Source organism: Streptomyces sp. NPDC055966 (genome assembly GCF_042269865.1).
GTDB lineage: Bacteria > Actinomycetota > Actinomycetes > Streptomycetales > Streptomycetaceae > Streptomyces.
Window position 1 is genome coordinate 1 of sequence record NZ_JBHJYK010000016.1, and the last position, 56,243, is coordinate 56,243.

Annotated in this window: 49 protein-coding genes and 2 pseudogenes (1 of these 51 running past the window's edge); 22 read left to right on the forward strand and 29 right to left on the reverse strand. The window is 72.9% G+C overall.

Features of this window, described 5'->3' with window-relative positions; genetic code table 11:
* The 3 genes and pseudogenes from ACFC8N_RS30105 to ACFC8N_RS30115 all read right to left on the reverse strand — a co-directional run.
* Window positions 1-106: pseudogene (locus ACFC8N_RS30105) on the reverse strand (ABC transporter permease); the annotation flags it as partial.
* A 167-nt stretch (window positions 107-273) separates the two neighbouring features.
* The gene (locus tag ACFC8N_RS30110) at window positions 274-1,236 is read right to left on the reverse strand and encodes a hypothetical protein (RefSeq protein WP_376291292.1); all 963 of its coding nucleotides are present in this window, start codon (window positions 1,234-1,236) and stop codon (window positions 274-276) included.
* Window positions 1,233-2,036, reverse strand: coding sequence for a phosphatase PAP2 family protein (locus ACFC8N_RS30115; RefSeq protein WP_376291295.1), 804 nt, complete (start codon window positions 2,034-2,036; stop codon window positions 1,233-1,235). The genes ACFC8N_RS30110 and ACFC8N_RS30115 overlap by 4 nt, the downstream gene beginning before the upstream one ends.
* A gap of 204 nt (window positions 2,037-2,240) precedes the next feature.
* Here ACFC8N_RS30115 and ACFC8N_RS30120 point away from each other — a divergent pair, with 204 nt between their 5' ends.
* The gene (locus ACFC8N_RS30120) at window positions 2,241-2,855 is read left to right on the forward strand and encodes a TetR/AcrR family transcriptional regulator C-terminal ligand-binding domain-containing protein (protein ID WP_356028232.1); all 615 of its coding nucleotides are present in this window, start codon (window positions 2,241-2,243) and stop codon (window positions 2,853-2,855) included.
* 174 nt (window positions 2,856-3,029) lie between these two features.
* Here the strand turns inward: ACFC8N_RS30120 and ACFC8N_RS30125 are convergent, their stop codons facing one another.
* Window positions 3,030-4,067, reverse strand: a complete 1,038-nt coding sequence (locus ACFC8N_RS30125; protein WP_376291298.1) for a DUF2510 domain-containing protein — start codon at window positions 4,065-4,067, stop codon at window positions 3,030-3,032.
* Between the two features lie 346 nt (window positions 4,068-4,413).
* Here ACFC8N_RS30125 and ACFC8N_RS30130 point away from each other — a divergent pair, with 346 nt between their 5' ends.
* Window positions 4,414-7,098, forward strand: coding sequence for an AAA family ATPase (locus tag ACFC8N_RS30130; RefSeq protein WP_376291300.1), 2,685 nt, complete (start codon window positions 4,414-4,416; stop codon window positions 7,096-7,098).
* 101 nt (window positions 7,099-7,199) lie between these two features.
* Here the strand turns inward: ACFC8N_RS30130 and ACFC8N_RS30135 are convergent, their stop codons facing one another.
* From ACFC8N_RS30135 to ACFC8N_RS30170, 8 genes and pseudogenes are all read right to left on the reverse strand, one after another.
* Window positions 7,200-7,991 carry an SDR family NAD(P)-dependent oxidoreductase gene (locus ACFC8N_RS30135; protein ID WP_376291302.1) on the reverse strand — a complete coding sequence of 264 codons (792 nt, stop codon included), beginning with the start codon at window positions 7,989-7,991 and terminating at the stop codon, window positions 7,200-7,202.
* 70 nt (window positions 7,992-8,061) lie between these two features.
* On the reverse strand, window positions 8,062-9,198 hold the full coding sequence (gene pcaD / locus ACFC8N_RS30140) for a 3-oxoadipate enol-lactonase (protein WP_376291304.1): 1,137 nt from the start codon (window positions 9,196-9,198) through the stop codon (window positions 8,062-8,064).
* Window positions 9,195-10,547 (reverse strand): 3-carboxy-cis,cis-muconate cycloisomerase, encoded by a 1,353-nt coding sequence (gene pcaB / locus ACFC8N_RS30145; protein ID WP_376291307.1) that lies wholly within the window; start codon window positions 10,545-10,547, stop codon window positions 9,195-9,197. Before pcaB ends, pcaD begins: the two co-directional genes overlap by 4 nt.
* A complete protein-coding gene (gene pcaG / locus ACFC8N_RS30150) occupies window positions 10,544-11,146 on the reverse strand; it encodes a protocatechuate 3,4-dioxygenase subunit alpha (protein WP_362821724.1) in 603 nt (200 codons plus the stop codon). The genes pcaB and pcaG overlap by 4 nt, the downstream gene beginning before the upstream one ends.
* A gap of 5 nt (window positions 11,147-11,151) precedes the next feature.
* Window positions 11,152-11,925 carry a protocatechuate 3,4-dioxygenase subunit beta gene (gene pcaH / locus ACFC8N_RS30155; RefSeq protein WP_376291621.1) on the reverse strand — a complete coding sequence of 258 codons (774 nt, stop codon included), beginning with the start codon at window positions 11,923-11,925 and terminating at the stop codon, window positions 11,152-11,154.
* 48 nt (window positions 11,926-11,973) lie between these two features.
* A pseudogene (locus ACFC8N_RS30160) lies at window positions 11,974-12,642 on the reverse strand (3-oxoadipyl-CoA thiolase); the annotation flags it as partial.
* 44 nt (window positions 12,643-12,686) lie between these two features.
* A complete protein-coding gene (locus tag ACFC8N_RS30165; RefSeq protein ID WP_356028251.1) occupies window positions 12,687-13,331 on the reverse strand; it encodes a CoA transferase subunit B in 645 nt (214 codons plus the stop codon).
* Window positions 13,331-14,086, reverse strand: coding sequence for a CoA transferase subunit A (locus ACFC8N_RS30170; RefSeq protein WP_356028253.1), 756 nt, complete (start codon window positions 14,084-14,086; stop codon window positions 13,331-13,333). The genes ACFC8N_RS30165 and ACFC8N_RS30170 overlap by 1 nt, the downstream gene beginning before the upstream one ends.
* A 192-nt stretch (window positions 14,087-14,278) precedes the next feature.
* On the opposite strand from ACFC8N_RS30170, the gene ACFC8N_RS30175 reads away from it, so the two are divergent.
* A complete protein-coding gene (locus tag ACFC8N_RS30175) occupies window positions 14,279-14,743 on the forward strand; it encodes a MarR family transcriptional regulator (RefSeq protein WP_362821728.1) in 465 nt (154 codons plus the stop codon).
* Between the two features lie 58 nt (window positions 14,744-14,801).
* Here ACFC8N_RS30175 and ACFC8N_RS30180 read toward each other — a convergent pair whose 3' ends face one another.
* Both ACFC8N_RS30180 and ACFC8N_RS30185 read right to left on the reverse strand, forming a co-directional pair.
* Window positions 14,802-15,854, reverse strand: a complete 1,053-nt coding sequence (locus ACFC8N_RS30180; protein WP_356028258.1) for a DUF3048 domain-containing protein — start codon at window positions 15,852-15,854, stop codon at window positions 14,802-14,804.
* A 241-nt stretch (window positions 15,855-16,095) separates the two neighbouring features.
* Window positions 16,096-17,157, reverse strand: a complete 1,062-nt coding sequence (locus tag ACFC8N_RS30185; RefSeq protein WP_376291312.1) for an ATP-dependent DNA ligase — start codon at window positions 17,155-17,157, stop codon at window positions 16,096-16,098.
* A gap of 103 nt (window positions 17,158-17,260) precedes the next feature.
* Between ACFC8N_RS30185 and ligD the strand changes: the two genes are divergently transcribed.
* The 3 genes from ligD (at window position 17,261) to ACFC8N_RS30200 (ending at window position 20,531) form a co-directional block, all read left to right on the forward strand.
* Window positions 17,261-18,280 carry a non-homologous end-joining DNA ligase gene (ligD, locus tag ACFC8N_RS30190; protein ID WP_362821731.1) on the forward strand — a complete coding sequence of 340 codons (1,020 nt, stop codon included), beginning with the start codon at window positions 17,261-17,263 and terminating at the stop codon, window positions 18,278-18,280.
* Window positions 18,281-18,353: 73 nt separating this feature from the next.
* Window positions 18,354-19,292 carry an ornithine cyclodeaminase family protein gene (locus ACFC8N_RS30195; RefSeq protein WP_376291314.1) on the forward strand — a complete coding sequence of 313 codons (939 nt, stop codon included), beginning with the start codon at window positions 18,354-18,356 and terminating at the stop codon, window positions 19,290-19,292.
* A 165-nt stretch (window positions 19,293-19,457) separates the two neighbouring features.
* The gene (locus ACFC8N_RS30200; protein ID WP_376291317.1) at window positions 19,458-20,531 is read left to right on the forward strand and encodes a LacI family DNA-binding transcriptional regulator; all 1,074 of its coding nucleotides are present in this window, start codon (window positions 19,458-19,460) and stop codon (window positions 20,529-20,531) included.
* Window positions 20,532-20,590: 59 nt separating this feature from the next.
* On the opposite strand, the gene ACFC8N_RS30205 is transcribed toward ACFC8N_RS30200, so the two are convergent.
* Window positions 20,591-21,379 (reverse strand): VOC family protein, encoded by a 789-nt coding sequence (locus ACFC8N_RS30205; protein WP_376291320.1) that lies wholly within the window; start codon window positions 21,377-21,379, stop codon window positions 20,591-20,593.
* A gap of 282 nt (window positions 21,380-21,661) precedes the next feature.
* Between ACFC8N_RS30205 and ACFC8N_RS30210 the strand changes: the two genes are divergently transcribed.
* Window positions 21,662-21,907, forward strand: coding sequence for a WhiB family transcriptional regulator (locus ACFC8N_RS30210; RefSeq protein ID WP_356028270.1), 246 nt, complete (start codon window positions 21,662-21,664; stop codon window positions 21,905-21,907).
* 69 nt (window positions 21,908-21,976) lie between these two features.
* Here ACFC8N_RS30210 and ACFC8N_RS30215 read toward each other — a convergent pair whose 3' ends face one another.
* The 4 genes from ACFC8N_RS30215 to ACFC8N_RS30230 all read right to left on the reverse strand — a co-directional run bounded on the left by ACFC8N_RS30215 (window position 21,977) and on the right by ACFC8N_RS30230 (window position 26,511).
* The gene (locus ACFC8N_RS30215) at window positions 21,977-22,951 is read right to left on the reverse strand and encodes an acyl-ACP desaturase (protein ID WP_356028273.1); all 975 of its coding nucleotides are present in this window, start codon (window positions 22,949-22,951) and stop codon (window positions 21,977-21,979) included.
* 250 nt (window positions 22,952-23,201) lie between these two features.
* Complete coding sequence (gene ddaH / locus ACFC8N_RS30220) at window positions 23,202-23,978, reverse strand: dimethylargininase (protein ID WP_356028275.1); 777 nt, start codon at window positions 23,976-23,978, stop codon at window positions 23,202-23,204.
* Between the two features lie 159 nt (window positions 23,979-24,137).
* Entirely contained in the window at window positions 24,138-25,763 is a 1,626-nt protein-coding gene (locus tag ACFC8N_RS30225) for an ABC-F family ATP-binding cassette domain-containing protein (RefSeq protein WP_376291324.1), read from the reverse strand.
* A gap of 331 nt (window positions 25,764-26,094) precedes the next feature.
* Window positions 26,095-26,511: an SsgA family sporulation/cell division regulator gene (locus tag ACFC8N_RS30230; RefSeq protein WP_356028279.1), complete on the reverse strand. Its 417-nt coding sequence runs from the start codon at window positions 26,509-26,511 to the stop codon at window positions 26,095-26,097.
* A gap of 210 nt (window positions 26,512-26,721) precedes the next feature.
* On the opposite strand from ACFC8N_RS30230, the gene ACFC8N_RS30235 reads away from it, so the two are divergent.
* Window positions 26,722-27,831, forward strand: coding sequence for an oxidoreductase (locus tag ACFC8N_RS30235; RefSeq protein WP_356028282.1), 1,110 nt, complete (start codon window positions 26,722-26,724; stop codon window positions 27,829-27,831).
* 13 nt (window positions 27,832-27,844) lie between these two features.
* Here ACFC8N_RS30235 and ACFC8N_RS30240 read toward each other — a convergent pair whose 3' ends face one another.
* Entirely contained in the window at window positions 27,845-28,141 is a 297-nt protein-coding gene (locus ACFC8N_RS30240; protein ID WP_362821737.1) for a YciI family protein, read from the reverse strand.
* A gap of 60 nt (window positions 28,142-28,201) precedes the next feature.
* Between ACFC8N_RS30240 and ACFC8N_RS30245 the strand changes: the two genes are divergently transcribed.
* Window positions 28,202-28,945 (forward strand): endonuclease V, encoded by a 744-nt coding sequence (locus tag ACFC8N_RS30245; protein WP_376291327.1) that lies wholly within the window; start codon window positions 28,202-28,204, stop codon window positions 28,943-28,945.
* On the opposite strand, the gene ACFC8N_RS30250 is transcribed toward ACFC8N_RS30245, so the two are convergent.
* Both ACFC8N_RS30250 and ACFC8N_RS30255 read right to left on the reverse strand, forming a co-directional pair.
* Window positions 28,909-29,097, reverse strand: coding sequence for a hypothetical protein (locus ACFC8N_RS30250; protein WP_356028288.1), 189 nt, complete (start codon window positions 29,095-29,097; stop codon window positions 28,909-28,911). The two genes, ACFC8N_RS30245 and ACFC8N_RS30250, sit on opposite strands and share 37 nt — an antisense overlap.
* Before the next feature lie 118 nt (window positions 29,098-29,215).
* Window positions 29,216-30,421: a saccharopine dehydrogenase family protein gene (locus ACFC8N_RS30255; RefSeq protein WP_376291330.1), complete on the reverse strand. Its 1,206-nt coding sequence runs from the start codon at window positions 30,419-30,421 to the stop codon at window positions 29,216-29,218.
* A 187-nt stretch (window positions 30,422-30,608) separates the two neighbouring features.
* Here ACFC8N_RS30255 and ACFC8N_RS30260 point away from each other — a divergent pair, with 187 nt between their 5' ends.
* From ACFC8N_RS30260 to ACFC8N_RS30270, 3 genes are all read left to right on the forward strand, one after another.
* A complete protein-coding gene (locus ACFC8N_RS30260) occupies window positions 30,609-31,745 on the forward strand; it encodes a CaiB/BaiF CoA transferase family protein (RefSeq protein ID WP_376291332.1) in 1,137 nt (378 codons plus the stop codon).
* A gap of 64 nt (window positions 31,746-31,809) precedes the next feature.
* Window positions 31,810-33,024: an acetyl-CoA C-acetyltransferase gene (locus tag ACFC8N_RS30265; protein WP_356028296.1), complete on the forward strand. Its 1,215-nt coding sequence runs from the start codon at window positions 31,810-31,812 to the stop codon at window positions 33,022-33,024.
* Between the two features lie 50 nt (window positions 33,025-33,074).
* The gene (locus ACFC8N_RS30270; RefSeq protein ID WP_376291334.1) at window positions 33,075-35,246 is read left to right on the forward strand and encodes a 3-hydroxyacyl-CoA dehydrogenase NAD-binding domain-containing protein; all 2,172 of its coding nucleotides are present in this window, start codon (window positions 33,075-33,077) and stop codon (window positions 35,244-35,246) included.
* 621 nt (window positions 35,247-35,867) lie between these two features.
* Here ACFC8N_RS30270 and ACFC8N_RS30275 read toward each other — a convergent pair.
* Complete coding sequence (locus ACFC8N_RS30275) at window positions 35,868-36,617, reverse strand: MerR family transcriptional regulator (RefSeq protein ID WP_376291335.1); 750 nt, start codon at window positions 36,615-36,617, stop codon at window positions 35,868-35,870.
* A gap of 235 nt (window positions 36,618-36,852) precedes the next feature.
* Between ACFC8N_RS30275 and ACFC8N_RS30280 the strand changes: the two genes are divergently transcribed.
* On the forward strand, window positions 36,853-38,316 hold the full coding sequence (locus tag ACFC8N_RS30280; protein WP_356028303.1) for an amino acid permease: 1,464 nt from the start codon (window positions 36,853-36,855) through the stop codon (window positions 38,314-38,316).
* A gap of 135 nt (window positions 38,317-38,451) precedes the next feature.
* Complete coding sequence (locus ACFC8N_RS30285; protein WP_356028305.1) at window positions 38,452-39,399, forward strand: adenosine kinase; 948 nt, start codon at window positions 38,452-38,454, stop codon at window positions 39,397-39,399.
* A 12-nt stretch (window positions 39,400-39,411) separates the two neighbouring features.
* On the opposite strand, the gene ACFC8N_RS30290 is transcribed toward ACFC8N_RS30285, so the two are convergent.
* On the reverse strand, window positions 39,412-40,914 hold the full coding sequence (locus ACFC8N_RS30290) for a M1 family metallopeptidase (RefSeq protein ID WP_376291338.1): 1,503 nt from the start codon (window positions 40,912-40,914) through the stop codon (window positions 39,412-39,414).
* 199 nt (window positions 40,915-41,113) lie between these two features.
* Here ACFC8N_RS30290 and ACFC8N_RS30295 point away from each other — a divergent pair, with 199 nt between their 5' ends.
* On the forward strand, window positions 41,114-43,084 hold the full coding sequence (locus ACFC8N_RS30295; protein WP_376291341.1) for a Xaa-Pro dipeptidyl-peptidase: 1,971 nt from the start codon (window positions 41,114-41,116) through the stop codon (window positions 43,082-43,084).
* Window positions 43,085-43,155: 71 nt separating this feature from the next.
* Here the strand turns inward: ACFC8N_RS30295 and ACFC8N_RS30300 are convergent, their stop codons facing one another.
* Entirely contained in the window at window positions 43,156-44,070 is a 915-nt protein-coding gene (locus ACFC8N_RS30300) for an FAD-dependent oxidoreductase (RefSeq protein WP_376291624.1), read from the reverse strand.
* Window positions 44,071-44,171: 101 nt separating this feature from the next.
* Between ACFC8N_RS30300 and ACFC8N_RS30305 the strand changes: the two genes are divergently transcribed.
* A complete protein-coding gene (locus ACFC8N_RS30305; protein WP_356028315.1) occupies window positions 44,172-45,239 on the forward strand; it encodes an oxidoreductase in 1,068 nt (355 codons plus the stop codon).
* 36 nt (window positions 45,240-45,275) lie between these two features.
* Window positions 45,276-46,916, forward strand: a complete 1,641-nt coding sequence (locus ACFC8N_RS30310; RefSeq protein WP_376291344.1) for an ABC-F family ATP-binding cassette domain-containing protein — start codon at window positions 45,276-45,278, stop codon at window positions 46,914-46,916.
* A 132-nt stretch (window positions 46,917-47,048) separates the two neighbouring features.
* Here the strand turns inward: ACFC8N_RS30310 and ACFC8N_RS30315 are convergent, their stop codons facing one another.
* A complete protein-coding gene (locus tag ACFC8N_RS30315) occupies window positions 47,049-49,466 on the reverse strand; it encodes a Tex family protein (RefSeq protein ID WP_356028320.1) in 2,418 nt (805 codons plus the stop codon).
* 179 nt (window positions 49,467-49,645) lie between these two features.
* Between ACFC8N_RS30315 and ACFC8N_RS30320 the strand changes: the two genes are divergently transcribed.
* Together ACFC8N_RS30320 and ACFC8N_RS30325 are read left to right on the forward strand one after the other, a co-directional pair.
* Entirely contained in the window at window positions 49,646-50,605 is a 960-nt protein-coding gene (locus ACFC8N_RS30320; protein WP_362821748.1) for a GlxA family transcriptional regulator, read from the forward strand.
* Window positions 50,606-50,636: 31 nt separating this feature from the next.
* On the forward strand, window positions 50,637-51,287 hold the full coding sequence (locus ACFC8N_RS30325) for a DJ-1/PfpI family protein (protein WP_376291348.1): 651 nt from the start codon (window positions 50,637-50,639) through the stop codon (window positions 51,285-51,287).
* On the opposite strand, the gene ACFC8N_RS30330 is transcribed toward ACFC8N_RS30325, so the two are convergent.
* Entirely contained in the window at window positions 51,259-52,014 is a 756-nt protein-coding gene (locus tag ACFC8N_RS30330) for an enoyl-CoA hydratase/isomerase family protein (RefSeq protein WP_356028327.1), read from the reverse strand. The genes ACFC8N_RS30325 and ACFC8N_RS30330 overlap by 29 nt on opposite strands.
* A gap of 116 nt (window positions 52,015-52,130) precedes the next feature.
* Here ACFC8N_RS30330 and ACFC8N_RS30335 point away from each other — a divergent pair, with 116 nt between their 5' ends.
* Window positions 52,131-52,730 (forward strand): DUF308 domain-containing protein, encoded by a 600-nt coding sequence (locus tag ACFC8N_RS30335; RefSeq protein WP_356028330.1) that lies wholly within the window; start codon window positions 52,131-52,133, stop codon window positions 52,728-52,730.
* Window positions 52,731-52,906: 176 nt separating this feature from the next.
* Window positions 52,907-53,401 carry an ATP-binding protein gene (locus ACFC8N_RS30340; protein ID WP_356028552.1) on the forward strand — a complete coding sequence of 165 codons (495 nt, stop codon included), beginning with the start codon at window positions 52,907-52,909 and terminating at the stop codon, window positions 53,399-53,401.
* Window positions 53,402-53,440: 39 nt separating this feature from the next.
* On the opposite strand, the gene idi is transcribed toward ACFC8N_RS30340, so the two are convergent.
* Both idi and galE read right to left on the reverse strand, forming a co-directional pair.
* The gene (gene idi, locus ACFC8N_RS30345; protein ID WP_356028333.1) at window positions 53,441-54,034 is read right to left on the reverse strand and encodes an isopentenyl-diphosphate Delta-isomerase; all 594 of its coding nucleotides are present in this window, start codon (window positions 54,032-54,034) and stop codon (window positions 53,441-53,443) included.
* A 270-nt stretch (window positions 54,035-54,304) separates the two neighbouring features.
* Complete coding sequence (gene galE, locus ACFC8N_RS30350; RefSeq protein WP_376291352.1) at window positions 54,305-55,276, reverse strand: UDP-glucose 4-epimerase GalE; 972 nt, start codon at window positions 55,274-55,276, stop codon at window positions 54,305-54,307.
* A gap of 269 nt (window positions 55,277-55,545) precedes the next feature.
* Between galE and ACFC8N_RS30355 the strand changes: the two genes are divergently transcribed.
* On the forward strand, window positions 55,546-56,243 hold the 5' portion of the coding sequence (locus ACFC8N_RS30355; RefSeq protein ID WP_376291355.1) for a DUF5941 domain-containing protein. Its footprint extends 1,117 nt past the window's final position; the window shows 698 of its 1,815 coding nt (coding positions 1-698); it begins with the start codon at window positions 55,546-55,548; its stop codon lies off the right edge, out of view.

The following is a 56,243-nucleotide window of genomic DNA, read 5'->3' on the forward strand; positions in this document are numbered from 1 at the left end:
CTCCCGATCTTTCAGAAAACACGCCGCCGAGAGCGGTTAAAATAAGCGGAGCCGCATATACGAGTGTTGCCGGGACAATAATGGATAAAATCTGCAGGAAGTCCACTTACTTCGCCCCCTTTTTCTTCAATTTATCAAGGATGAGACGGATGGCGTAGCTTGATGCCACAAACAAAATAATAATGGCGATGACGATGTCAACGACTTCAGAAGGCACCCCGGATTCAATCGGCATATTTAATGCCCCGACTTTAAGGCCGCCGTTTCGCTTGTTCAGAGCGCGGTGAGGTGTCCCGGCTGGTCGGGCTGCCGCGGCACCAGCGCCGGTTCCGCGGTCGCCGTGCCGGGCTCCAGCGCCAGCACCGCCGCCACCGGATGCTGGTCGTCGGTGGCATGCTCGGCGGCGACGCCCGGCTCGTGGGCGACCCGGGTGAGCAGGACCACGCCCCAGGCGGCGAGGACCGCTCCGGCGAGGGCCAGCAGGATGCCGGCGGGGCCGCCCTGGAGGCCCTGGCCGAGCAGGGTGAGACCGATCACCGCGGCCGCCACCGGGTTGGCGAGGGTGACCACGGCCAGCGGGGCGCCGAGGCCGCCGCGGTAGGCGGTCTGGGACAGCAGCAGCCCGCCGACGGCGAGCGCGGCGACGAGCACGGCGACGACGATCACCTCGGTGCTCAGCAGCGGAGCGGTGCGGTCGGTGGCCGCCACGGTCACCGTCTGGGTGAGCGCGGAGGCGACACCGGAGGCGAAGCCGGACGCCGTCGCGTGCCGCAGGCCCGGGCGGGCGCCGGGCCGCGACAGCAGGCCGATCGCCGCGGCCGTCGTACCGGCCACCGCCAGCGCCTCGGTCAGCGACAGCACCCGCTCGGGCGCCGGTCCGGAGGCGGTGACGAGCAGCGCGGCGAGGCCGAGCAGCGTGAGCGCCGTACCGCGCCACTCCGCCGCGCTGACCCGCCGCCCGGCCGCCCGCGCCCCGAGCGGCACGGCCGCGACCAGGGTGAGCGCGCCCAGCGGCTGGACGAGGGTGAGCGGGCCGTACTTGAGCGATACGACGTGCAGCAGCGCGGCGGCCGCGTTCAGGCCGACCGCCGACCACCAGGCCCCGGTGCCGAGCAGCCGCGGCAGCCCGGCCCCGGCGGTGCGGGCGGCGAGCCGTTCCTGGGCCACGGCGGCGAGGGCGTAGGCGACCGCCGAGACGAGCGAGAGCCCCACGGCGACCAGGGCGGCGGCGCTCATCGGCCCGCCCCCACCAGCGCGGGGGCCTCCGGGGCGAGCCGGTCCGCGCCGCGGCCGGCCGTGGTGGCCGTACGGTGCGGGGGATGGATCACGGCGAGGGCGATGCCGAGCATGGCGCTCGCCACGATCGCGTCGAACCAGTAGTGGTTGGCCGTGCCCACGATCACCACCAGGGTGATCAGCGGGTGCAGCAGGAACAGCCAGCGCCAGGGCGACCGGGTGGCCACGATCAGGCCGACCGCCACCATCAGCGCCCAGCCGAAGTGCAGCGACGGCATCGCCGCGAACTGGTTGGACAGATGGTCGCTGGACGGCGGGCCGTACACGGACGGGCCGTAGATCCTCGCCGTGTCGATCAGACCGGTGCCGGCCAGCATCCGCGGCGGGGCCAGCGGGAACGTGAACGGCAGCACCAGGGCGGCGGTGGTGACCACCGCGAGGACCCGGCGGGCCCAGATGTAGTGGGCGGGCCGCCTGACGTAGAGCCAGACGAGGAAGGCCAGCGTCGCCGGGAAATGGACGGTGGCGTAGTAGGTGTTCGCGATGCGGACCAGGGTGTCGCCGTGCAGCAGTGCGGACTGCACGGCGTTCTCGTGGGGGAGGTGCAGCGTGCGCTCCAGGTCCCACACCCGGTGGGCGTCGCGGAACGCGCCCGCGGTGTGGCCCGTGGCCAGCTGCCGGCCGAGCTTGTAGACGAGGAAGAGCCCTGCGACCAGCAGCAGCTCACGTATGAGCGCCGGGCGCGGGGTCGCGTCCGGCGGCTCCGGTTCTGCCTCTGGCGGCTCGGTTCGGGCAGTCATCCCCCGGCCCCTTCACTGACGGTGGTGCGTGGGTGGTGCGGTTGGGCCCCGGTACGGAACCGGAACTCATCGATACGTTGTCGTACCGATACGCCAGTGTACCGATACGCTTCGGTACCGGTACACTGGCGTATCGATTGATGTGCGCCACACTGGAGACACGGATTCGACGCGAGTGAGACCGCGAGCGAGAGGAAGCACCGCATGACGTCGCAGGCAGCGGACGGACCGGACACGGTCGCCGCCTCGCGCCGCTCCAAGCTCACGCCGGAGCGTGAGCGGGAGTTCTTCGACGCCGTGCTGGAGCAGATCCGCACGTGCGGGTACGAGTCGGTCACCATGGAGGGGGTCGCCGCCAGCACCCGGTGCAGCAAGTCCACTCTCTACCGGCAGTGGAAGACCAAGCCCCAGTTCGTGGCGGCCGCGCTGCGCGCCAACCGCCGGGTGCGGTTCGCCGGCATCGACACCGGGTCCCTCGCCGAGGACCTGCGCCAGGCGGCGCGGGCCGCGGGGGACTGGTCCGGCAAGGACACCAGCCTGCTCCAGGCGCTGGGGCACGCGTGGACGGCCGACAAGGAACTGGCCCAGGCGCTGCGCGAGGCGCTGGTGTACCCGGAGATCGCCGCGTTGCAGGAGATGCTCGCCCGGGGCGTGGCCCGGGGCGAGGTCCGGGCCGACCATCCGGCGCTGGAGTACATCCCGGCGATGATGTTCGGCGTGCTGCGGGTGCGGCCCGTGCTCAGCGGCCAGTACGCCGACGCCGACTATCTCGCCCGTTTCGTGGACGCCACCGTGCTGCCCGCGCTCGGGCTGACCTGAGACCCAGGCCGCCGTTCACGGGATGACTGAACGGCGACCTGCTCGCGCCGCACCGTGGGGACGGGGGCGGCGCGCACCCCCCGGCCGGGTGGGGTTCCTCTTGAGCGGAGGGGCGCCCCACCCGGCCGATCCGCGTCCGTGTTCCCAGGGTTCCCGGGCTCCCGGGCTCCCGGCTCAGACGTCCTGGCCGCTGCCGCTGCCGGACGAGACCTTGATCCCCTTCAGGATCTCGTCGATGACGGACACCTGCTGGCCGACGTCCACACCGAAGCGGACCACCACGATCTGCTGCGCGGCATTGGGCGAGGGGAAGGCGACCGACTCGACGTAGCCGTCGGAACCCTTGCTGGTGACCGCCTTCCAGCGCACCATGTAGCCCTTCTGCCCGGCCACCGTCACCGCCTGCGAGGCCAGCACCTGGTGCGAGCTGATGCTGCCGTAGGAGTCACCGCCGTAGGACTCCTTGGCGTTGGCCGCGATGTCCGCCTGGGCGACCGCCTCGGGCGTCGCGCCCTTGTTGCCCAGCGCCACTGCCGGAGCCGTGTAGGCGCCGCCCGCGGTGCAGGTCTGGGTGGAGTTGCCCGGACACTTGTAGGAGGTGTCCGAGGTCACCTGCGCGCCGACGCTGATCGACTGCCCGGTCCAGCCCTTCGGCACCGGCAGGCTGATCCCGTTGACCGCGTCCGGCACCGTGCCGCCGCCCTGCACCTTGGGCGCGGCGGACTGCCCCGGCGACGGCGCGCCACCGCCGGAGCCCCCCGAGCCGCCGGATCCGCCCGGACCGCCCGACCCACCGGAGCCGCCCGGACCGCCGCCGAACGGACCGCCCCGGCCGCCGTCCTGCCCGCCAGCGGCGCCCTGCTGCGAGCCGGCGCGATCGCTTCCGCTGCCGTTGCCGTCGTTCCTGGTCAGGGCGTAGACGCCGACCGCGATGGACGCGAGCACCGCGGCCGCCACCGTCACGGCTGTGCCGTTGCGTATCCGGCGCCGGGATCCGGACGGCGGCTCGGCGGGGTATCCCGGATACCCCGCGTACCCCGGCTGCGCGGCCGTGTCCGGCGGCGGCTGCGTCGGGGGACCCCACGCGGCGGCCGTCCCGGCGGGGCGGGTCCGGTCCGTCCAGGCCTTGCCGTCCCACCAGCGCTCGGTGGGCGGACCGTCGTTCGTCTGCCCGGGGTCGGGGTACCACCCGGGGGGAGTCACCTGCGTCATGACCCCACCGTAGGAGGCGACCGTGAAAGTGTGATGAGAGGATCTGCCGCGAACGGAACAGACCGGAATATTTCGCCTCCGATTTCTCCCGTCCTCTTGTTTCTCCTTTTCTTCGCCCCCGCCGGCGGGACGGCTCCCGGCCGGCCACGGCCGGCACCGGCATCCGGACGGCCCGGTTGACGCTCCGTCGGCTGCTGACCGGCGGTTCGTGCCGGATGCGCGTCGCCTGCCCGCACGTACTTTCACCCGGCGGGGCAACAGCTGCCCGGACCGCCCACCACGGGCCCTGCCGGACGGCTACGCTCGTGCCCTGTACGTCATTCGGGCGACCTGGGGAGGTAACGGGATGACGGAGGGACGGCCCCCGACGGCCGCCTCGGCTTCCCTGTGGGAGCGGGACGCGGAGATCACCACCGTCGCGGACGCACTCGACGTCCTGTGCGCCGACCGGTCCTCCGCGGGCAGCCTGCTGGTCTTCCGCGGCGAGGCGGGACTCGGCAAGACCGCGCTGCTCGCCGAGACCCGCCGGATCGCCGAGCGCCGGGGCTGCGACGTCTGGTCCGCGCGCGGCGCGGAGACCCTGAAGTCCGTCCCGTTCAACGTGGTACGGCAGCTCCTCCAGCCCGCCCTGCTCTCCTTACTGCCGGAAGAGGCCCGCGAGTACCTCGGCGACTGGTACGACATCGCCGGCCCCGCCCTCGGCATAGCCGAACCGCAGGAGGGCAGCGCCGACCCGCAGTACGTGTGCGACGGCCTCGTCGCCGCGGTCCGCCGGCTCGCCCGCCGCGAATGGCCCCTCGTGCTGCTGATCGACGACGCCCACTGGGCCGACCAGGAGACCCTGCGCTGGCTCGCCGCGTTCGCCGAGCGCCTGGACGACGTCTCCGTGCTCGTCGTGGTCGCCCGCCGGCCCGGCGAGGTCAGCGGGGACAGCGCCCGCCACCTCGACGACGTGGCCGCCGCCGCGGGCCGCTCCGTCAACAACCTCAGCGCCCTCACCCCGGACGCCACCGCCGGACTCACCCGCGCCACCCTCGGCCGGTACGCCGACGACGCGTTCTGCCGCGAGGTGTGGGCCGTGACCGCCGGCAACCCCTACGACACCGTCGAACTCCTCGCCAAGGTGCAGGACAGCGAAGTCCAGCCGGTCGAGTCCCGCGCCGGCGAACTGCGCGCCCTCAACCGCTCCGCCCGCGGCGGCGGACTCGTCGACCGTCTCAAGGGCCTCGGCCTGGAGGCCACCCGGTTCGCCTGGGCCGCCGCCATCCTCGGCACCTCCATCACCGTCGACATGGTCGCCCGCCTCGCCACCATGGACGACGGCATCGCCCGGCACTGCGCCGAACTCCTCTGCAGCGCCCGCATCCTCACCACGCCCGACCCGGCGGCCGGCGTCGAACGCGAGGAGGGCGAGCTGGAGTTCGTCCACCCGCTGATCGCCACCGCCGTCTACAACTCCATCCCGCCCGCCGTGTGCACCGCCATGCACGGCGTCGCCGCCCAGATCATCACCGAGCTGGGCCGGGGCGCCGCCGAGGCCGCCCGCCACCTGCTCAAGGTGCACCCGGACGACGACGAGGAACTCGTCGCCCAGCTGCGCGAGGCGGCCCGCGAACACCTCGCCGTCGGCGCACCCGACGCCGCCCGCCGCTGTCTCGAACGGGCCCTCCGGGAACCGCCGCGCCCCGACGTCCACGCCCACGTCCTGTACGAACTGGGCTGCGCCACCCTGCTGACCGCACCCGCCGTCACCATCGACCACCTCCAGTACGCGCTCGGCATTCCGGGGCTCGACGGCGAGCGGCGCGTCGACGCCGTGGTCCGCCTGTCCCAGGCACAGCTCCACAACGACCAGCTGGAGGAGGCCGTCCGCACCGTCGAGGCCGAGGCCGCCCGGCACGAACCGGGCCCCGCCCGGATGCGGCTCACGGCTGTGCAGTTCATGTGGGAGGGCATCCACGGCGAGACCGTCTCCCCGGCCCGCTCCGGGCGCCTGGCCGAACTCGCGAGCACCTGCACCGGCCGCGACAACGCCGAGCGCGCCCTGCTCATCCTGCGCGGCTTCGACGCCATGACGCACGGCGAGAGCGCCGAGGAGATCGTCGAGCTGTGCGACCGCGCCCTCGTCAACGGCCGACTCGCGCCCGGTCTCGGCTGGACCGACCAGGAGTGGGGCATCGAGCTGCTGATGATGCTCGGCAGCGCGTACGCCTACGCCGACCGGCTCGACCGCGCCGAGAGCCTGTTCGCCGAGGCCCTGCGCGCCTACACCAGCGCCGGCTGGCGCGGCGGCCATCTCTCGCTCGCCAACGCCTTCCTCGGCCTCGCCTACCGCAGACAGGGCCGCCTGCGCGACGCCGAGTCCACCCTGCGCGAGGCACTGGTCCTCGCCGAACGGGTGGGCCGCGGGCTCCCGTTGTACTGGTCGGCCACCTGCGGACTGGTCGACACCCTGCTGGCCCGGGGCCGGATCCAGGAGGCCTGGTCGATCGCCGACCAGTACGGCTTCGCGCCGCCGTACCCGTCCACGATCGTGCTGCCCGACATCCGTTCGGTGCGCGGCCGGCTGCTGCTCGCCGTCGGCCGTACCGAGGACGGCATCAACGAGCTGGAGGCCGCGGAGAAGACGGCCGCCTCGCGCGGCGGCCACAACCCGGTGTTCGCGCCCTGGTCGATCGACCTCGCCAAGGCCCTCGCCGTGCAGGACCCGCCGCGCGCCGCCCAGTTGGCGGCCGACGCCCGCCGGCAGGCCGAGCGGTTCGGCACGGACACCGCGATCGGCGAGGCCCTGCGCTGCGCCGCCACGCTGGCGACCGGCAACCGCGCGGTGCAGCTCGCCGCCCAGGCCGTCACCTACCTGGAGGCCTCACCCTGCCAGTACGAACACGCGGCGGCCCGCGTCGAGTACGGCATCGCCGCCCGCTCCCTCACGGAACTCAACCGGGGCCTGGACCTCGCCCGGTCCTGCGGGGCGGAGGGCCTGGTGGCTCAGGCGAGGGAGGTACTGGAGACGGGTCGGGGGCTGCGGTAGACGGTCGGCAGTATGCAGTCGCCGGTATGCGGTATGCGGTATGCGGTGTGGTGTATGCGCCATACTGCATACCGCATACGCCACACCGCATACCGTCGACCTCACACCGTGAGCAGCTCCTCCGTCACCGTCCTCAGCCGCTCGCGCACCTGCGGGTCGTACGTCCCTTCGTGCGCCCGGGCCGGCCGGGTGCCGTCGAAGTAACCGCCGCTGCCCGACTCCTCGGTGGCCAGCGCCAGGACGCCGGGGGCGCCGTCGGCGACCGTGTTCCACGGGGCGACGGCGCTCTCGCGGACCATGGCCGTGTCCATGAAGGTCGCGGGGTGCAGGACGTTCACCGACACCCCGCTGTCCGCCAGCTCCTCGGCCAGTGTGAACGTGTGTGCGGCAAGGGCGAACTTGCTGCGGCAGTAGGCGGACATCCCGCTGTAGCCGCGGGTGAGTTCCGGGTCGGCGAAGTCGAGCGGTTCCTGGCCGGCCGAGCCGACGTTGACGATGCGGGCCGGCGGGTTGGCGCGCAGGACCGGCAGGAGGGCGCGGGTGAGGACGACGGGCGCCAAGTAGTTCACGGCGAGCCGCAGTTCATGGCCGTCGGCGCTCAGCTCGCGGCCGGAACCGGGCGTGCCACCGCCCACCCCCGCGTTGTTGATCAGCACATCCAGCTCTGGGTGCGCCTCGGCGACCCGGGCGCCCAGCTCGGCCGCCTCGGCGAGGCGGGCCAGGTCGGCGACGAACCCCTCGGCCGTACCCTCGGTGCGCAGCTCGGCGACCAGTTGCTCGGTGCGCGCCCGGTCGCGGCCGTGGGCGAGGACGGCATGCCCGGAGCGGACCAGCTCGAAGGCGACGTAGCGGCCGAGTCCGGACGTGGCGCCGGTGATCAGAACGGTTGACATGCTGCCACCCTAGGCACGCCCCCGCGCCGCGAGAGAGGTTCTGTCGAAGCTACGACCAGCAGGGTCACCCTCAGCCCGACTCGCCTTCCTCCTCGGCGAGTTCGTCGAGCACCCGCTGGGCCGTCGCGAAGGCCGAGTTGGCGGCCGGTACCCCGCAGTACACGGCGGTCTGGAGCAGCACCGCGCCGATCTCCTCGGGTGTCAGCCCGCCCCGCCGCGCCGCCCGGACGTGCATCGCCAGCTCGTCGTAGTGGCCGTGCGCGACCAGCGCGGTCAGGGTGATCATGCTGCGCTCGCGGCGGGACAGCGTCGGGTCGGTCCAGATCTCCCCCCAGGCGTAGCGCGAGATGAAGTCCTGGAAGCGGGCGGTGAACGGGGTCTGCCGGCCCTGTGCCCGGTCCACGTGCGCGTCCCCCAGCACCTGACGGCGCACCGCCATCCCGCTCGCCGGCGGTCCGTCGAGCTGGCTGCGCAGCGCCGTCGACACGGCCCGCGGGCACTGCGCGGGAGCGAGGTGCGAGGCCCCGGGCAGCTCGACCAGTGCCGCGCCGGGCACCGCGTCGGCGATCTCCCGCAGATGCGCGGGCGGCGTCGCGGGATCCTCCCGGCCCGCCACGAGCAGCGTCGGTACGGTGATCTCGCCGAGCCGGTCGCGCAGATCGAACGCGGCGAGCGCGTCGCAGCAGGCGGCGTACGCCCGCGGGTCGGCCTCCCGGTGGTCCCGCACCAGCCGCGGCACGGTGAACCCGGGCGTGAACCAGCGCGCGTCGGCGCTCTCCACCAGCCACTCCAGTCCCTCGCGCCGCACCCGCTCCGCCCGCTCCGACCAGGCCGCAGCGCCGCCGAAGTGGGCGGAGGAGCACAGGACGGCGAGCGAGGTCAGCCGGTCGGGGTGGTGCAGGGCCAGGTGCAGGCCGACGGCGCCGCCCAGGGAGACCCCGGCGTACGCGAACCGGTCGACGCCCAGCGCGTCGGCGAGGTCCAGCACCAGCACCGCGAGGTCGCCGACGCTCGCGCCGGGGCCGATCAGGTCCGCCGCCGAGCCCCCGTGCCCGGGCAGGTCCCAGCGCACCACCCGGTGCGTGAGGGACAGCTCGGGCGCGACGGCGTCCCACAGGGCGTACGAGGTGCCCAGCGACGGCCCGAGCAGCAGCGCGGGGGCGGAAGCGGAGCCCTCCGTACGGTGGTTGAGGAGATGTGCGGTCAACGTCGCTCCAGGGCACGGTCGGTGAGGGCACCGGCGAAGCCGGTGTAGTGCGTGGGGTCGGCCAGGTCGGCCACGTCGAGATCCTTCAACTCCGGCTCTTCGGTGAGGAGTTCGGTCAGCGGCCGGTGCTCGGTGTGGGTGCGGCGGGCGAGTGCGGTGAGCAGTTCCTTCGCGCGGGCGCGGCCGAGGCGGGGAGCCAGTACGGCGGACAGCCGCTCGGAGACGATCAGGCCGTGGGTGAGGTCCAGGTTCCGGCGCATGGCACCGGCGTCCACACGCAGGCCCTCGGTGAGTTCGGCCGCGTCCCGGGCCGCGCCGCCGGTCAGCCGGAGCAGGTCGCGCAGCGGCTCCCACTCGGCGTGCCAGGCCCCGGCGGGCCGCTCGTCCCCGGCCGCGAGCGAGCCGTACAGGGTGGCCGCGAGCTGCGGTGCGCGGCGGGCGGCGGCCGCGAGGAGGGTGGCGCGCACGGGGTTGGCCTTGTGCGGCATGGCGGACGAACCGCCGCCGCTGCCCTCGGCGACCTCGCCGATCTCCGTCCGCGACAGCGTCAGCACGTCCTCGGCCGGCTTGCCCAGGGCGCCGACGGCGAAGGCCGTCGCACCGGCCAGGTCGGCGACGGGCGTGCGCAGTGTGTGCCAGGGCAACAGCGGCGCGGCAAGGCCCAGTTCGCGGGCGTACGCCTCGGTCAGCGCGGTCGCGTCCGGGGCACCGTACGCCTCGAAGGCCGCCGACGTCCCGACGGCGCCGCCCAGTTGGGCGGGCAGTGTCTGCCGTACCGCTGCGATGCGGTCGCGGGCGTCGAGGACCAGCGAGCGCCAGCCGGCGGCCTTCAGGCCGAAGGTCGTGGGGACGGCGTGCTGGGTGAGGGTGCGCCCCGGCATCGGTGTGTCCCGGTGGGCGGCGGCGAGCCGCGCGAGCGCGCGTTCGGTGCGGGCGAGGTCGTCGAGGACGAGGTCCAGGGTGCGCGCGGCGACCAGCATGGCGGCCGTGTCCAGGATGTCCTGGCTGGTGGCGCCCCGGTGGACGTACGGGCCGTACGGCTCGCCCACCGCGGCGGTCAGGTCGGCCACCAGCGGGATCACCGGATTGCCGCCGGCCCGGGCGCGCCGGGCGAGGGAGCGGACGTCGAAGCGGGCGGGGTCGGCCGCGCCGGTCACCGCGTCGGCGGCCGCGGCGGGCGCGAGGCCGAGGGCGGCCTGCGCGCGGGTGAGGGCCGCCTCGGCGTCGAGGAGGGCGCGCAGGAACGCGGTGTCGCTCGTGGCGTCCGCCGCCGCGGAACCGGCCCACCCGGGGCCGAGCAGGCCGGTGTCGCCGTCGTGGGGCTCGACTGCCGCCGGTTCAGCTGTCACTGGTACTCCAGGAAGACCGTCTCGCCTTCGCCCTGAAGGCGGATGTCGAAACGGTAGAGGCTCGCGCCCTCGTCCCCGGCGATCAGCGTGCCGCGCCGGTCGCCCACCCGGGTGAGCAGCGGGTCGGAGGCGAGCGCGGGCTCGTCGCCGGGCAGGTAGATCCGGGTGAACAGGTGGTGGAGGAGGCCGCGCGCGAAGACGCACACGCTGAGGTACGGCGCGTTGCCGCCGCGGGCGCCGGGCCGGAGAGTACGGGCGTACCAGTGGCCGTCGGCGTCCGTCTGGATCCGGCCCCAGCCGGTGAACTCCACGCCGTTGCGGCCGAGATGGGCGCCGGTGGCCGGGTCGCGCCGCAGGGTGCCGTCGACCCGCGGGACCGTGCCGTCGGGCCGCGGACCCCACACCTCGACGAGGGCGTCCGGCAGCGGCTCGCCCGCGCCGTCGAGGACGTACCCGTGGACGGTGACGGTGTCCGGGTGGCCGAGCGGCGCGATGTCCTCGCCGCCGCGGAAGGGCAGCGCGTAGCCGTAGAAGGGGCCGACCGTGTGGGACGGCGTGGGCGGCACCTGCTCCGGGCCGCTCGTGTCGATCTTCGTCATGGCGGTCAGCGTCCTTCTTCGGTCCAGGTGGCGGCCGGGCCGTCCAGCACGATGTCCCAGTGGTAGCCGAGCGAGAACTCCGGCACCGACAGGCCGTGGTCGTAGGTGGCGACCAGCCGCTGGCGGGCCGCGTCGTCCGTCACCGACTGGAGGATCGGGTCGTAGGGGAAGAGCGGGTCGTTCGGGAAGTACATCTGGGTGACCAGCCGCTGCGTGAACGCCGTGCCGAACACCGAGAAGTGGATGTGGGCCGGGCGCCAGGCGTTCACGTGGTTGCGCCAGGGGTACGGGCCCGGCTGGACGGTGGTGAAGCGGTAGCGGCCCTCGGCGTCGGTGAGGGTGCGGCCGACGCCGGTGAAGTTCGGGTCGAGCGGCGCGTCGTGCTGTTCGCGCTGATGGGCGTACCGTCCGGCCGAGTTGGCCTGCCAGATCTCGATCAGCTGCCCGCGCACCGGGCGGCCGTTACGGTCCAGCAGTCGCCCGGAGACGGTGATCCGCTCCCCGACCGGCTCCCCGGTGTGCTGCCGGGTGAGGTCGTTGTCGATCCCGGTGATGTCGCGCTCGCCGAAGGCGGGGGAGTGCAGCTCCACCAGCTCCGGGTCCGTGCCGGTGTCGATGGCGACCAGGGGCTGCCGGGGGTGCCGGAGGACGGAGGAGCGGTACGGGGCGTAGTCCCGGCGCGGGTGGTGTTCGACGGGGGCGCCGTCGGCGACACGCTTCTCGTACGCGGCGCGCTCGGCGGCGATTTCGAGGTCGATGTCCTGCTGGGTGAGAGCCATGGGGATACCTGATGCTTCCTTGGCGTAGGGGGCGCCGGAGACGCCGTGGGGCCACTCGGCGAGACGGCCGAGCACCTGGGTGGCGAAGTCCTCGTTCAGAAACTGACGGATCATCAAATAATCTTCCCGCCTTGGCGAGTGCGCGGTCGACGGCCGTCACCGGGGCGAGGTCGAAGTGGTGCGGGTCGGCCGCGCCGACGCCGGGTCGCCGGGATCCGGGGGAGCAGTCCGCGGCCGGTGGCCTTCGGGCCTTCCTCGCCGGGCCGGCGCCGCGAGGGAGGTGTCGGGGCGTACGCACGCGTCGGCGCTGACGGCGACCGGGTCGCCCGTGCCCCGCGGCACCGGACGGGCGTCAACTCGGCGTCGAACAGGCCCTGTTCCCGGGCCGTGGCCGCCTTGCGGTGGGAGGCGAGGGCGTACGCGTCCTGCTGCTCGCGCGAGATCGTGTGCTTGCCGGCGATCCGTTCGCCGCTCTCGCCGAGCGGGACGGTCCACTGGGGGTCCATCCTCGGGTCGACCATGCGCCGGCCGAGCGTCGTGGAGTACAGCTCCGCGTGTCCGGCGGGGAAGCCGGTTGACGGCCACGCCCGGTACGAAGGTCGGCAGACCCGCGAGCAGGGCGGTCGTCCGGGCCACGTTGCGGTTCTCGTCGCCGGCGCGGTTGGTGTCGCCGAGGTCGACGTCCTCGATCCGGACCGGGGCCGGCTGCGGGGTGCGGACGGCGTCGACGATGTGAACGGTGGTGAACGTGTTGACCGAGTTCACGGCAGGTTCTCCGCGATGGTCAGTTCAGCGTCGGTCCGGGCGACCGCCTCGTCCACGGTGATGCCGGGCGCGGTCTCCACGAGGACGAGTCCGTGCTCGGTGACGTCGAGTACCGCCAGATCCGTGATGACCCGGTTCACACACGCCTTCCCTGTGAGCGGCAGCGTGCACTCCTTGAGGATCTTCGGCGAGCCGTCCTTCGCGGTGTGCGTCATCACCACGATCACCTGCCGGGCGCCGTGCACCAGGTCCATCGCGCCGCCGATCCCGGTGACCAGCTTGCCCGGCACGGCCCAGTTGGCCAGGTCGCCGCCGGCGGACACCTGCATCGCGCCGAGCACGGCCACGTCGATGTGCCCGCCGCGGATCATCGCGAAGGACAGCGCCGAGTCGAAGAAGGACGCCCCCGGCAAGACAGTCACCGTCTCCTTGCCCGCGTTGATCAGATCCGGGTCCACCCGCTCGTCCGTCGGGTACGGCCCGGTACCGAGGATTCCGTTCTCCGACTCCAGCACCACCTCGACCCCCGGCGGCAGATGGTTCGGGATCAGCGTCGGCAGGCCGATGCCGAGGTTGACGTACTGCCCGTCGCGCAGCTCCCGTGCGGCGCGCGCGGCCATCTCCTCGCGTGTCCAGGCCATCAGCTGCTCACCGTCCGCCGCTCGATCCTCTTGTCCGCTGCCTGCTCGGGGGTCAGCGCCACCACCCGCTGGACGAACACGCCCGGCACATGCACCGCGTCCGGGTCGATCCCGCCGGGCTCGACCAGTTCCTCGACCTCGGCGATCGTGACCTTGCCGGCCATGGCGGCAAGGGGGTTGAAGTTCCGGGACGACTTGTTGAACACGAGGTTCCCGTGCCGGTCGCCCTTCGCGGCCCGCACCAGCGCGAAGTCGGTACGGATGGCACGCTCCAGCACGTACGCGGTGCCGTCGAACTCCCGCACCTCCTTCGGCGGGGAGGCCAGTGCGACGCCGCCCTCGCCGTCGTAGCGCCAGGGCAGACCGCCCTCGGCGACCTGGGTGCCGACCCCGGCCGGGGTGTAGAAGGCGGGGATCCCGGCGCCGCCCGCGCGCAGCCGCTCCGCGAGCGTGCCCTGCGGGATCAGCTCCAGTTCCAGTTCGCCGCCCAGGTACTGCCGGGCGAACTCCTTGTTGCCGCCGATGTACGAGCCGGTCACCCGGGCGATCCGGCCCGCGGCCAGCAGCACCGCCAGCCCGGTCTCCATCGCCCCGCAGTTGTTCGACACCACGCTGAGCGCGCCGACCCCGCGCTCGTGGAGCGCCTGGATCAGTACGTTCGGCACGCCGCTCAGCCCGAATCCGCCGACTGCGAGGGACGCGCCGTCCGGCACATCGGCCACGGCCTCCCCGGCCGTGGCGACCACCTTGTCCATCCGTGAAGCCCCATCTCGTCAATTACTCAGGGCACTGACTATTTCAGCGAGGTGCTCCTCACGCTGCCACCGGAGGAGAAGGCCGTCAAGACCCCCGTATCACCTGTAGTCATGTGCTCCGGCCGGAAGACGGATCGGCTCGTCGCCGGATATCGTTCAGTACACCGACTAATTGACCCAGGGAGAGCGCGCATGGCTGCGGTGGATCTCACCACCCATCCCGGGCATCTGGCCCGGCGACTCCAGCAGGCCCACTATCTGCTGTGGAACACGATGGTCTCCGAGGAGATCACCTCGCCGCAGTTCGCGGTCATGAACGCGCTCGTCGCCGAGCCCGGACTCGACCAGCGGACCGTGGGGGAGCGGGTCGGGCTGGACCGCTCGACCATCGCCGAGGTCATCAGCCGGCTCACCCGCCGGGGACTGCTCACCAAGGTGCGCGACCCGCAGGACGGCCGGCGATTCCTGCTCGGCCTCACCGACGACGGGCTGCGCACCCACCGCAAGCTCACCGTGCGCACCGCCCGGATGAACCAGGTCTTCCTCGCGCCCCTGTCGCCCGAGGAGCAGACCGTGTTCTTCGATCTGCTGCGCAGGGTGGCGGACGCGGCGGAGGACCTGCGCCATCCGGCCGAGCCGGTGGCGGCGCAGGGCTGAACGCGCCTCCACCGGCGGTCACGGAGGTGTACGGCGGTTCACGGCGGCTGACAGCGACTCACGGCGCGGCGGCGAACACCACCCACACCTGGCCGGCGGCGAACGCCAGCGGCCCGCCGTCCGCCGCCGTGAACGTCGTACCGTCCGTCGCGGCCGGCCGCGACCAGGAGGCGTGGAAGGACCGTCCGTCGCGGAGCACCTCGGCCTCCCCCGAGCCGACCGTCTCCGTGTACGGCGTGTGGTTGCCGAGCTTGTCGTGGTAGCGCGAGGTGCGGATCCTGACGTACTGCACGACGACCGTGGCCGGCGCCACCGGTGTGCCGGCGGTCGTCACCGTCGTCCTGCCGTCCATCGCGACCAGCCAGCGGCCGCGCGCGGCGGACCAGGTGAAGGTGAAGCGGGCGGCCGGGTAGCGGACGGTGCGCGAGGCGGCGGGGACGCCGCCGGCCGCCGGAGCCGGGCCGTACCGGAAACCCGTCCCCAGGGCCACCGTGCCCGGAGCGGCCGCCAGCAGCCTGTGCGGACGGAGGTAGAGGTTGTGTGGCGCGCGCCTGCCGGGGCCCCGGTAGTAGGCGCCGGGAGCGTGGTCGGGCGACTGCGCCCGCAGCGGAGCGCGGCCGATCAGCGGCAGCAGCTTGTGCTGGGCGCCGGAGAAGGCGAGCGTCGGCCGGCCGAACTGGCGCAGCAGTTCGAGATCGGACTCACGGGCGCTGCGCACCGGTCCGACGGCCCTCGGCAGTCGGCTCGCGTACACCGCCATCAGGCGGCTCAGTCCGCCCTCCACCTGCTCCGCGTACACCACGTCCGCCTCGTCCAGCCCGGTCTGCGGGCGGGCCTCGGGCGCGTTGTCGATCTTCACGGCGAGCGGTGTGCCGGCCGGCGCGGCCGAGGACGCCGGTCCTCGTGACAGTGCGGCGGGTGGTGCGGGTACCGCCGACGTGTGCTGGGGTGCGCGGTCGTCGTCCCGGCCGCCGTGGGCGCAGCCCGCAGTGAGGGAGGACGTCAGGGCGACGGCCAGCCCGGCCGCCACCAGTACCACGCGCCGCGAGCGCGCTCCGCATCTCAGGCCCACCGTTGCCATCCCGTCCACATGGTCCGATCGTGTGCTCATCAGGTTGACGGGGGAGTGACCTGATCACGTGCGGGCGTGCCCGGTCGGTGGGCCGATCGGGCGCAGGGCGTGACCCGGGTGGGGGTGGCGCCCCGGCGCTGTGCCGGCCCGGGTTCGCCGTACGGCTCCGCCGCGGACCGCGAGGGACCGTGACGGATCGTGGGGGACCGCGAGGGTGCCGCGTAGGCGCCGGACGGCACTGGCGCGACGCCCGGGGAGGCACCCGCCGTCCGACCGGGCGTCAGCCCAGGATCTCCGCCAGGTCGTACCGCACCGGCTCCTCCAACTGCGCGTAGGTGCAGCTCTGCGGGGTGCGGTCCGGGCGCCAGCGGCGGAAGCGGGCCGTGTGCCGGAACCGCTGCCCGTTCTCCATGTGGTCGTAGGCCACCTCGGCGACCCGCTCCGGCCGCAGCGGCACCCAGGACAGGTCCTTCTTGCCGGACCAGCGGCTCGGTGCCCCCGGCAGCCGGGCCGTCTCGTGCGCGGACTCGTCCGACCAGGCCGCCCACGGGTGTCCGGTCGCGTCGTCCATGCGCAACGGCGCCAGTTCCTCGATCAGTTCGGCCCGTTTCCGCATGGCGAAGGCGGCCGAGACGCCCACGTGCTGGAGCCGGCCGTGCTCGTCGTACAGCCCGAGCAGCAGCGAGCCGACCACCGGCCCGCTCTTGTGGAAGCGGTACCCGGCCACGACGACATCGGCCGTCCGCTCGTGCTTGATCTTGAACATGGCCCGCTCGTCCGGGAGATAGCGCAGTGTGAGCGGCTTGGCGACGACCCCGTCCAGTCCGGCGCCCTCGTACTCCTCGAACCACCGCTCGGCCACCCGGAGGTCCGTCGTCGCGGGCGCCAGATGCACCGGCGGGGTCGACGCCGCGAGCGCCCGGTCCAGCAGGGCACGGCGGTCGGTCAGCGGCACGTCGAGCAGCGACTCGCTGTCCAGCGCGAGCAGGTCGAAGGCGACGAAGGAGGCCGGGGTCCTCTCGGCCAGCATCCGCACCCGGGAGTCCGCCGGGTGGATCCGCTCGGTCAGCGCGTCGAAGTCCAGCCGGCCGTTGCGCGCGATCACGATCTCCCCGTCGAGCACGCACCGCTTCGGCACCCGCTCCCGCAACGCCGCCACCAGCTCGGGAAAGTACCTGGTCAACGGCTTTCCGGTACGGCTGCCCAGCTCGATGTCGGACCCGTCACGGAACACGATGGCCCGGAACCCGTCCCACTTCGCCTCGTAGTGCATGCCCGGCGGGATCGTCGCCACCGACTTGGCGAGCATGGGCTTCACGGGCGGCATCACCGGCAGATCCATGCGTCCGATTCTGCTCGCATACGACGACGATCGCCCGCTGTCACCTACCTCGTCCCTCATATCCCGGTATGCGAGGCGTACGGGGTGCGCCTACCGTGGCCGCATGGGTGATGCGGTGGAACTGGAGGTGGCCGGCCGGACCGTACGGCTGTCCAGCCCGGGCAAGGTGTTCTTCCCCGAGCGCGGTTTCACCAAGCTGGACGTCGCGCGGTACTACGCCTCCGTCGGCCCCGGCATCCTGCGCGCCCTGCGCGACCGGCCCACCACCCTCCAGCGCTACCCGGACGGCGTCGACGGCGAGTGGTTCTACCAGAAGCGCGCGCCCAAGGGCATGCCCGACTGGATCCCGACCGCCCACATCACCTTCCCCAGCGGCCGCAGCGCCGACGAGATGTGCCCCACCGAGGAGGCCGCCGTGGTGTGGGCCGCCCAGTACGGCACGCTCACCTTCCACCCCTGGCCGGTGCGCCGCACCCATGTCGACCACCCCGACGAACTGCGCATCGACCTCGACCCGCAGCCCGGCACCGACTTCGACGACGCCGTCCGCGCCGCCCACGAACTCAGGGCCGTCCTGGAGGAGTTCGGCGGACTGCGCGGCTGGCCCAAGACCTCCGGCGGCCGCGGCCTGCACGTCTTCGTCCCCATCGAACCGCGCTGGACCTTCACCCAGGTGCGCCGTGCCGCCATCGCGGTCGGCCGGGAGATGGAGCGCCGGATGCCGGACCAGGTGACGATCAAGTGGTGGAAGGAGGAACGGGGCCGCCGTATCTTCCTGGACTACAACCAGACGGCCCGCGACCGCACCATCGCCTCCGCCTACTCGGTACGGCCCCGCCCGAACGCCCCGGTCTCGGCACCGCTGCGCTGGGCGGAGGTCGACGCGGTCCACCCGCGCGACTTCGACCTCGCCACCATGCCGGCCCGCTTCGCCGAACTCGGTGACGTACACGCCGACATGGACGAACATGCCTACTCCCTGGACGCCCTCCTGGAACTGGCCCGCCGCGACGAACACGACCACGGCCTGGGCGACCTGCCGTACCCGCCGGAATACCCGAAGATGCCGGGCGAACCGAAACGGGTCCAGCCGAGCCGGGCCCGGCGGGAGGGGACGTCGTGAGGGGAGTTCCGCCACTGATCACAGCATGCACGACGCCACTGACAACGGCCCCCGGCCGAGCGATCATGGCGGGATGACCCGTGTCCTGACCCGGAGCGACCTGCAGACCGTGCTGGAGCCGGAGGCCTGTCTCGCGGCCCTGCGCGACGGCTTCCGCGAGGCCGGCACCGTGCCCGTACCCGGCCGACGGGTCCGCAGCGACCTGCCGTTCCCCGGCACCGCCACCGCGCTCGTCCCCGGCCTGCTGCCCGGCGTCGATGCGTACACGGTGAAGGTGAACGCCAAGTTCCCCGGGGCCCGGCCCGCTCTGCGCGGGGTGGTCTGCCTGCACAGCGGCGCGGACGGCGAGTTGCTCGCGCTGCTGGACTCGGCGACCGTCACGGCCTGGCGGACCGGGCTGGCCGCCGCCCTCGGCACCGCGCTGCTGGCCCCGGCCGGCTACGACGTCCTCGGTGTGATCGGAGCGGGCGCCCAGGCCGAGTTGACGCTCCGTGGCCTGACGGGCGGGCGGCGGCCCCGGCGACTCGTCGTCCACGACACGGACGCCGAGCATGCCGCCGCGTTCGCCGCCCGGCACGGCGGCCGGGTGCTGGCCTCCGCCGGTGCGGTGGCCGAGGCGGCCGACGTCGTCCTGCTCGCGACCTGGTCCCGGACACCGCTGCTCGCCCTCGCGGACACCCGTCCCGGGCAGCACTTCACCAGTCTCGGCACCGACGAGCCCGGCAAGCGGGAGCTCGCCCCCGATCTGCTCGACGCCGCGCTGCTCGTGGTCGACGACGGCGAACTCGCCGCTTCCATGGGTGTGTTGACCGACCCCGGGCTCTTCCGGAGCACCGCCGACACCACCCTCACCGACGTTCTGCGCGCCGCCCACCCCGGGCGCACCTCGGGCGACCAGCGCACGGTGTACGCCCCGGTCGGGCTGCCCTGGCAGGATCTCGCCCTCTCCTGGCTCGCCTGGCGGGAGGCGGAACGCCGGGGCGTGGGGTCCACGATCGACCTGCTGGGCTGAGCCCGCGGTCCGGAAGGGGCGAGGCCGGGTCGCCGGGACGACGGTGTGGTCGGGGCATGGTGCCGGTGCCGGCCGATCCGTCCTGGCCGGGGCGTCGTCACGGCACCGGCGGCGGTGTCGTCTCGCGGTTATCCTGGCCGGCAGCAGCCGATGAGGAGTCCCGAAGTGACCGAGGCAGTGTCGCGCCCCACGCTGGAGGCCGTGGCCGCGCTGGCCGGTGTGTCCCGGGCCACCGTGTCGCGGGTGGTCAACGGCGGCGAGGGGGTGCGCGAGCCGCTGGCCGAGCGGGTCCGGCAGGCCGTGGCGGAGCTGGGTTACGTCCCCAACCGGGCGGCCCGCAGTCTCGTCACCCGGCGGCACGACGCCGTCGCGGTCGTCATCGCGGAGCCCGAGGCCCGGGTCTTCGCCGACCCCTTCTTCGCCCTCCAACTGCGCGGCATCAGCAAGGAACTGACCGCCCACGACAACCAACTGGTGCTGCTGCTGACCGAAGGCCGTGCCGACCACGCGCGCGTGGCCCGTTATCTCGCCGGCGGGCACGTCGACGGCGCGCTCGTCTTCTCGCTGCATCTCGACGACCCGCTGCCCGGTCTCATCCACGACGCCGGTGTGCCCACCGTGTTCGGCGGGCGGCCCGACTGGGGCGACGACCCCCGGGCAGGACGGAACACGGGCGTCGTCTACGTCGACTGCGACAACCGGGGCGGGGCCCGCGCCGCCGTACGCCATCTCGTGGACCTCGGCCGCCGGCGCATCGCGCATCTCACCGGTGCCCTGGACCAGACCTCGGCCGTGGACCGGCTCGACGGATACCGGGAGGTCATGGCCGGCGTACCGGGCGGGGCCGATGACCGGCTGGTCGTGGAGAGCGACTTCACCCCGGCCGGCGGGGAACGCGCGATGCGTGAACTGCTCGACCGGTGCCCGGACGTGGACGCCGTGTTCGCCGCCAACGACCTGACAGCGCTCGGCGCCCTGCGGGTGCTGCGCGCGAGCGGCCGGCGCGTGCCCGAGGACGTGGCCGTGATCGGCTTCGACGACATGCTGCCCGTCACCGAGCAGGCCGAGCCGCCGCTGACCACGGTCCGTCAGGACATCGAGGAGATGGGCCGCCTGATGGCCCGTCTGCTGCTGGACGGTCTGCCCGGCGGCCGCGACCGCGCCGCGGCGCGGGCGGACACGTCGCCCGACGGCGGCGTGATCCTCCCGACGACCTTGATCCGCCGCGCCTCCGCATAGCCACGGGCGGGCAGGGGCACGGCCGCGCAGGGGAGGGCGGCCTCGGTGCCGGCCGGGGCTCAGCCCGGCCGCGATGCGCTCCGGATCACCGCGAAGCGGGCGCCGTACGGGTCGGTGAGCCGGGCCATGCGGCCGACGCCTTCCAGAGTCGTCGCCGGCGTGCGTATCGCCCCGCCGAGCTGCTCTGCCCGGCCGGCCGTGGCGTCCGCGTCCTCGACCTCGAAGTACGGCAGCCAGTACGCCCCGCCCTCCGCAGCGCCGGTGTCGGCCGGCGCCGTGATCCCGCCGAACATCGCGTCCTCGTCGGCACCGGCCGGGTTGAGGCACGTGTACGTCCCGCCCGGGAGTGACACCGAGGAGGTCTCCAGGCCGAGCACCCGGTGGTAGAAGGCGGCGCCCGCCGCGACGTCCGGGGTGTACAGCTCGACCCAGCACAGCGACCCCGGCTCGCTCGCCACCTCGAAGCCCTTGGTCTGTCCGGGCTGCCAGATCCCGAACGGCACGCCCGCCTTGTCGGCCAGGATCGCCAGGTGCCCCTGGCCCATGACGTCCATGGGCGGGGCCAGCACACGGCCGTGCGCCTGCTCGGCCGCCGCGGCGGTGGCCTCGGCGTCCGCGCTCTGGAAGTACACCGTCCAGGCGGGCGGGCCCTGTCGCGGGTCGTTCGGCCCGAGGCCCGCCACGGTCCGGCCGGCCAGCTGGAAGAAGCCGTAGCCGCCGGCGTCCGGTCCCGCCGACCGGTACTCCCAGCCGAAGAGGCTGCCGTAGAAGGAGCGGGCGCCGTCGATGTCGGGGCTGCTGACATCGGCCCAGTTCGGAGCGCCGTCGGCGAAACGGGTGGTGAGCATCTTCGCCCTCCTCGGAAGGGTCCCGTCCTGTGCACTGCCGAGTCTGGCACCCGCCACTGACACTCGCCGCCGGAGCACCGCCTGAGCACCGCCGTGCGCCCGGGCGGCCCCCATGGTCACCCTGGGTGACCGGCTGCGTTCCCAGGGCATTGCGACACGCCCCGCGCGCCGCCGTGCATGTGCCTGGACCGGGGGCGCATGATCGGGGCGGCCGGAGGCCTTGACGGCACCGTTGAGCGGGCGTTGATCGAACGTTTTTCGCCGCCCGGCACGATCCTGGTCATGCACTTCGACACGATCACCCCGGCCGACGAGACGTGGCAGGCGCAGGCCCTGTGCGCCCAGACCGGGCCGGACTTCTTCTTCCCCGAGCCCGGCAGCTCGGTGCGCGAGGCGAAGCGCATCTGCGCCATGTGCGAGCTGCGCCCGGCCTGTCTGGACTACGCCCTGGCCCACGACGAGCGCTTCGGCGTCTGGGGCGGGCTCTCCGAGAAGGAGCGCCTCGCCCTGCGCCGCACCTCCGGCTGAGACCGGGCGGGCCGCCGGCCTCGCCGCCGGCGGCCGTTGCGTCCGGCGGCCGTTCCGGTTCGGCGGTCGTCAGCCCGCTGCGCGCGCCGCCATCCGGGCCTTGCGCGCGGCCAGCTTCTCGTCGAACTTGGTGGCCTCGGCGTTCAGGCCGCCCATGAACAGGCCCAGTTCCTCCTGCGCCTGGCGGCCCTCGGGGCCGAGGCCGTCGATCTCCATGACCTTCAGGAAGCGCAGCACCGGCTGGAGCACGTCGTCGTGGTGGATGCGCATGTTGTAGACCTCGCCGATGGCCATCTGCGCGGCGGCCCGCTCGAAGCCGGGGATGCCGTGGCCGGGCATGCGGAAGTTGACCACGACGTCCCGGACCGCCTGCATGGTCAGGTCGGGCGCCAGCTCGAAGGCGGACTTCAGCAAATTGCGGTAGAAGACCATGTGCAGGTTCTCGTCGGTCGCGATGCGGGCCAGCATGCGGTCGCAGACCGGGTCGCCGGACTGGTGGCCGGTGTTGCGGTGCGAGATCCGGGTGGCCAGCTCCTGGAAGGCGACGTAGGCGATCGAGTGCAGCATCGAGTGCCCGTTGTCGGACTCGAAGCCCTCGCTCATGTGCGCCATGCGGAACTGCTCCAGCTTGTCCGGGTCCACCGCGCGCGAGGCGAGCAGATAGTCGCGCATCACGATGCCGTGCCGGCCCTCCTCGGCCGTCCAGCGGTGCACCCAGGTGCCCCAGGCGCCGTCGCGGCCGAAGAGCGTGGCGATCTCGTGGTGGTAGCTCGGCAGGTTGTCCTCGGTGAGCAGGTTGACCACGAGGGCGGTCCGCCCGATCTCGGTCACCTTGGACTGCTCCTTGTCCCAGGCCTCGCCGTCCTCGAACAGGCCCGGGAAGTTACGGCCGTCGCTCCAGGGCACGTACTCGTGCGGCATCCAGTCCTTGGCGACCTGCAGATGCCGGTTCAGTTCCTGTTCGACCACTTCCTCCAGCGCGTACAGCAGCCGCGCGTCGGTCCAGGCGGACGGGCTGCCGAGGTGAGGGGAGGTGATCGTCACGGGAACTCCAGGGGGACGCCGAGCGCGAGCGGGTACGGGGGGACGGTCCGGCGAGCGGGGCCGGAAACCTACGAGATCGTAGGCTACGAAGCCGTAGGTTACGAAGCCGTAGGTTAAGTTCGCTGTAAAGATCGCTGATCAGCACCCCTGGCACGGGTATGCGACACGTCGTGCACAGGTCGCACCGGTATGCGAAACGGCCCTGGGAGGCGCAGGTCCCAGGGCCGTTCGAGTGCCGAGGTTCACCCGCTCAGGCGTACAACTCCCGCAGGCGTACCGAGAGGCAGGTCACACAGCCTTCCAGCTTCTCGAACTCGCTGATGTCCACCGTGACGACCTCGTGGCCGAGATCGGTCAGCAGCTCCGCCGTCTTCGGGGCGCTCGCCGCCATGAGCAGCTTGTGACCGCCGAGCAGTACCACGTGCGAGCCGGACTCCTCCGGCACCGACAGGAAGCCCGGGAACAGCGAGGGGCGGTCCAGCTTCGGGATGTGGCCGATCACCGTGCCGTCGGGCAGCGCGGTCACCGCCGACTTCAGGTGCAGCACCCGGCTCACGGGGACGGCCACCACGCGCGCGCCCAGCGGTTCGAAGGCGGCCCGCAGTTGCTGCACCCCGGCCGCGTTGGTGCGCCCGCCGCGGCCGACGTAGACGGTGTCGCCGACCTTGAGGACGTCACCGCCGTCCAGCGTGCCCGGCTCCCATATCCAGTTCACCGAGCAGCCGAGCCGGGCCACCGCCTCCTCGACGCCGACGGTCTCGATGCGCCGGGACTCGGCGCCCGGCCGGGTGATCAACGCCACGTTCTTGTACATGACGACGGTGTCCTCGACGAACACCGAGTCCGGGCAGTCGTCCTCCGGGTCGACCTCGACGGTCTCCCAGCCGTGCGTGCGCAGCGCCTCGACGTAGCCGTCCCACTGTTCCAGGGCGAGCCCCAGGTCGACCTTCTCCCGCTCGATATGCGTCACCAGGCCTTCGGCGAGGCGGGGGCTGGGGCGGCGGACGAGGGCCTTCTTGCTGGGCACGAGGGGCCTTTCGAATCGGTGGTGCGGATTCCGGCGCCGATCGCGGGACCGGTTTCAGCATCATGCAGCCCCCTCCCGCCAGGGCAAAACCCCCGTTGTCAGGCTGTGCCCCTCCTGAGACGTCGGGGCCGCGCGGGACCCGGGCACCGGGCCCCGCCGTCAGGCGGGGTACCCGATGTCCTCGGGGGTGATCTCCTTCAGTTCTCCCTCCTCCATCAGCAGCCAGCGGGTGATGCCGATCGACGCGAGGAACGGCATGTCGTGGCCGGCCACGAGCAGGGCGCCCTCGTACGACTCCAGGGCCGACGTCAGCTGCCGCACGCTCGCCATGTCGAGGTTGTTGGTCGGCTCGTCGAGCAGCAGCAGCTGGGGTGCCGGTTCGGCGAGCATCAGGGCCGCCAGCGTCGCCCGGAACCGCTCGCCGCCCGACAGGGTGGCCGCCTGCTGGTCGGCCCGCGCGCCCCGGAACAGGAAGCGGGCGAGCCGCGCCCGGACCCGGTTGTTGGTCGCGCCCGGCGCGAACCGGGCTACGTTCTCGGCGACGGTCAGCGTGTCGTCGAGCACGTCCAGCCGCTGGGGCAGGAAACGCATCGGCACGTGCACGCGTGCCTCGCCCGCCACCGGCGCCAGCTCCCCGGCCACGGTCCGCAACAGCGTCGTCTTCCCGGCGCCGTTGCGGCCGACGAGCGCGATCCGCTCCGGGCCGCGCAGATCGAGGATCCCCTTGACGCGCGCCCCGTGGGCCGGCTCCAGGTTCTCCAGGGTGAGCACCTGCCGGCCCGGCGGTACGGCCGTGTACGGCAGGTCGACGCGGATCTCGTCGTCGTCCCGTACCGCCTCCACCGCCTCGTCCAGCCGCTCCCGGGCCTCGGTGAGCCGCTCCTCGTGCATGATGCGGTGCTTGCCCGCCGAGACCTGGGCCGAGCGTTTCCTGAGCTTCATCACCACCCTGGGTTCGCGCTTGTTCTCGTACATCTTGTCGGCGTAACGCACCCGCTTCGCCAGCTTCGTGTGCGCTTCCACGAGTTCGCGTTTCTGCTTGCGCAGATCCGCCTCGGCCACGCGCACCATCCGCTCGGCGGCCTCCTGCTCCACGGCGAGGGCCTCCTCGTAGGCCGAGAAGTTCCCGCCGTACCAGGTGACCTCGCCGGAGCGCAGCTCCGCGATCTGGTCGACCAGGTCGAGCAGTTCCCGGTCGTGACTGACCACGACCAGGACGCCTGGCCACGCGGCGACGGCCTGGTACAGCCGGCGGCGCGCGTACAGGTCGAGGTTGTTGGTGGGTTCGTCCAGCAGCAGGACGTCGGGGCGGCGCAGCAGCAGCGCGGCCAGCCGCAGCAGCACCGACTCGCCCCCGGAGATCTCGCCGACGGTGCGGTCCAGGCCGATGTGGCCGAGTCCGAGTTCGCCGAGCGTGACCAGGGCGCGTTCCTCGACGTCCCAGTCGTCGCCGACCGTCTCGAAGTGCTCCTCGGCGACGTCGCCCGCCTCGATGGCGTGCAACGCGGTCCGCTGGGCGGCGATGCCGAGGACCTGGTCGACGCGGAGCGCGGTGTCGAGGGTGACGTTCTGCGGGAGGTGGCCGACCTCGCCGGCCACCCTGATGCTGCCGTCGGTCGGGGTGAGCTCCCCGGCCAGCAGCTTCAACAGGGTCGACTTGCCTGATCCGTTGACGCCGACGAGCCCGGTCCGGCCGGGGCCGAAGGCGACGTCGAGGCCGTCGAGGACGGCGGTGCCGTCGGGCCAGGCGAAGGTCAGGGACGTGCAGGTGAGGGAAGATGACATGGAGGCCTCGCGATGAAGTGCGTGCGGTCGGGTGGACGCATCTGGAGACACCGCGAGGCGGAAACCGAAGGGTCTGGGGCACGAGGAGGCCATGAAAAAGGGCCTGTGCCACAAGGACGGCTCGGACGCCGAGGTCGTACGCCGCGCACACCTCACCGGTGCGACGCGGTGCCTCAGGACCTCAGACGAGCAACGTCCTTCTCCAATCGACGGCAACAGGACCGGTGCAAACGCTAGGAGGGGCGCAGGCGACTGTCAACGCAATTAATCAGCGGTGGCCCCGCCCCGGGGCGTGCGAGGGCCCGACCCCTCGTTCACGCGCGCGTGGTGGTCAGCAGGCGTCCCGCATCAGTTCGGCCAGGTCGTGGTCCAGGTCGAGCTGCAGGTGTTCGAGGCCGACCGGCACCAGCTCACCGGCCGCCGCCAGGAAACGGCGGATCTCGCCCGAGCGCACGTGCACGATCGCGGTGCCCTCGGGGGCGTGGAACTCCAGCACCGTGCGGTCGTATCCGTACGGGCGGACCCGGACGTCCCCCTGGCCCTCGGGGCCCTGCATCCCGGAGACCAGCAGCTCGCGGGAGAAGGTCCAGCGCACCTCGACGCCTTCCAGGGTGGCCGGGGCCGGGAAGGTCATGACGACGGCGAACGGGTCGCGGCGGTCGTAGCGCAGCGTGGCGGGAATGCTCGGCATGCGCGGTGCGGCGGCGACGAGGCGGGCCTCTACGGGCTGCTCGATGACGGTGGACAACGCCTTGCTCCCTCGTGACGGCTGGACTACGGCCGGGTGTGCGACCCCTGGCACTGGGAGAGACGTCCGATCCGGCCCATGCGTGCACACGGAGCACGAGTGACCTCGGTCACCGCGTCCACACCTGGCCGGATTTCGGCCGTTCGCCTCGTGATGAGAGGCAGTTGGTCCCCTGGACGGCGGCGGTCCGGTGGGCTAGCTTCGCCCGCCATGAGGCGTTCGGGGAACACGCGACGCAGGGGACGGACGGGCCGACTGGTGGCGGCGGGGGTGGCGTGCGGGGCGGCGCTGGCCGCGCTGACCGTCCCGGCGGCCGAGGCCCGGACTCTTGGGCCGGGCGGCGGGGGAGTGCACTGGGCGGCGAAGGACACCGGGACCCCGCAGGTCCGCTTCCGGGGGCTCGCGGCCGTCGACCGGCACACCGCCTGGCTGGCGGGCACCGGCGGCACGGTGCTGCGCACCACGGACGGCGGATCGAGCTGGCGGAACGTCTCTCCGCCGGGGGCGGGCGACCTTCAGTTCCGGGACGTGGAGGCGTTCGACGCGCGGCACGCGGTGGTGCTGGCCATCGGCGAGGGCGAGGCCTCCCGTGTCTACCGCACCGACGACGGCGGCACGACCTGGGCCGAGTCGTTCCGCAACACCGACCCGAACGCCTTCTACGACTGCCTGGCCTTCTTCGACCGCCGCCACGGCCTCGCCATGGGCGACCCGGTGGACGGGAAGTTCCGCATCCTGTCCACGAGCGACGGCGGCCGTTCCTGGCGGGTACTGCCCACCGGGGGCATGCCGCCCGCCCTGGACGGCGAGGCCGGCTTCGCCGCGAGCGGGCAGTGCCTGGTCACCTCCGGTGCCAAGGACGTCTGGCTGGCCACCGGGGGCGGGGCCCACGCGCGCGTGCTGCACTCCGCCGACCGCGGACTGACCTGGACGGCGGCCGAGGCACCCGTACCGGCCGGCGATCCGGCCAAGGGCGTCTTCGCGCTCGCGTTCCGCGACCGCACCCACGGCCTCGCCGTCGGCGGCGACTACCGCCCCGGCCGGCCCTCGCCGTACGCCGCGGCCGTCACCGCCGACGGGGGCCGCACCTGGACCCCGGCCGCCACGCCCCCGCCGGACTACCGCTCCGGCGCCGCCTGGCTGCCGTACAGCCGCAGCGCCGCCCTCGCCGTCGGCCCCACCGGCACCGACCTGACGACCGACGGCGGCCGCACCTGGCGGACCATCGACACCGGCTCGTACGACACCGTCTCCTGCACGCCCGACCTGAGTTGCTGGGCGGCCGGCGAACAGGGCCGGGCGGCCCGGCTGGAGCGCTGAGCGCGGTGCCGGGTCAGCCGGGCGTCTCGCGGTACGGCTCCAGCTCGGGGGCGGTCTTCGTGGCCGTGAACTCCGTGACGCGGTACGTGCACACGCCGCCGACGGCGAACGGGTCGCGCGCGACGGCCGCCTCGATCAGGGCGCGGTCCTGCGCGACGGCCAGGATCACCCCGCCGTCCCGGGGGTTCTTGCGCCCGGAGGCGAGGAAGAGGCCCTTGGCGTACTGCTCCTCCAGCCAGGCCACATGGTCGGGGAGCAGGGCGTCGACGGCGTCGAGCGGTGCGGTGTAGGTCAGCTCCAGTACGAACATGATCACGAGGCTACCCCCGGGGTCCGACAGCCGGCCCCGGGCCGTACAGTTCTGCTCACCATGACGACCGTAGGCGTACCCGCGGGCTGGCCCGCGACCGAGGAAGAGGCCCGCGCCGTACAGGACGAGTTGCGCGGGCGGGTGGTGCGGGACGAGCCCGGACCGCCGCCCGCGCGGGGCCACGTCACCGGGGTCGACGTCGCCTACGACGACGGCCTCGACCTCGTCGCGGCGGCGGCCGTCGTACTGGACGCCGCCACCCTGGAGGTGGTGGCCGAGGCGACGGCCGTGGGCCGGGTGTCCTTCCCCTACGTGCCCGGGCTGCTCGCCTTCCGGGAGATCCCCACCGTGCTGGCCGCCCTGGACCGGCTGCCGTGCCCGCCCGGCCTCGTGGTGTGCGACGGCTACGGTCTGGCCCATCCGCGCCGCTTCGGCCTCGCCAGCCATCTCGGCGTGCTCACCGGCCTGCCGGTCGTCGGTGTCGCCAAGAACCCGTTCACCTTCACGTACGACGAACCGGGCCCCGCGCGGGGCGCGTCCGCCGCGCTGCTCGCGGGGACCGAGGAGGTCGGGCGCGCCCTGCGCACCCGGGACGGCGTCAAACCGGTCTTCGTCTCGGTCGGCCACCGGGTGAGCCTGGACAACGCCGTGGCCCACACGCTGGCCCTGACCCCGTGCTACCGGCTGCCCGAGACCACGCGCCGGGCGGACGCCCTGTGCCGCCTCGCGCTGCGGGAGGCGGCACAGGGGGCGGTGCCGGGCGACGTTCAGGAGCCGGCGACGCGCCAGGCGCCGACCTCCTGATACGCCGAGTCGTACACGGCCGAGCCGTCGCCCGGTTCGAGGGCGTAGTGGTGCAGATTGCCGCCCCAGTAGCGCAGGATCCGTCCCAGTTCACGGGCCCGGTCCTGCGCCGACGCGCCCTCGTCCACGGTCACTTCGAGCACGAACTTCACGCTCTCCTCGCCTCCTTGCGGCTGCCGCCTGTCCGGGCTTCCATCGTGTCATTGAGGGACCCAGTGAGACTTTTGGACGCGGGGGAGCAGAGGGGCGGGGCACCATCGCGGCAAAGTCTCAAATTGCAGGGGCGGCAGCGAGTGACTGTCCGGCGGCCGCCACCCGGAAGGTGATCCCGGCGGCACGCAGCCGCCCGGTGAGGGCGTCGCCCATCGCCTGTGCCGTGGTGACCTGCCCGGCGGTCGGCGGCAGGTCGTCGAAGGCCAGGCACAGGGCCGCCTCGGCGAACATCTTCGCCGTCTCGTCGTAGCCGGGGTCGCCGCCCGCGACCTCCGTGCACACCCGTCGGCCGCCGCCCTCGCCGACGAAACGCACCGAGAACCGGCTCCTCGCCCGCTTCTCCGCGCTCGGCCCCTCGCCCGGCTTCAGCCGGTCCGACAACCAGCGCCGCGCGGGCGGCAGCTGGGCCGCCGCCGCGACCGCGCCGACGGCGGCGATCCCGCCGAGGGCCACCGGCAGACGGCGTACCGCCGCGTAGTGCCGGTAGCGGAAGTCCGGGCCGTAGCGCTCCAGCGCCCGCGCCGAGCGGAGCACGATCTGCGGGTCGACGGTCGGCAGGGGCAGGGCCCACGCGCCGACCTCCCCGGCGAAGCGCGGCGCGCCCGCCGGCGCCGTGACCCGGCGCCCCGGCAGCCGCGGCTCGTGCCGCCCCCGGTCCCGCGCGGCGGCCAGCATTTGCCGGCCTCGGGCCATCTGGTTCAGTGCCGAGGCCAGGGTGCCGCCGGAGAAGGCCGCGTCGGCGCTCACGTACCCGTCCACCCGCAGCGGCACCCCCTCCGGGAGCTGCCGGACCGTGAAGTACGCGCCCAGGTCGTGGGGTACGGAGTCGAAGCCGCAGGCGTGCACCAGGCGGGCGCCCGTCTCACGCGCGCGTGCGTCGTGCCGGACGTACATCAGGTCGATGAACTCCGGCTCGCCGGTCAGGTCCAGATAGTCGGTACCGGTGTCGGCACAGGCGGCGACCAGCTCCTGGCCGTACAGCACGTAGGGCCCGACGGTCGTGGCCACCACGCGCGCGTGCTCGGCGAGGGCACGCAGCGTGGCCGGTTCGGCCACGTCGGCCCGCAGTACGCCGATGTCCGTTCCACCGGGCAGCCGTTCGCGCAGCCGCTCCAGCTTCCGCTCGTCGCGGCCGGCGACCGCCCAGCGCAGGTCGTTGGGCGCGTGCGCGGCGAGGTACTCCGCGGTGAGGGCGCCGACGAAGCCGGTGGCTCCGAACAGCACGAGGTCGTAGGGACGATCCGTCCTTTTCATCCTGCTCATGACACCCCTTGGTCGTGCGGTCCGCGCCGCTGTCGGTGGCTGAGGCTAGCGTGAGTCGTGCGCACGCCGACGACCGGCCGGGCACTTGGCTAAGCGCTTGCTCGTTCAGGTCTTGTGTCGGATGGAACGCGTTCTTAGCATCACAGGTGTTACATCAGTTGTGTCACACACGCTTGGGGGCTGGACCATGACGACGGCAGCGAAGCCGGGGCAGGGCCCGCTCTCCGGCGTGCGCGTGGTCGAGCTGGCCGGCATCGGCCCGGGCCCGTTCGCCGCCATGCTCCTGGCCGACCTGGGCGCGGACGTCGTCCGGGTGGACCGGCCGGGCGGCCCCGGTCTCGCGATCGACCCCGCGTACGACGTCACGAACCGCAACAAGCGCTCGATCATGGTCGACCTGAAGGCCCCGGACGGCCCCGCGCGCGTGCTGGACCTCGCCGAGCGGGCCGACATCCTCGTCGAGGGATACCGCCCCGGTGTCGCCGAGCGGCTCGGCGTCGGCCCCGAGCAGTGCCACGCCCGCAACCCCCGCCTGGTCTACGGCCGGATGACCGGCTGGGGCCAGGACGGCCCGCTCGCCCACCGCGCGGGCCACGACGTGGCCTACATCGCGCTCACCGGCACCCTCGGCATGATCGGCCGCCCGGACGAGCCCCCGGCCGTCCCCGCCAACCTCCTCGGGGACTACGCGGGCGGCTCCCTCTACCTGGTGGTCGGCGTCCTCGCCGCCCTGCACCACGCGCGCGCGACCGGCACCGGACAGGTCGTCGACGCCGCCATCGTCGACGGCACGGCCCACCTGTCGGCGATGATCCACGGCATGCTCGCGGCCGGCGGCTGGCAGGACCGGCGCGCCGCCAACCTCCTCGACGGCGGCTGCCCCTACTACGGCACCTACGAGACCGCCGACGGCAAGCACATGGCCGTCGGCGCCCTGGAGGGCCGGTTCTACGAGGAGTTCCTGCGCCTGCTCGGCCTGGCGGACCTGGCCGACGCCCGCAAGGACTGGACCCGCTGGGGCGAACTGCGCGAGCGGATCGCCGCCCGCTTCAAGTCCCGCACCCGCGAGGAGTGGACGGCCGTCTTCGAGGACACGGACGCGTGCGTGGCGCCCGTGCTGTCCCTGCGCGAGGCCCCGCACCACCCGCACCTCGCCGCCCGCGGCACCTTCACCGACCACGGCGGCATCACCCAGCCCGCCCCCGCCCCCCGGTTCTCGGCGACGCCCACCACCGTCCGTACCGGCCCGGCCCTGCCCGGCGCGGACACCGGGACGGTGGTGCGGGAATGGGGGATACCGGCGACGGCGCACGACGACGCGTGAACGACGACCCGGTCGCGGGCGGCGACCGACCCCGCTCGGCCCATCCTTTCCGAAAGGCACATCAGTGAGCACCGAAGCGTACGTGTACGACGCGATCCGCACCCCGCGCGGCCGCGGCAAGGCGAACGGCGCCCTGCACGGCACGAAGCCCATCGACCTGGTCGTCGGACTCATCCACGAGATCCGCGCCCGCTTCCCCGGACTCGACCCGGCCGCCGTCGACGACATCGTCCTCGGCGTCGTCGGACCGGTCGGCGACCAGGGGTCCGACATCGCCCGGATCGCCGCGATCGCCGCCGGACTGCCGGACACGGTCGCGGGCGTGCAGGAGAACCGCTTCTGTGCCTCGGGCCTGGAGGCCGTCAACCTGGCCGCCGCCAAGGTCCGTTCGGGCTGGGAGGACCTGGTCCTCGCGGGCGGCGTGGAGTCGATGTCCCGCGTGCCGATGGCCTCCGACGGCGGCGCCTGGTTCAACGACCCGATGACCAACCTCGCCGTCAACTTCGTGCCCCAGGGCATCGGCGCCGACCTCATCGCCACCATCGAGGGCTTCTCACGCCGCGACGTCGACGAGTACGCGGCGCTGTCCCAGGAGCGCGCGGTCACGGCCTGGAAGGAGGGCCGCTTCGACCGTTCCGTGGTCCCCGTCAAGGACCGCAGCGGCCTGGTCGTCCTCGACCGCGACGAGCACCCGCGCCCCGGCACCACCGCCGACTCCCTCGCGAAGCTCAAGCCGTCGTTCGCGGACATCGGCGAACTGGGCGGCTTCGACGCCGTCGCGCTCCAGAAGTACCACTGGGTGGAGAAGATCGACCACGTCCACCACGCGGGCAACTCCTCCGGCATCGTGGACGGCGCCTCGCTCGTCGCCATCGGCTCCCAGGCGGTCGGCGAGCGCTACGGCCTCACCCCGCGCGCGCGGATCGTCTCCGCGGCCGTCTCCGGCTCCGAGCCCACCATCATGCTCACCGGTCCCGCCCCCGCCACCCGCAAGGCGCTCGCCAAGGCCGGCCTCACCATCGACGACATCGACCTGGTCGAGATCAACGAGGCGTTCGCCGCGGTCGTGCTGCGCTTCGTCAAGGACATGGGCCTCTCCCTCGACAAGGTCAACGTCAACGGCGGCGCCATCGCGCTGGGCCACCCGCTCGGCGCGACCGGCGCGATGATCCTCGGCAGCCTCGTGGACGAACTGGAGCGCCAGGACAAGCGCTACGGCCTCGCCACCCTGTGCGTCGGCGGCGGCATGGGCATCGCCACCGTCGTCGAGCGCATCTGAACTCCCCGCGGAACCACGAGACTTCAGAGACTTCAACGGAGACGACTGTCATGACCGAGAGCACCACCATCCGCTGGGAGCAGGACGACACCGGTGTCGTCACCCTCGTCCTGGACGACCCGAACCAGTCCGCGAACACCATGAACCAGGCGTTCCGTGCCTCCATCACGGCGATTGCCGACCGCGCGGAGGCCGAGAAGGACTCCATCCGCGGCGTCATCTACACCTCCGCCAAGAAGACCTTCTTCGCGGGCGGCGACCTCAAGGACATGATCAAGGCCGGTCCCGAGGACGCCCAGCAGGTCTTCGACAGCGCGACCGAGATCAAGAACGCGCTGCGCCGCATCGAGACCCTCGGCAAGCCGGTCGTCGCCGCCATCAACGGCGCGGCCCTCGGCGGCGGTTACGAGATCGCGCTCGCCTCCCACCACCGCATCGCCCTCGACGCCCCCGGCTCCAAGATCGGCCTGCCCGAGGTCACCCTCGGCCTGCTGCCCGCGGGCGGCGGCGTCACCCGCACCGTGCGCCTGATGGGCATCACGGACGCCCTGCTGAAGGTGCTGCTCCAGGGCACGCAGTACAACCCGCGCCGCGCCCAGGAGAACGGCCTGGTCCACGAGGTGGCCGCCACCCCGGAGGAGATGCTGGCCAAGGCCCGCGCCTTCATCGACGCGCACCCCGAGTCGCACCAGCCCTGGGACGTCCCCGGCTACCGGATCCCCGGCGGCACCCCCGCGAACCCGAAGTTCGCCGCCAACCTGCCCGCCTTCCCGGCCAACCTACGCAAGCAGACGGCCGGCGCGCCCTACCCGGCCCCGCGCAACATCATGGCCGCCGCCGTCGAGGGCTCCCAGGTCGACTTCGAGACCGCGATCACCATCGAGACCCGCTACTTCACCGAGCTGGTCACCGGCCAGACCGCGAAGAACATGATCCAGGCGTTCTTCTTCGACCTCCAGGCCGTCAACTCCGGCGCCAACCGCCCGAAGGGCGTCGAGTCCCGCACGGTCCGCAAGGTCGCCGTCCTCGGCGCCGGCATGATGGGCGCCGGCATCGCCTACTCCTGTGCCCGCGCGGGCATCGACGTCGTCCTGAAGGACGTCTCGGCGGAGGCCGCCGCCAAGGGCAAGGCCTACTCCGAGAAGCTGTGCGCCAAGGCCGTCGCCAAGGGCCGTACCAGCCAGGAGAAGGCGGACGCGCTGCTCGCCCGGATCACCCCGACCGGCGAGGCGGCCGACCTCGCGGGCTGCGACGCGGTGATCGAGGCCGTCTTCGAGGACACCGCGCTCAAGCACAAGGTGTTCCAGGAGATCGAGCCCGTCGTCGCCCCCGACGCACTGCTCTGCTCCAACACCTCCACCCTGCCCATCACCACCCTCGCCGAGGGCGTGGAGCGCCAGGCCGACTTCATCGGGCTGCACTTCTTCTCGCCGGTCGACAAGATGCCGCTGATCGAGATCATCAAGGGCGAGCGCACCGGCGACGAGGCCCTCGCCCGGGCCTTCGACCTGGTCCGGCAGATCAACAAGACACCGATCGTGGTCAACGACTCGCGTGGCTTCTTCACCTCGCGGGTGATCGGCCACTTCATCAACGAGGGCGTCGCCATGGTCGGCGAGGGCGTCGAGCCCGCCTCCGTCGAGCAGGCCGCCGCCCAGGCCGGCTACCCCGCCAAGGTGCTCTCGCTGATGGACGAGCTGACCCTCACCCTGCCGCGCAAGATCCGGAACGAGACGAAGCGGGCCGTGGAGGAGTCCGGCGGCACCTGGACCGCGCACCCGGCGGAGGCGGTCATCGACCGCATGGTCGACGAGTTCGGCCGCCCCGGACGCAGCGGCGGCGCCGGCTTCTACGACTACACCGAGGACGGCGGGCGCGCGGGGCTGTGGCCCGGCCTGCGCGAGCACTTCACGAAGCCCGGGCACGAGATCCCGTTCCGGGACATGCAGGAGCGGATGCTCTTCGCCGAGGCGCTCGACACCGTCCGGCTCCTGGAGGAGGGCGTCCTGACCTCGGTCGCCGACGCCAACATCGGCTCCATCCTCGGCATCGGCTTCCCCGGCTGGACCGGCGGTGTGCTCCAGTACATCAACGGCTACGACGGGGGCCTGCCCGGCTTCGTCACCCGCGCGCGGGAACTCGCCGAGACCTACGGCGACCGCTTCACCCCGCCCGCACTGCTCGTGGAAAAGGCGGACAAGGGGCAACGCTTCACCGACTGACCCCCGCCGCGGTCCGAACCCCGGCCCCAACGGGCGGCCGGGTCCCGACTGCCGGGACTCCGGCGGCCTGGGTTCCGGCTGTCTGGATTCCGGTGGTCCGGACTTCGGTGGCCTGGACTTCGACCGCCTGGACTCCAGCCGCCCGGGCCTCGGTCCGCCGAGTCTGGATCGGCCGGAGCCCCGGGGCCTGGATCGGCCGGAGCACGGATTGGCCCGAGCACGGATTGGCCCGAGCGCGGATTGGCCCGAGCTTGAATCGGCCGGGGCCCGGCCCGCCGGACTCCAGATCGTCTGGTCCGGGATTGTCTGGGCTCGGATCGCTTGGGCGCGCGGATTGTGTGGGCTCGGATCGTCCGGTCCCGGACCGATCGGGTGCGGAACCAGACGGGCTCCGGTGTCCCGGCTCCAGTGGCCCGGGCTCCGGTTGGCTGGATCATGATCGGCCGGGCACCTGGTCACCCGCCCCCGCCAGGGCCGCCTCGACCAGCCAGCCCTTGATCAGGCGTGCCCCGTTCAGCCAGGCCCCGACCCGGCCTGCCCCGACGAGCCTCCCCCCAACCAGGGCTGCCCCCAACCAAGGCCTGCCCCTGACCAGGCCCGGCCCCACCAGCCTGCCCCTGATCAGGTCGGCTCCGGTCCCGTCGGCTTCGGTGTGGTGGGATTCGAGACGCTGAGCCATTCGCGCAGTTCTTCCCGCAGGGAGCGCTGGAACGTCGTCAGGAGTGCCTGTACGACCAGGGGGTGCATGTGTGCCGACAGGGACTTCACGTCCCGGGTGGCGCGCTCGGCCACCTCGCCGCGGAAGAGCCGGGACAGCTCGCGGGCCGCGGCGCGCGAGTGCTCGACCAGCACCGTGCGCGCCGCGAGGATCGCCTCCTGAGAGAGCGGTACGTCGAGCAGTTGCACCCCGAGCCGGAGCAGCCCGGCATCGACCCGGAAGGTGCCGTCCGCCGTCTCGCGGACGACGTTCATCGCCGCCAGCCGCTCCACGTCCTCGGCGGACAGCGGCCGCCCGGCCCGCCGCTCCAGCTCCCGCCGGGCCACCGTGTCCACCGCGTCCGGCGCCCAGGACGCGACCACCGCGCGGTGAATGGCGAGGTCGTGCGGGGTGAGGTCGGCGGGCAGCTGCCGTACGTACCGCTCGATCGCCGCCAGCGTCATGCCCTGCTGCTGCAACTCCTCGATGAGGGCCAGCCGCGCCACGTGCCCGGGCCCGTACCGCCCGACCCGGCGCGGACCGATCACCGGCGGCGGGAGCAGCCCCTTGCTGCCGTAGAACCGGACGGTGCGGACCGTGACACCCGAGCGGGCGGCCAGCTCGTCGATGGTGAGGGTCGGCTCCCCGGTGTTGGTCGTCGCGTCGGTCGTCATGCGCAGCAGTATCGCTGTCTCACCAGGAGTGTGAAACCGGTGGTGAACATCGCGTGTCCTCCGAGTGGATCGTGTGAGAAGTAACGCTCTGTGATGTGGACCACCGCGTACCTGCGGATCTTTCTGGGAAGGTGCTGCCTTGGTCTGTGCCGCAACTCGACAGGGTGGTGCGGGCCTCGACCTGCACGACCCCCGGGCCCACGAGGCCCGGGCGCACCAGGAAGTGGAACCACCCGTGAGCAAGGAAGCCGTGGAATCGGCACAGGCCGCCGCCCCCCAGGTGGCCCAGAAGCCCGCGGACGCGGGCGACGCCGGTTACAGCAAGGACCTCAAGGCCCGCCACATCAACATGATCGCCATCGGCGGTGCCATCGGTACCGGCCTCCTCCTGGGAGCCGGTGGCCGACTGCACAACGCCGGCCCGGCACTGGCGCTGGCCTACCTGGTCTGCGGCGTCTTCGCCTTCTTCGTCGTGCGCGCCCTCGGCGAGCTCGTCCTGTACCGGCCGTCCTCCGGCTCCTTCGTGTCGTACGCGCGCGAGTTCCTCGGCGAGAAGGGCGCCTACGTCGCCGGCTGGATGTACTTCCTGAACTGGTCGACCACCGGCATCGCCGACATCACCGCGATCGCGCTCTACACGCACTACTGGAGCTTCTTCACCTCGATCCCGCAGTGGGTGCTGGCGCTGATCGCCCTCGCGGTGGTCCTGGCCGTGAACCTGATCTCGGTGAAGATCTTCGGCGAGATGGAGTTCTGGTTCGCGATCATCAAGGTCGCCACCATCGTCGGCTTCATGCTGATCAGCATTTTCCTGCTCGCCACCCAGCACAAGGTCGACGGCCACACCCCCGGCCTGAGCGTGATCAGCGACCACGGCGGCATCTTCCCGCACGGCCTGATGCCGGTCGTCCTGGTCATGCAGGGCGTGATCTTCGCGTACGCCGCGCTGGAGCTGGTCGGCGTGGCCGCCGGTGAGACCGCCGAGCCGGAGAAGATCGTCCCGCGCGCGGTGAACTCGATCATGTGGCGTGTCGGTCTGTTCTACGTCGGCTCGGTCGTCCTGCTCGCGCTGCTGCTGCCCGGCTCGGTGTACTCCGCCGACGAGAGCCCGTTCGTGACCGTTCTGTCCAAGATCGGTGTGCCGGCGGCCGGTGACGTCATGAACCTCGTCGTGCTGACGGCCGCCATGTCCTCGCTGAACTCCGGCCTGTACTCCACCGGCCGCATCCTGCGCTCGATGGCCATGGCGGGCTCGGCCCCCAAGTTCACCGCCAAGATGAGCCGCAGCCAGGTCCCCTACGGCGGCATCCTGCTGACCTGCGGGGTCTGCGTGCTCGGCGTCGGCCTGAACTACTTCGTGCCCAGCCAGGCCTTCGAGATCGTGCTGAACGTCGCCTCCCTCGGCATCATCAGCACCTGGGTGATCATCATGATCTGCCACATGGTCTTCGTCCGCCGCGCCCGCGCCGGCCTCGTGACCCGGCCGCACTTCCAGCTGAAGTTCAGCCCGGTCATCGAGATCGCCACCATCGCCTTCCTGCTGATCTGCCTCGGCATGATGTGGAACGACCCCGACGTCGGCCGGAAGACGATCCTGCTGATCCCGGTGATCGCCGTCATGCTCGTCGCCGGCTGGTTCGGCGTGCGCCGCCGGGTGTCCGCGAACGCCGAGACGGAACTCTCGCGGCTGACGAAGTAGCAGCTCAGGGCCACTGTCAGTGGCATCGCCTACGGTGGCGTCATGTCCGGGATCACATTCGTCCGGGGTGACGCCACCGTTCCGTCGGTCAAGGGCGCCGCACCTGGTCCCGGTACGACCACGGGGAGGCGGGGCATGACCTCACAGACCGGCGTGACGCGGACCGAGACGACGCACACCGGCACGACGGATGTGCTGGTGCTCGGCGGAGCCGGGGTGGACACGATCGTCCACGTCCCCGAGCTGCCGCTGCCGTACGCCGACAGTTACATGATCGACTCCGGGATCCGCACCCGCGCCGGGCAGACCGGCGACTTCGTCGCCGTGGGTCTCGCCGCCCTCGGCCTGCGCACCCACCACCTCGACCTGCTCGGCGACGACCCCGAGGGCGACCTCGTGCGCGCCCTGCACCGCGAGCACGGCATCGGGCTCACCGCGCTCCCGCAGCCCGCCGGGACCAGGCGCGCGGTCAACCTGGTCGGCCCGGACGGCCGCCGCCTGTCCCTGTACGACACCAGCCGTTCGCGCCCCGGCGACCGCTTCCCGGAGGAGACGCTGCGCGCGCTCGCCGCCGCGAGCCGGCACCTCCACGTGACCATCACCCAGCCCTGCGCCGAGGCACTGCCGGTGCTGACCGCGACGGGCGTGCCGCTCTCCACGGATCTGCACGACTGGGACGGCGAGAATCCGTACCACGAGCCGTTCGCGTACGCGGCCGACGTCGTCTTCCTGTCGGCTGCCGCCCTGGCCGACCCCGAGCGGACGCTGCGGCGCATCGCCGAGCGGGGCCGGGCCCGGACCGTCGTCGCCACCGCCGGTGCCGAGGGCGCGTACCTGCTGGCCGACGGCGAGCTGACCCGCGTGCCCGCCGAGACGCCGCCCGCGCCGGTGGTCGACTCCAACGGCGCGGGCGACGCCTTCGCCGCCGCGTTCCTCTACGGCCGCCTCGCCGGGGAGCCGCCGCAGACCTGCGCGCGCTACGGCGCGCTCGCGGGGGCCCACGCCTGCACGGTCCCGGCCTCCCGCACGGGGGCGCTGGGCCGGGACCAGTTGCTCAAGGCGGCGGCCGAGCCCAGACCCTGACGCGGCCCGGGATCAGTTCCCGTGGCCGCCGTGCGCCGCCTCGATCCTCTGCCACGACCTCGGCTGTGCCACCGTCACAGCCGTCGCGTCCGCCTTCACCAGCGACGCGGCGCGCGCCGCGGGCGCGGCCGGCTTCGACGGCTGGAAGAGCCAGGTGTCGAACAGCGCGGCAAGCGGCTTGCCGGACACCTGCTCGGCGTAGCGCTGGAAGTCGGCCACCGAGGCGTTGCCGTACGCGTGCTCCTGCGGCCAGCCCTTCAGGATGCGGAAGAACGCGTCGTCGCCGATCTCCTTGCGCAGCGCCTGGATGGCGAGGGCGCCCCGGTCGTAGACGGCGTCGTCGAACTGGTGGTCCGCGCCCGGGTCACCGGGCTTGACCGTCCAGAAGGCGTCGTCGGCGGGATGCGAGGCGTACACGTAGTCGGCGAGCTGCTGCGTGGTGCCCTCGCCCTCGTGCTCGGACCACAGCCACTGCGCGTACGTCGCGAAGCCCTCGTTGAGCCAGATGTCCTTCCAGTCCTTGAGCGACACGTCGTCGCCGTACCACTGGTGGGCCAGCTCGTGCACGACCACCGAGGCGTTGGCCCCCTTGGCGAACTGCTTCGGGCTGTAGTAGACGCGGCTTTGGGTCTCCAGGGCGTACCCGGTCGTGGTGTTCGGCACGTAACCGCCGGCCGTGCTGAACGGATACGGCCCGAAGTAGCCGCTCAGCCAGTCGACCAGCTCCCCGGTGCGCTCCACGCTGGCCCGCGCGGCCCCGTCGTTGTCGCCGAGGTCCTTGCTGTAGGCGTTGATGACCGGCACGCCACCGTCGGAGGTGCTGGTGGTGATGTCGAACTTACCGATGGCGAGTGTGGCCAGATACGTCGCCTGCGGCTTGTTCTGCCGCCAGCTGTAGCGGGTCCAGCCCAGCTTCGAAGCCGTCGACTGGAGCGTGCCGTTGGAGATGACCTGGGTGCCGTCCGGCACGGCCACGGACACGTCGTAGGTGGCCTTGTCGCTCGGGTGGTCGTTGCTCGGGAACCACCACCAGGCGGCCTCGGGCTCGTCGGCGGCCACGGCGCCGTCGGGCGTGCGGTGCCAGGTGTTGAAGCCGTACGCGCTCTTCGTCGACGGCACCCCGCTGTAGCGGACGGTGACGGTGATCGGGGTGCCCTTGGCCAGCGGCGTCTTCGGCGTGACGACCAGTTCGTGCTGCTCGGCGTGCGTGAAGGCGGCCTTGGCGCCGTTGACCCGCACCTCGCTGACGTCCAGCAGGAAGTCCAGGTCGAAGCTGGACAGGTCCTGGGTGGTCTTCGCCAGGATCGTCGCCGTGCCCTGCAACTCGTCCGTCTTCGGCTGGTACTGCAGCCTGAGGTCGTAGTGCGAGACGTCGTACCCGCCGTTGCCGTAGTACGGGTAGTAGGGGTCGCCGATGCCCGGTGCGCCGGGGGTGTAGCTCGCGGCCGATGCCGGGATCGCCAGCAGGAGGGAGGCCGCCGCCAGTGCGCCCGGCGCGATGATTCTGCGGTGCACGTCAGCTCCAAGTCGTCGGGAGTGCAAGTGCGTTCGTGGGACATGCGTGGTGGATCTGTTCGGAGCCTATTCATTCCCTGTGCCCCCTGGCCTGTCCACGGTCCCCGCTGTCACACGATCGCCATTCAGCCGTCACGCGTCACCCGGGCCACCGTGGTGCCCTCTTCTGTCGGGGAGTTGACCGGGGTACCGTCCGCGCATGCCGAGACGTACGCGCTTCACGATCTGGAGACCGTTCGCGACAGCGGTCGCCGCCATCCTGACGGCCGCCTTCCTGACCCCGGCCGCCGCACAGGCCTCCGGCCCCGACAGCCGGGCCGCCCACGTGAGCCGGCCCGTCTACTCGTACGCCCATGCCGTCCGCGAGTCCGTCTGGGTGGACACGGGCCTCGACGGGGACGGCGACGGGAAGCCCGACCGGGTCGCCGCCGACATCGTCCGACCCGCCGAACCCGCCCGCGAGGGCCGCAAGGTGCCCGTCATCATGGACGCGAGCCCGTACTTCTCCTGCTGCGGACGCGGCAACGAGAGCCAGCTCAAGACGTACGACGCGCAGGGCCACGTCGTCCAGATGCCGCTGTTCTACGACAACTACTTCGTGCCGCGCGGCTACGCCTTCGTCGGCGTCGACCTCGCCGGCACCAACCGCTCCGACGGCTGCGTCGACGTCGGCGGGCGCTCCGACATCCAGTCCGCGAAGGCCGTGATCGACTGGCTGAACGGCCGCGCCAGGGCCTACACCAGCCGGACCGGCACACAGACCGTCAAGGCCACCTGGACCAACGGCAGAACGGGCATGATCGGCAAGAGCTGGGACGCCACGATCGCCAACGGCGTCGCCGCCACCGGCGTCCAGGGACTGAAGACCATCGTCCCGATCAGCGGCATCTCCTCCTGGTACGACTACTACTTCGCGCAGGGCGCCCCGCTGTACGACGGCGGCCCCGCCGACCTCGCCGGCGACGTCGAGAGCGACGCGGCGAAGGCCCACTGCGCGGCCGTGCAGAAGAAACTCACCGACGGCAGCCCGCGCAGCGGCGACTGGACGCCGCTGTGGACCGAGCGGGACTACGTCAAGGACGCGGCCGCGGTGCGCGCGAGCGTGTTCCTCGTGCACGGGATGCAGGACCTCAACGTCCGCGCCAAGCACTTCGGCCAGTGGTGGGACGCCCTCGCGCAGCACGGGGTCGAGCGCAAGATCTGGCTCTCCCAGACCGGCCACGTCGACCCCTTCGACTACCGGCGCGGCGCCTGGGTCGACACCCTGCACCGCTGGTTCGACCATGAACTCCTCGGCTACGACAACGGCATCGACCGCGAGCCGATGGCCGACATCGAGCGCCACCCCGACCAGTGGGTGACCTCACGCGTCTGGCCCCCGCAGGGCACCCGCCCCACCGCCCTGCACCCCGCCCCCGGCGCGCGGAACGGCGTCGGCACGCTCGGCCTGCGCCCGGCCGCCGGCACGGAGACCTTCACCGACGACCCGAAGCTGAGCGAGACCGACTGGGCGGCCCGTCTCACCACCCCCACCCCCGAGAAGGCCGGCTTCCTCACCGCACCGCTCACCCACGACCTGCGCCTGTCCGGGTCGTCCACGGTGACGGTGACCGCGACCCCGACCACCGCCTCGGCCCACCTGTCCGCCGTCCTGGTCGACCTCGGCCCGGACACCATCCGTGACTACGCCGACACCGCCGAGGGCATCACCACGCTGACCAACCGCACCTGCTGGGGCGAGAGCACGGCCGGGGACAGCGCCTGCTTCAAGGAGACCCGGGCCAGGACGGCCAAGGTCGACTACACCGTGTTCAGCCGCGGCTGGGCCGACCTCGGCCACCACGCCTCCCTCGGCAAGGGAGTTCCGCTCACCCCGGGCAGGGCCTACACGATGACCCTCGACCTCGCGGCCACCGACCACGTCGTCCCCGCGGGGCACCGCCTCGCACTGATCATCGCGGGCACGGACAAGGACCTCATCGACCCGCCGTCCACCCGGCCGGGCCTGACCGTCGCGCTGTCCGGTACGACGGCCCGCCTCCCGCTGGTGGGCGGCGCGGCGGCCTTCGCCCGGGCCACGTCGGGCTCCCCGGCCACGGCCACGGTTCCTGCAGCCCGGTCCCTGGAAGGGGTCCGCGCACCCCGGGCGGCCCAGCGCATCCCGGGGTAGCCGCGGCGTGCCCCTGCACGCGGGGTGCCTGACCGTTGTCGGCGCCTCGCGGGCGCCGCGAACGGATGGGCTCAGGCGGCCGGAAACGCCAGTCCGGCCGCCTCCCGCGCACACCCCCACGCCACCGTCACCCCGGCCCCGCCGTGCCCGTAGTTGTGCACCAGCACACGGCCGTCGGGAAGGGGCTGCCGTTCCAGCCGCACCGCGTCGCGGGCCGGCCGCAGCCCCACCCGGTGGCCGAGGACCCGCGCGCCCGCGATCCGAGGGAGGATCCGCGCGCAGCGGGCGACGATCGCCGCGGCGGTGGCCGGGTCCGGCTCCAGGGACCAGTCGTCCTCCTCCGCCGTACCGCCCAGCAGCAGGCCGTACGGCTGCGGGATGAAGTACGCCGAGTCGGCTCCGGAGTGCTCGACGGCGGTGAACCAGGTCGTCACCCCCGGGTTCGCCACGACGACCAGCTGCCCGCGCACCGGACGCACCTGCGGATCCGGTACCAGCGAACGGGCGCCCAGTCCCGTGCAGTTGACGACGACACCGGCGGGAACGGCCGTCAGATCGCTCACCTCGCGCCGCTCGACCGTCCCGCCCGCCTTCCCCAACCGCTCCCGCAGCCAGGCCAGATACACCGGCATGTCGATCACCGGCAGCCGCGCCGCCAGACCGTCCGGCACCTCCCGGAGCCCCGGCACCCGGCCGGCCCAGTCGCCCAGGTCGTCCAGCCGGGTCCCCTCGTGTACGCCGTCGACCAGGCGTACGCCCGTCTCCTCGGGGCGCCGCGCCTGCTCCGCGTACACGGCGAGGGACTCCAGTGCCCACGCGCCCGCCAGCCGCTCGGGTTCGATGCGGTACGGCCACCACAGGCCGCCCGCGACCGCCGAGGTCGTGTGCTCGGCGGGCTCCCGCGCCCACACCCGCACCCGCCGCCCGGACTCGGCCAGCAGCACGGCCGTCGTCAGCCCGGCGACCCCGTCCCCGACCACGATCACTTCGTCATTCGGCTCGTTGTCCACGCCTGGACGATAGAGCCTGCCCGGACGACCATGTCATGCTGCGATCGGATTCGTCCCGGTGTGGGGATACTCACCACATGTCTGCCGCATACGCGACCTTCGGCCTGGCACCGGCGACCCGCGCGGGCGGTGTCCTCGCCGACGGCCGCTACCAGGTCCACCGCGACTTCGTGGACTTCGTCGTGGACGGCCGTCCACTGCTCTTCCAGCTGTCCGACCTGGACGCGGTCTCCCCGCTCGCCTCGGACGTCCCGCCCGCCATCTTCACCGAGCAGGTGCGCGCGCTGCTGCTGGAGGCCGAACCGCCGCTCCCGGCCGGCCGGTTCGTCCTCTACGGCTGTCCCGAGTGCGAGGACCTGGCCTGCGGCGCGGTCACCGCCGTCATCGAGCGCGACGGCGAGGACTACGTCTGGCGGGACTTCGCCTGGCAGACGGACGAGCACGCCGACCTGGAGCGCAACGGCTATCCCGGCATGGGCCCGTTCCGGTTCCGCGGACCCGAGTACCGCGCCGCCCTGACCGCCCTGCGGGACGGCTGCGCCGCGCCCCGGCGCAGGGTGCTGCTGATCGGCGCCCGGGTGGCCGTCCTCGCCCGGCTGGCCGCCGCGCTGCGCACCATCGGCATCGGCGCCGACATCACCCAGGACGCGCGCGAGGTCACCGCCGAGGAACTGCGCGGCTACGGCGCGGTCGCCTTCGGCCGGGCGGTCGGCCCGGCCGAACGGGCCGCCGTGCTGCGGGCCTTCGAGCAGGCCGGGGCCGAGGTCGCGGCGGTGGACGGACTCGCCCCGATCGTGCCGCTGCTCGTCGCCCAGATCGAGCACGCCCTCGGCCGCGGCCCGCTCCCGCGCCGCCCGCTGACCGCGCTGGCCGCGACCGGCACCACCGCGGACGTCGAGGTCGGCGCGGCATGCCGGGTGCGGATCACCGCGTACCGCCTCGACCGGCTGCACCGCACCCGCACCGAGGAGGTGTTCGACGGCGCCCTGGAGCCCGGCCGGCACCGGGTCCCGCTGGATCCACGGGCGGTCAGGGGCGAGGCGTACGTCGTCGCCCGGACGGCGGGGGACGTGCGCGCGGCGCCGGTCATCGGCGGGCGGGGCCGGCGGACCCGTTCCACGGCGACCGGCGGGAAACGCGGCTGAGACCGGGGCGCCGGGCGCATTAGGATCGGCGTCCTGATGACTGCCACCCTCGTCGCCAAGAACCTCGCCGCCGGGCACGGCGACCGCTCCCTCTTCTCCGGGCTCGACCTCGTCGTCGCGCCCGGCGACGTGATCGGGCTGGTCGGTGCCAACGGCGCGGGCAAGTCCACGCTGCTGAAGCTGCTCGCCGGGCTCGTCGCGCCCGAGCAGGGCGAGCTGCGGCTGTCCCCGCCGGCCGCGACCGTCGGCCATCTGCCGCAGGAGCCGGAGCGCAGGCCCGGGGAGACGGTCCGGGAGTTCCTCGCCCGCCGCACCGGCGTTGCCGAGGCCCAGCGCGTCATGGACGAGGCCACCCAGGCCCTGGTCGACGGGGCGCCCGGCGCCGACGACGCCTACGCGGTGGCCCTGGAGCGCTGGCTGGACCTGGGCGGCGCGGACCTGGACGAACGCGCGGAGGAGGTCGCCGACTCCCTCGGCCTCGCCGTCGGCCTCGACCAGCCGATGACCGCCCTCTCCGGCGGCCAGGCGGCCCGCGCCGGCCTCGCCTCGCTGCTGCTGTCCCGCTACGACGTCTTCCTCCTCGACGAACCGACGAACGACCTCGACCTCGACGGTCTGGACCGCCTCGAACGCTTCGTGACCGGCCTGCGCGCCGGCACGGTCGTCGTCAGCCACGACCGCGAGTTCCTCACCCGCACGGTCACCAAGGTCCTCGAACTCGACCTCGCCCAGCGGCAGATCAACCTCTACGGCGGCGGGTACGAGGCCTACCTGGAGGAGCGCGAGGTGGCCCGGCGGCACGCCCGCGACGACTACGAGGAGTACGAGGGGAAGAAGAGCGCCCTCCAGGACCGCGCGCAGATGCAGCGGTCCTGGATGGACAAGGGCGTGAAGAACGCCCGGCGCAAGGCGGGCAACGACAACGACAAGATCGGCCGCAAGTTCCGCAGCGAGGCCAGCGAGAAGCAGGCCGCCAAGGCCCGGCAGACCCAGCGCATGATCGAGCGCCTGGAGGTGGTCGAGGAGCCGCGCAAGGAGTGGGAGCTGCGGATGGAGATCGCCGCCGCCCCGCGCTCCGGCGCGGTCGTGGCGACCCTGCGCGACGCCGAGGTCCGGCGCGGCGGCTTCACCTTCGGGCCGGTGTCCCTCCAGATCGACTGGGCGGACCGGGTCGCGATCACCGGGGCCAACGGCGCCGGCAAGTCCACCCTGCTCGGCGCGCTGCTGGGCCGTGTCCCGCTCGACGCGGGCCACGCCGCCCTCGGCCCCGGCGTCCTGGTCGGCGAGGTCGACCAGGCCCGCGGGCTGTTCCACGGCCCCGAGACCCTGCTCGACGCCTTCTGCGCGGCCGTCCCGGACACCGAGCCGGTCGAGGTGCGCACCCTGCTCGCCAAGTTCGGGCTGAAGTCCGGCCATGTGCTGCGCCCGGCCGCGACCCTCTCCCCGGGCGAGCGCACCCGCGCCGCCCTCGCCCTGCTCCAGGGCCGGGGCGTCAACCTGCTGGTCCTGGACGAGCCGACGAACCACCTCGACCTGCCCGCCATCGAGCAACTGGAATCGGCCCTCGACTCCTACACCGGCACGCTCCTGCTCGTCACCCACGACCGCCGCATGCTGGACGCGGTCCGGCTGACCCGCCGCCTGGAGGTGGCGGACGGGAAGATGACAGAGCGCTAGCACCCCGTCGGATCACGTCGCGGGCGTTCCGGGACGCACGAAGGCGCCCTCCGGGGCGGAGGGCGCCTTGTCAGCCGACCGGGACGGATGGGTTGGTGGGAAAACCCGTCCCCCGGCCGAAGCCCCGCAGGGTCAGCGCTTCTTCGGGTCGAGCAGACCCGCGCGGCGCAGCGCGTCGGCCATGGCGCTGTTCGCCGGGGCCGGCGCCTGCCGTCCGCCCCGGTCGCCGCCGCCCCGGCCCTGCCGCTGGCCCTGCGCCTGGCCGCCGCCCTGCCGCTGCTGGGGCGGCCGGCCGCCGCCGCGCTGCTGGCGTCCGCCGCCCTGGCCCTGACCGCCCTGCGGGGCCGCCTCGTCGTCCAGGCGCAGGGTCAGCCCGATCCGCTTGCGCGGGATGTCCACGTCCAGGACCTTCACCTTGACGATGTCCCCGGGCTTGACGACGTCCCGCGGGTCCTTGACGAACGTCTTCGACATCGCGGAGACGTGCACCAGCCCGTCCTGGTGGACGCCGACGTCCACGAACGCGCCGAAGGCCGCCACGTTCGTCACCACGCCCTCCAGGATCATCCCGGCGGACAGGTCGGAGATCTTCTCGACGCCCTCCTTGAAGGTGGCCGTCTTGAACGCCGGACGCGGGTCGCGGCCCGGCTTCTCCAGCTCCTTGAGGATGTCGGTGACCGTCGGCAGACCGAAGGTGTCGTCCACGAAGTCGGCGGGCCGCAGCGAGCGCAGCGCGCCCGTGTTGCCGATGAGGGACGCCACCTCCTGGCCGCTGGTCTTCACCATGCGGCGCACCACCGGGTACGCCTCGGGGTGCACGCTGGAGGCGTCCAGCGGGTCGGCGCCGCCGCGGATGCGCAGGAAGCCCGCGCACTGCTCGTACGCCTTCGGGCCGAGCCGCGCCACGTTCTTCAGCTCCGCGCGGGAGGTGAAGGGGCCGTTGGCGTCGCGGTGCGCCACGATGTTCTCGGCGAGGCCCGAGGAGATGCCCGACACCCGCGAAAGCAGCGGTGCGGACGCGGTGTTGACGTCCACCCCGACGCCGTTCACACAGTCCTCGACCACCGCGTCCAGCGAGCGGGACAGCTTCACCTCGGACAGGTCGTGCTGGTACTGGCCGACGCCGATCGACTTGGGGTCGATCTTGACCAGCTCGGCGAGCGGGTCCTGGAGCCTGCGGGCGATCGACACGGCGCCGCGCAGCGACACGTCCATGTCGGGCAGCTCCTGGGAGGCGAACGCGGAGGCCGAGTACACGGACGCGCCGGCCTCGGACACCATCACCTTGGTGAGCTTCAACTCCGGGTGCCTGGTGATGAGTTCACCGGCGAGCTTGTCGGTCTCGCGGGACGCCGTGCCGTTGCCGATCGCGATCAGGTCGACCGCGTGCTCCTGGGCGAGCCGGGCCAGCTTGGCGAGGGCCTCGTCCCACTTGTTGGCCGGGACGTGGGGGTAGATCACGTCCGTGGCGACCACCTTGCCGGTCGCGTCGACCACGGCGACCTTCACACCCGTACGGAAACCGGGGTCCAGGCCGAGCGTCGCGCGCGTGCCGGCCGGGGCTGCCAGCAGCAGGTCGCGCAGGTTCGCCGCGAAGACGTTCACCGCCTCGTCCTCCGCGGCCGTGCGCAGCCGCAGCCGCAGGTCGATGCCGAGGTGGACGAGGATGCGGGTGCGCCAGGCCCAGCGGACCGTGTCCGACAGCCACTTGTCGGCCGGGCGGCCCCGGTCGGCGATCGCGAACCGGTGCGCGACGATGCCCTCGTACGACGACGGGCCGGGCTGCTCGCCCGGCTCCTCCGGCTCCAGGACGAGGTCGAGGACCTCCTCCTTCTCGCCGCGCAGCATCGCGAGGATCCGGTGCGAGGGCAGCTCGGTGAACGGCTCGGCGAAGTCGAAGTAGTCGGCGAACTTGGCGCCCGCCTCCTCCTTGCCGTCGCGCACCTTCGCGGCCAGCCGCCCGCGCACCCACATGCGCTCGCGCAGCTCGCCGATCAGGTCGGCGTCCTCCGAGAACCGCTCGGTGAGGATCGCCCGCGCGCCGTCCAGCGCGGCCTGCGGGTCGGCGACGCCCTTGTCGGCGTCCACGAACGCGGCGGCCGCCGCCAGCGGATCCACCGACGGATCGCCCAGCAGGCCCTCGGCCAGCGGCTCCAGCCCCGCCTCACGCGCAATCTGTGCCTTCGTGCGCCGCTTGGGCTTGTACGGGAGGTAGATGTCCTCCAGTCGCGCCTTGGTCTCGGCGCCGCGGATCCGCGCCTCCAGCTCGTCGGTGAGCTTGCCCTGCTCGCGCACCGACTCCAGGATCGCGGCCCGCCGTTCCTCCAGCTCCCGCAGGTAGCGCAGCCGCTCCTCGACCGTGCGCAACTGCGCGTCGTCGAGCATCTCGGTCGCTTCCTTGCGGTAGCGGGCGATGAAGGGCACCGTCGAACCGCCGTCGAGCAGCTCCACCGCGGCCTTCACCTGCCGCTCCCGTACGCCGAGCTCCTCGGCGATCCTGCCTTCGATGGATCCCACGCTGATGGATCCGCTGGACCCGGGTGTCGTCACGATCCCGTACCGCCTTCTCCACTGAGGTTGCGCGGCAATTGTGGCAGGTGGCACCGACAACCGGCGGTCAGGGCGGTCCACCGGCGGGCCGCGGATCCCCGCACGGGACCCCGCCGATGGCAGAAAAGGTGGGAAACTCGTCATTGCAGCCATGACCGGGGCGGCGAAGACTGGGGGACATGCCGCAGCGCACGCTCCTCTTCGTCCTCTTCGACGGCGTCCAGAGCCTCGACGTCACCGGCCCGATGGAGGTGTTCGCCGGCGCCGAGAACCACACGCCGGGGTCGTACCGGATCCGCACCGCCTCCCTCGACGGCGGTCCGGTGCGTACGTCCAGTGGCCTGACCCTCGTCCCCGACGGGGCGCTCACCGCGGCGTCCGACCCGCACACCCTGGTGGTCCCCGGCGGCGCGGGCACCCGCGCGCCCGACGAGCGGTTGATCGACTGGCTGCGCGCCCACGGCCCGCGCGCCCGGCGCCTGGTCTCCGTGTGCACCGGCGCGATCCTGCTCGCCGCGGCCGGACTGCTCGACGGCCGCCGGGCGACGACCCACTGGGCCTACTGCGACAAGCTCGCCCGGGACCACCCGGCGGTCACCGTGGAACCGGAGCCCATCTACGTCCGGGACGCAGAGGTCGCCACCTCGGCGGGGGTGACCTCCGGCATCGATCTCGCGCTGGCCCTGGTCGAGGAGGACCTGGACCGGGACGTCGCCCTCGACATCGCCCGGCGCCTGGTGGTCTTCCTGCGCCGGCCCGGCAACCAGGCGCAGTTCAGCGCCCAGTTGGCGGCCCAGACGGCGCAGCGCGCGCCGCTGCTGGAGGTCCAGCGGTGGATCACCGAGCACCCGGCCGGCGACCTGACGGTCGACTCGCTCGCCGCGCGGGCCCGGCTCTCGCCGCGCCACTTCGCGCGCGCGTTCCGCGAGGAGACGGGCATGACCCCCGGCCGCTACGTCGACCGCGTCCGCCTCGAACACGCCCGCCGCCTCCTGGAGGACACCACCGACGGCATCGAGGAGATCGCCCGCGCCGGCGGCTACGGCACCCCCGAGGCCATGCGCCGGGCCTTCCTGCGCGCCCTCGGCACACCCCCCGCGGAGTACCGCAGGCGCTTCCGCCCGGCCCCGGCCCGCTGACCGCCCGGAACACCCACCGAAGGAGATCACCGTGCAGATCGCCCTGGTCGTCTACGACCGCTTCACCGCCCTGGACGTCGTCGGACCCTACGAGATCCTCAGCCGGCTGCCGGACGCACAGCTCGCCTTCGTCGCCGAGCGGCCCGGCCCCGTCAGCACCGACACCGGGTTCCTCGCCGTCACCGCCGACCGGGCCCTGGACGAGGTGCCGCACCCGGACCTCCTGGTGGTCTCCGGCGGGCCCGGCACCAGGGCCCAGCTGGAGAACCCCGCCCTGCTCGACTGGCTGCGCGCCGCCGACGCGGCGAGCACCTGGACGACCTCGGTCTGCTCGGGCTCGCTGCTGCTCGCCGCCGCGGGACTGCTGCGCGGCCGCCGCGCGACCAGCCACTGGAGCGCCCTGGAGGTGCTGGCGGAGTTCGGCGCCGAACCGACCGGGGAGCGGGTGGTGACCGACGGCAAGTACGTCACCGCCGCCGGGGTCTCCGCCGGAATCGACATGGCGCTCACCCTGACCGGCCGGATCGCGGGCGACGAACACGCCCAGGCCGTCCAGCTGCTGACGGAGTACGACCCCCGGCCGCCGTACGACGCCGGTTCCCCGGACAAGGCGCCCGCGCACCTCGTCGAGGAGCTCCGCACGGGCGGCCGGTTCAGCCTGACGCAGCCGCGCTCCAGGTGAAACGGGGCGGGCGGCGCTCCAGGAACGCGGCGACCCCCTCCGCGCTGTCGGGGTTGCCGCGCGCCTGCTCGGCCCAGTGGCCGTCCCGGTCCGTCCGGCCGTCGGCGAACTCCTTCGCGGCGGCCTGCGTCAACTGTGAGCGGGAGACCAGGATCCCGGTCAACTCCGCCACCCGCTTGTCCAGTTCGCCGTCCGGCAGCACTTCGTCCACGAGCCCGGTGGCGAGCGCCCGCCCGGCGTCGATCAACTCGGCCGTGTACAGCAGGTACTTGGCGGTACCCGGGCCGACGAGCGAGACCAGCCTGCGGGTCGAGGAGGCCGGGTAGACGATGCCGAGCCGCGCCGGGGTCACCCCGAACAGCGCGCTCTGCTCCGCCAGCCGCAGATCGCAGGCCGCCGCGAGCTGCGCACCGCCGCCCACACAGTGCCCGCGCACCGCGGCCACGGCCGGCTTCGGAAACGCCGCGAGCGCCTCCTCGGCCGCCACGGCGAGCGTCTGCGCCTCCTGCGGCGAGCCCCGCAGCGTGCTGATGTCCGCGCCCGCGCAGAAGGTCCCCCCCTCCCCGGTCAGCACCAGCGCCCGCACCCCCGGATCCCGCGCGAAGGCGTCCAGCAGCGGGGGCAGCGCCCGCCACATCGCGGCGGTCATGGCGTTGCGCTTGGCCGGGTGACGGATGACGACGGTGGCGACGGCGCCTTCGACGTGGTGCGACAGCTGGGGCTCCATGGGCGGGATGCTATGCGCCGGTGCGCGTCACAGCGCACCCCACCCCCGGGGAAAAATGGGGAAAAATAAGGAGAGACCTGGGTAAATAGTGTCGTGAGGGTGCGAGGGAGGCTGTGATGGCCGGAGCCAGGAAGCGGAAGGACAGCGCGACGAGCCTGCGCCGTGGTTTCGGCCTGCTCGCGGCGCTCGGCGTGATCCTCGTCCTCGCCGGACTCGTCGGACTCCTCTACACCGCCGTCGCCACCCTGACCTCGATGCTGCTGTTCGGCTGGCTCCTGCTGACCGGCGGGATCGTCGGCCTCGCGCACGCGGTCCAGGCCCGCGGCACCAGCTACTTCTGGCTGGGCGTCATCGTGGCCGCCCTGAACATCGCGGCCGGCGTCGTCGTCATCCGCCTGCCCCACGCCACGGCCGCCGCCCTCACCATGTTCGCCGCCCTGCTGTTCCTCACCGCAGGCATCTTCCGGCTGGCCGGCGGCCTGGTCGTCCGCGGGCCGCAGCTGGGCTGGACGCTCCTCCTCGGAGCCTTCGACCTGCTGCTCGGGATCCTGGTCCTCGGCTCCTGGCCGAGCAGCAGTCAGTACGTGATCGGCACGTTCTTCTCGCTGTCCCTGCTCTTCGACGGCCTCGGTCTCGTGGCCACCGGCTACGGCGGTCGCCGTGTCGTGGGGCTCGTCTCGGGGAAGGGCGGACCCAAACCCGTACAACCCGAATAGTTCGCGAAGCGGCGCCCGGAGGGACAGGAAACAGTCCCACACGTGACCGGGTCATACGCACTCGGTCACAAAGCGCTCGATACCCGCTGACTTGTGTTCAGGTATCCGGCCCGGAGCGGATCGTTACCAACACTCGACGTGTGGTGACAATCGAGCGCGAGGGTGGCGACCGGACGATGGACAACCACGGGCGCGGGGACGTCCCGGGCCCAGCGGGGGGCGCCGAGCGCCCGCCCGATCCACTGCCGTACGAAGGCGTCTGGCGGTTCACCGCTCCGGCCGTGGACGCCTCGGTCCCGCAGGCCCGGCACGCTGTGCAGGACCTGCTGCTGCGCCAGGGCGTACCGGTCTCCGACGAGCTGGAGTACGGCCTGCTGCTGATCGTGTCCGAGCTGGTCACCAACGCGGTCCGGCACGCGGCGCTGCTGTCGCCGATGCTGGCCGTGGAGGTCGCCGTCGGAGCCGAGTGGGTGCGGGTGTCCGTGGAGGACAACCACCCCTACCGGCCGACCGCCCTGGAGGCCGACCACGGCCGGACCGGCGGCCGGGGCCTGCTGCTGGTCCGCGAGGTGGCCCGGGAGGCGGGCGGCGCCGTCGACGTGGAGCACACCGCGAGCGGCGGCAAGGTGATCTGGGCCGCCCTGCCGCTCAAGCCCGCGACACTGCCGTAGCGCTGAACCGGCGTGCCGCTCACCGGGCCGCAGAGGAGGTCACCAGCCCGCGGACGGGCCGGTCAGCTCCCTGATCGCCGGGCGGGCGGCGTCCAGCACGGTCATGAACCAGGCCGAGAACGGGTCGCGGGCATGCCGCTCCGCCAGCTCGGCCGCCGTCACGAAGGCGGCCTCGGCGACCTCGTCCGCGTCCGGCGCGAGCGGTGCCTGCACCAGGCCGACAAACAGGTGGTTGAACTCCTGCTCCACCAGGCCCGAGGCAGGGTCCGGGTGGTTGTAGCGGACCGTGCCGGCCTCCGCGAGCAGCGAGGGGGACACCCCCAGCTCCTCGAAGGTGCGCCGGGCCGCCGCCGCGAACGGCGCCTCACCGGGGTACGGGTGACCGCAGCAGGTGTTGGACCACACGCCGGGGGAGTGGTACTTGCCGAGCGCCCGCTGCTGGAGCAGAAGCCTGCCCTGCTCGTCGAAGAGGAAGACCGAGAACGCGCGGTGCAGCTGCCCCGGGGGCTGGTGGGCGGCGAGCTTCTCCGCCGTGCCGATCGTCACACCCTTCTCGTCGACCAGTTCCAGCAAAATCTGCTCTGCGGTGCCCGTCGACGAGCTGTGCGTCGCGGTGGCAGGTGTGATCGGCATACCCATCCTTCGCCTCGTTCTTCGCACCCCAAGTCTGCCGTACGAATCCGGCACTCCCGGCACTTCCCCGCACGTCCGCGCGCGGCGCCGTACCGGGACGGGGACCCGGTAGATCATCGTGCCCGGCAGGCCGCGCCCGGAACCGCCCGCCAGGGCGAACGCCCGTACTGATGTTCAGTGGCACAGGCGTGCCTCGTGCTCCGCGTGCCCGCCGCACACCGCGAGCAGCGCGTGGCCCCACGGGTGGGGGGTATGGGGCAACGCGGTACGTCAGCTGCCGTGGTGGAGCTGCCAGCCCTGCCAGGCCGAGGCGACCATCTCCCGTACGTCGCGCCGGGCCCGCCAGTCCAGTTCGCGGGCGGCGCGCTCGGCGGAGGCGACCGCGCGGGGCGCGTCGCCCGGGCGGCGCGCTTCGGTCACCGGCGCGCGGCGGTCCCCGGTGACCTCGCCGACGACCGTGATCAGCTCGCGCACCGAGACGCCCTCGCCGCGCCCGATGTTCAGCGTCAGGTCGCCCGCCGCGCCCTCCCTGCGGAGCCGGCGTGCCGCCGCCAGGTGGGCCTCGGCCAGATCGGCCACGTGGATGTAGTCCCGCACGCAGGTGCCGTCCGGCGTCGGATAGTCGTCGCCGAAGATCCGCGGGGCCTCGTCGCGGGTGAGCCGGTCGAAGACCATCGGGACGATGTTGAACACGCCCATGTCCGCCAGTTCCGGCGCCGCGGCGCCCGCCACGTTGAAGTACCGCAGGCACACCGTGGAGATGCCGTACGCCGCTCCCGCCGCCCGCACCAGCCACTCCCCGGCCAGCTTGGTCTCGCCGTAGGGGTTCACCGGGGCGCAGGGCGTGTCCTCGGTGATCAGGTCCACGTCCGGGTTGCCGTACACGGCCGCCGAGGAGGAGAACAGCAGCCGCCGGATGCCGGCCCGGGCGACCGCGTCCAGCAGCGTGCCGAGGCCGCCCACGTTCTCCCGGTAGTAGCGGGTCGGCTCGGCCACCGACTCCGCGACCTGCTTGCGCGCCGCGAGATGGACGACGCCCGTGACGTCGTACTCCCGCAGGACCCGGGTCAGCCGGTCCCCGTCCAGTGTCGAGCCCTCGACGAGCGGGACGTCGGCGGGCAGCCGCGCCGGCACCGCGGCCGACAGGTCGTCCAACGCCACGACACGCTCCCCGGCGTCCGTCATGGCCCGCGCCACATGCGCCCCGATGTATCCGGCTCCGCCGGTGATCAGCCACGTCATGGTCGCCCAGCCTAGGCCGATCGCCCGCGTGTCTCCTTTGCCAGGGCTTACCCGGGTCTGCGCCGCCGGGTTTGTGGGCGGGCCCCCGTTTCCCCGATGATGATCGCGGCAAAGGCCGGGGCAGGCACCGTGGACCGGGCCGTGAACGGCCGGTGAACTCAGGTCCGGAACCATCCGATAGCCTCTGCCGACACCCGGGTGCCGCAGGCAGGCGCCCCACCATGCAAGCGACCGGCGCCCGCGCGCCGACACCCAGGGAGTGAGTTCGGTTGTCGACCGCCATCGTCACCGGTCAGCCGGTCCCCGGATCGTCACTGGAGGACGATCTGCGGTCCCTCGGTTTCGACGTCCTGGTGGCAGTGGACGCCGCGGAGGCCGAGACCGCGCTCGCCGCGGCTCCGGCCGCCGAGCGCGTGGCCCTGGTCGACGCCCGCTTCGTCGGTCACCCGCACGCACTGCGCCTCGGCCTCACCGACCCGCGCTTCCCGCTCGCCGCGGTCCCCGGCGCCGTCACCGCCGGGCCGGCCGCCCGGCAGGCGCTGACCCGGGCCGTGGCCCGCGAGACCTCCGCGGGCGGCAGCGGCGGTACGGCCCTCGCCGTCGGCAGCCTCGCCGACCGCATCGTCACCGCCCTCGACGCCGACGGCAGCGAGGTGCACCGGCCCGAGCTGGGCAGCCTGGTCGCCGCGGTCCCCGCCGACCCGCAGGCGCGCAACGAGGCGCGGCAGGCCGTCGCCGCCGTGGACGACGAGGCCGTACGCCTGAAGTCGGCCGTGAAGTCCCGCGACGGCTTCTTCACCACGTTCTTCATCAGCCCCTACTCGCGCTACCTCGCCCGCTGGTGCGCCCGCCGGGGCCTGACCCCGAACCAGGTCACCACGGCCTCGCTGCTCACCGCCCTGATCGCGGCCGGCTGCGCGGCGACGGGCACGCGCGCGGGGTTCGTCGCCGCCGGCGTGCTGCTGAT

Bases quoted from the DNA above. Each gene is read 5' to 3' on its own strand.
- ACFC8N_RS30110 (WP_376291292.1), bottom strand. From the start codon at position 1,236: ATGAGCGCCGCCGCCCTGGTCGCCGTGGGGCTCTCGCTCGTCTCGGCG.
- ACFC8N_RS30115 (WP_376291295.1), bottom strand. From the start codon at position 2,036: ATGACTGCCCGAACCGAGCCGCCAGAGGCAGAACCGGAGCCGCCGGAC.
- ACFC8N_RS30120 (WP_356028232.1), top strand. From the start codon at position 2,241: ATGACGTCGCAGGCAGCGGACGGACCGGACACGGTCGCCGCCTCGCGC.
- ACFC8N_RS30125 (WP_376291298.1), bottom strand. From the start codon at position 4,067: ATGACGCAGGTGACTCCCCCCGGGTGGTACCCCGACCCCGGGCAGACG.
- ACFC8N_RS30130 (WP_376291300.1), top strand. From the start codon at position 4,414: ATGACGGAGGGACGGCCCCCGACGGCCGCCTCGGCTTCCCTGTGGGAG.
- ACFC8N_RS30135 (WP_376291302.1), bottom strand. From the start codon at position 7,991: ATGTCAACCGTTCTGATCACCGGCGCCACGTCCGGACTCGGCCGCTAC.
- pcaG (WP_362821724.1), bottom strand. From the start codon at position 11,146: ATGACGAAGATCGACACGAGCGGCCCGGAGCAGGTGCCGCCCACGCCG.
- pcaH (WP_376291621.1), bottom strand. From the start codon at position 11,925: ATGGCTCTCACCCAGCAGGACATCGACCTCGAAATCGCCGCCGAGCGC.
- ACFC8N_RS30165 (WP_356028251.1), bottom strand. From the start codon at position 13,331: ATGGCCTGGACACGCGAGGAGATGGCCGCGCGCGCCGCACGGGAGCTG.
- ACFC8N_RS30170 (WP_356028253.1), bottom strand. From the start codon at position 14,086: ATGGACAAGGTGGTCGCCACGGCCGGGGAGGCCGTGGCCGATGTGCCG.
- ACFC8N_RS30175 (WP_362821728.1), top strand. From the start codon at position 14,279: ATGGCTGCGGTGGATCTCACCACCCATCCCGGGCATCTGGCCCGGCGA.
- ACFC8N_RS30180 (WP_356028258.1), bottom strand. From the start codon at position 15,854: ATGAGCACACGATCGGACCATGTGGACGGGATGGCAACGGTGGGCCTG.
- ACFC8N_RS30185 (WP_376291312.1), bottom strand. From the start codon at position 17,157: ATGGATCTGCCGGTGATGCCGCCCGTGAAGCCCATGCTCGCCAAGTCG.
- ligD (WP_362821731.1), top strand. From the start codon at position 17,261: ATGGGTGATGCGGTGGAACTGGAGGTGGCCGGCCGGACCGTACGGCTG.
- ACFC8N_RS30195 (WP_376291314.1), top strand. From the start codon at position 18,354: ATGACCCGTGTCCTGACCCGGAGCGACCTGCAGACCGTGCTGGAGCCG.
- ACFC8N_RS30205 (WP_376291320.1), bottom strand. From the start codon at position 21,379: ATGCTCACCACCCGTTTCGCCGACGGCGCTCCGAACTGGGCCGATGTC.
- ACFC8N_RS30210 (WP_356028270.1), top strand. From the start codon at position 21,662: ATGCACTTCGACACGATCACCCCGGCCGACGAGACGTGGCAGGCGCAG.
- ACFC8N_RS30225 (WP_376291324.1), bottom strand. From the start codon at position 25,763: ATGTCATCTTCCCTCACCTGCACGTCCCTGACCTTCGCCTGGCCCGAC.
- ACFC8N_RS30235 (WP_356028282.1), top strand. From the start codon at position 26,722: ATGAGGCGTTCGGGGAACACGCGACGCAGGGGACGGACGGGCCGACTG.
- ACFC8N_RS30240 (WP_362821737.1), bottom strand. From the start codon at position 28,141: ATGTTCGTACTGGAGCTGACCTACACCGCACCGCTCGACGCCGTCGAC.
- ACFC8N_RS30245 (WP_376291327.1), top strand. From the start codon at position 28,202: ATGACGACCGTAGGCGTACCCGCGGGCTGGCCCGCGACCGAGGAAGAG.
- ACFC8N_RS30255 (WP_376291330.1), bottom strand. From the start codon at position 30,421: ATGAGCAGGATGAAAAGGACGGATCGTCCCTACGACCTCGTGCTGTTC.
- ACFC8N_RS30260 (WP_376291332.1), top strand. From the start codon at position 30,609: ATGACGACGGCAGCGAAGCCGGGGCAGGGCCCGCTCTCCGGCGTGCGC.
- ACFC8N_RS30270 (WP_376291334.1), top strand. From the start codon at position 33,075: ATGACCGAGAGCACCACCATCCGCTGGGAGCAGGACGACACCGGTGTC.
- ACFC8N_RS30275 (WP_376291335.1), bottom strand. From the start codon at position 36,617: ATGACGACCGACGCGACGACCAACACCGGGGAGCCGACCCTCACCATC.
- ACFC8N_RS30285 (WP_356028305.1), top strand. From the start codon at position 38,452: ATGACCTCACAGACCGGCGTGACGCGGACCGAGACGACGCACACCGGC.
- ACFC8N_RS30295 (WP_376291341.1), top strand. From the start codon at position 41,114: ATGCCGAGACGTACGCGCTTCACGATCTGGAGACCGTTCGCGACAGCG.
- ACFC8N_RS30305 (WP_356028315.1), top strand. From the start codon at position 44,172: ATGTCTGCCGCATACGCGACCTTCGGCCTGGCACCGGCGACCCGCGCG.
- ACFC8N_RS30310 (WP_376291344.1), top strand. From the start codon at position 45,276: ATGACTGCCACCCTCGTCGCCAAGAACCTCGCCGCCGGGCACGGCGAC.
- ACFC8N_RS30320 (WP_362821748.1), top strand. From the start codon at position 49,646: ATGCCGCAGCGCACGCTCCTCTTCGTCCTCTTCGACGGCGTCCAGAGC.
- ACFC8N_RS30330 (WP_356028327.1), bottom strand. From the start codon at position 52,014: ATGGAGCCCCAGCTGTCGCACCACGTCGAAGGCGCCGTCGCCACCGTC.
- ACFC8N_RS30335 (WP_356028330.1), top strand. From the start codon at position 52,131: ATGGCCGGAGCCAGGAAGCGGAAGGACAGCGCGACGAGCCTGCGCCGT.
- ACFC8N_RS30340 (WP_356028552.1), top strand. From the start codon at position 52,907: ATGGACAACCACGGGCGCGGGGACGTCCCGGGCCCAGCGGGGGGCGCC.
- idi (WP_356028333.1), bottom strand. From the start codon at position 54,034: ATGCCGATCACACCTGCCACCGCGACGCACAGCTCGTCGACGGGCACC.
- galE (WP_376291352.1), bottom strand. From the start codon at position 55,276: ATGACGTGGCTGATCACCGGCGGAGCCGGATACATCGGGGCGCATGTG.